At 72.4% G+C, this 56,850-nt stretch carries 49 protein-coding genes, 1 tRNA gene and 2 pseudogenes (2 of these 52 running past the window's edge); 21 read left to right on the top strand and 31 right to left on the bottom strand.

Annotated elements, in window-relative coordinates; all coding sequences use genetic code 11:
• Positions 1–408, top strand: the 3' portion of a protein-coding gene (locus IE244_RS33815) for an anthrone oxygenase family protein (protein WP_191877433.1). The gene continues 72 nt to the left of window position 1, outside the view; 408 of the gene's 480 nt are visible here — the last part of the coding sequence; its start codon lies beyond the left edge, outside the window; its stop codon occupies positions 406–408.
• A gap of 210 nt (positions 409–618) precedes the next feature.
• The gene (locus tag IE244_RS33810; RefSeq protein WP_191877391.1) at positions 619–2,106 is read left to right on the top strand and encodes a glutamate synthase subunit beta; all 1,488 of its coding nucleotides are present in this window, start codon (positions 619–621) and stop codon (positions 2,104–2,106) included.
• A gap of 39 nt (positions 2,107–2,145) precedes the next feature.
• Here IE244_RS33810 and IE244_RS33805 read toward each other — a convergent pair whose 3' ends face one another.
• On the bottom strand, positions 2,146–2,664 hold the full coding sequence (locus tag IE244_RS33805) for a carboxymuconolactone decarboxylase family protein (RefSeq protein WP_191877390.1): 519 nt from the start codon (positions 2,662–2,664) through the stop codon (positions 2,146–2,148).
• Positions 2,665–2,710: 46 nt separating this feature from the next.
• Between IE244_RS33805 and pdxR the strand changes: the two genes are divergently transcribed.
• Positions 2,711–4,132 carry a MocR-like pyridoxine biosynthesis transcription factor PdxR gene (pdxR, locus tag IE244_RS33800; RefSeq protein ID WP_191877389.1) on the top strand — a complete coding sequence of 474 codons (1,422 nt, stop codon included), beginning with the start codon at positions 2,711–2,713 and terminating at the stop codon, positions 4,130–4,132.
• A gap of 223 nt (positions 4,133–4,355) precedes the next feature.
• Here the strand turns inward: pdxR and IE244_RS43425 are convergent.
• The 3 genes and pseudogenes from IE244_RS43425 to IE244_RS33790 all read right to left on the bottom strand — a co-directional run.
• Positions 4,356–4,458: pseudogene (locus IE244_RS43425) on the bottom strand (SAM-dependent methyltransferase); the annotation flags it as partial.
• Positions 4,459–4,637: 179 nt separating this feature from the next.
• Positions 4,638–4,892 (bottom strand): DUF397 domain-containing protein, encoded by a 255-nt coding sequence (locus IE244_RS33795; protein ID WP_031166225.1) that lies wholly within the window; start codon positions 4,890–4,892, stop codon positions 4,638–4,640.
• Complete coding sequence (locus IE244_RS33790) at positions 4,893–5,753, bottom strand: Sco1979 family transcriptional regulator (protein WP_191877388.1); 861 nt, start codon at positions 5,751–5,753, stop codon at positions 4,893–4,895. It lies immediately after the preceding gene.
• A gap of 200 nt (positions 5,754–5,953) precedes the next feature.
• Here IE244_RS33790 and IE244_RS33785 point away from each other — a divergent pair.
• From IE244_RS33785 to IE244_RS33775, 3 genes and pseudogenes are all read left to right on the top strand, one after another.
• Positions 5,954–6,574 (top strand): annotated as a pseudogene (locus IE244_RS33785) (ATP-binding protein); the annotation flags it as partial.
• A gap of 347 nt (positions 6,575–6,921) precedes the next feature.
• Entirely contained in the window at positions 6,922–7,296 is a 375-nt protein-coding gene (locus tag IE244_RS33780) for a hypothetical protein (protein ID WP_191877432.1), read from the top strand.
• A 343-nt stretch (positions 7,297–7,639) separates the two neighbouring features.
• Positions 7,640–9,565 carry an ABC transporter ATP-binding protein gene (locus IE244_RS33775; RefSeq protein ID WP_191877431.1) on the top strand — a complete coding sequence of 642 codons (1,926 nt, stop codon included), beginning with the start codon at positions 7,640–7,642 and terminating at the stop codon, positions 9,563–9,565.
• Positions 9,566–9,571: 6 nt separating this feature from the next.
• Here the strand turns inward: IE244_RS33775 and IE244_RS33770 are convergent, their stop codons facing one another.
• The 7 genes from IE244_RS33770 to IE244_RS33740 form a co-directional block, all read right to left on the bottom strand.
• On the bottom strand, positions 9,572–9,748 hold the full coding sequence (locus tag IE244_RS33770; protein WP_167349458.1) for a DUF8839 family protein: 177 nt from the start codon (positions 9,746–9,748) through the stop codon (positions 9,572–9,574).
• A gap of 152 nt (positions 9,749–9,900) precedes the next feature.
• A complete protein-coding gene (locus IE244_RS33765; protein ID WP_191877387.1) occupies positions 9,901–10,545 on the bottom strand; it encodes a DUF899 domain-containing protein in 645 nt (214 codons plus the stop codon).
• Positions 10,546–10,645: 100 nt separating this feature from the next.
• A complete protein-coding gene (locus tag IE244_RS33760) occupies positions 10,646–11,812 on the bottom strand; it encodes a cytochrome P450 family protein (RefSeq protein WP_191877386.1) in 1,167 nt (388 codons plus the stop codon).
• Positions 11,813–11,832: 20 nt separating this feature from the next.
• On the bottom strand, positions 11,833–13,185 hold the full coding sequence (locus IE244_RS33755) for an amidohydrolase (RefSeq protein ID WP_191877385.1): 1,353 nt from the start codon (positions 13,183–13,185) through the stop codon (positions 11,833–11,835).
• A 168-nt stretch (positions 13,186–13,353) separates the two neighbouring features.
• A complete protein-coding gene (locus tag IE244_RS33750) occupies positions 13,354–14,340 on the bottom strand; it encodes an SMP-30/gluconolactonase/LRE family protein (protein ID WP_191877384.1) in 987 nt (328 codons plus the stop codon).
• 130 nt (positions 14,341–14,470) lie between these two features.
• The gene (locus IE244_RS33745; RefSeq protein ID WP_191877383.1) at positions 14,471–16,318 is read right to left on the bottom strand and encodes an FUSC family protein; all 1,848 of its coding nucleotides are present in this window, start codon (positions 16,316–16,318) and stop codon (positions 14,471–14,473) included.
• Positions 16,319–16,518: 200 nt separating this feature from the next.
• Positions 16,519–17,283 (bottom strand): nucleotidyltransferase domain-containing protein, encoded by a 765-nt coding sequence (locus IE244_RS33740; RefSeq protein WP_191877382.1) that lies wholly within the window; start codon positions 17,281–17,283, stop codon positions 16,519–16,521.
• Between the two features lie 190 nt (positions 17,284–17,473).
• On the opposite strand from IE244_RS33740, the gene IE244_RS33735 reads away from it, so the two are divergent.
• Both IE244_RS33735 and IE244_RS33730 read left to right on the top strand, forming a co-directional pair.
• On the top strand, positions 17,474–17,890 hold the full coding sequence (locus IE244_RS33735; RefSeq protein ID WP_191877381.1) for a RidA family protein: 417 nt from the start codon (positions 17,474–17,476) through the stop codon (positions 17,888–17,890).
• A complete protein-coding gene (locus IE244_RS33730; RefSeq protein WP_191877380.1) occupies positions 17,890–18,342 on the top strand; it encodes a GNAT family N-acetyltransferase in 453 nt (150 codons plus the stop codon). The genes IE244_RS33735 and IE244_RS33730 overlap by 1 nt, the downstream gene beginning before the upstream one ends.
• A gap of 212 nt (positions 18,343–18,554) precedes the next feature.
• Here IE244_RS33730 and IE244_RS33725 read toward each other — a convergent pair whose 3' ends face one another.
• Positions 18,555–19,250, bottom strand: coding sequence for a uracil-DNA glycosylase (locus tag IE244_RS33725; RefSeq protein WP_191877379.1), 696 nt, complete (start codon positions 19,248–19,250; stop codon positions 18,555–18,557).
• A 445-nt stretch (positions 19,251–19,695) separates the two neighbouring features.
• Positions 19,696–19,830: a hypothetical protein gene (locus IE244_RS43270; protein ID WP_373305805.1), complete on the bottom strand. Its 135-nt coding sequence runs from the start codon at positions 19,828–19,830 to the stop codon at positions 19,696–19,698.
• Here IE244_RS43270 and IE244_RS33720 point away from each other — a divergent pair.
• Positions 19,796–20,527, top strand: a complete 732-nt coding sequence (locus IE244_RS33720) for an RNA-binding S4 domain-containing protein (protein ID WP_373305804.1) — start codon at positions 19,796–19,798, stop codon at positions 20,525–20,527. The two genes, IE244_RS43270 and IE244_RS33720, sit on opposite strands and share 35 nt — an antisense overlap.
• Before the next feature lie 266 nt (positions 20,528–20,793).
• On the opposite strand, the gene IE244_RS33715 is transcribed toward IE244_RS33720, so the two are convergent.
• The 3 genes from IE244_RS33715 to IE244_RS33705 form a co-directional block, all read right to left on the bottom strand.
• Positions 20,794–21,243: a DoxX family protein gene (locus IE244_RS33715; protein WP_191877377.1), complete on the bottom strand. Its 450-nt coding sequence runs from the start codon at positions 21,241–21,243 to the stop codon at positions 20,794–20,796.
• 113 nt (positions 21,244–21,356) lie between these two features.
• Complete coding sequence (locus tag IE244_RS33710) at positions 21,357–22,052, bottom strand: class I SAM-dependent methyltransferase (RefSeq protein ID WP_229854537.1); 696 nt, start codon at positions 22,050–22,052, stop codon at positions 21,357–21,359.
• Positions 22,053–22,229: 177 nt separating this feature from the next.
• Positions 22,230–23,141 carry an acyltransferase domain-containing protein gene (locus IE244_RS33705; protein ID WP_191877375.1) on the bottom strand — a complete coding sequence of 304 codons (912 nt, stop codon included), beginning with the start codon at positions 23,139–23,141 and terminating at the stop codon, positions 22,230–22,232.
• Between the two features lie 105 nt (positions 23,142–23,246).
• Between IE244_RS33705 and IE244_RS33700 the strand changes: the two genes are divergently transcribed.
• On the top strand, positions 23,247–23,543 hold the full coding sequence (locus IE244_RS33700; protein WP_191877374.1) for a DUF6343 family protein: 297 nt from the start codon (positions 23,247–23,249) through the stop codon (positions 23,541–23,543).
• A 23-nt stretch (positions 23,544–23,566) separates the two neighbouring features.
• Here the strand turns inward: IE244_RS33700 and IE244_RS33695 are convergent, their stop codons facing one another.
• From IE244_RS33695 to rpsA, 4 genes are all read right to left on the bottom strand, one after another.
• Complete coding sequence (locus IE244_RS33695; RefSeq protein WP_191877373.1) at positions 23,567–23,947, bottom strand: tetratricopeptide repeat protein; 381 nt, start codon at positions 23,945–23,947, stop codon at positions 23,567–23,569.
• A gap of 50 nt (positions 23,948–23,997) precedes the next feature.
• Positions 23,998–24,621, bottom strand: coding sequence for a dephospho-CoA kinase (gene coaE / locus IE244_RS33690; RefSeq protein ID WP_191877372.1), 624 nt, complete (start codon positions 24,619–24,621; stop codon positions 23,998–24,000).
• A 153-nt stretch (positions 24,622–24,774) separates the two neighbouring features.
• The gene (locus IE244_RS33685) at positions 24,775–25,713 is read right to left on the bottom strand and encodes a PAC2 family protein (RefSeq protein ID WP_191877371.1); all 939 of its coding nucleotides are present in this window, start codon (positions 25,711–25,713) and stop codon (positions 24,775–24,777) included.
• A gap of 164 nt (positions 25,714–25,877) precedes the next feature.
• On the bottom strand, positions 25,878–27,371 hold the full coding sequence (gene rpsA, locus IE244_RS33680; RefSeq protein WP_067015219.1) for a 30S ribosomal protein S1: 1,494 nt from the start codon (positions 27,369–27,371) through the stop codon (positions 25,878–25,880).
• Between the two features lie 363 nt (positions 27,372–27,734).
• On the opposite strand from rpsA, the gene IE244_RS33675 reads away from it, so the two are divergent.
• Both IE244_RS33675 and IE244_RS33670 read left to right on the top strand, forming a co-directional pair.
• Positions 27,735–28,571: a class I SAM-dependent methyltransferase gene (locus IE244_RS33675; RefSeq protein ID WP_191877430.1), complete on the top strand. Its 837-nt coding sequence runs from the start codon at positions 27,735–27,737 to the stop codon at positions 28,569–28,571.
• Between the two features lie 68 nt (positions 28,572–28,639).
• Positions 28,640–31,327 (top strand): ATP-dependent RNA helicase, encoded by a 2,688-nt coding sequence (locus tag IE244_RS33670; RefSeq protein WP_191877370.1) that lies wholly within the window; start codon positions 28,640–28,642, stop codon positions 31,325–31,327.
• On the opposite strand, the gene pgfA is transcribed toward IE244_RS33670, so the two are convergent.
• The 3 genes from pgfA to IE244_RS33655 all read right to left on the bottom strand — a co-directional run bounded on the left by pgfA (position 31,317) and on the right by IE244_RS33655 (position 34,411).
• Positions 31,317–32,309, bottom strand: coding sequence for a cell envelope lipid trafficking protein PgfA (gene pgfA / locus IE244_RS33665; RefSeq protein WP_191877369.1), 993 nt, complete (start codon positions 32,307–32,309; stop codon positions 31,317–31,319). The genes IE244_RS33670 and pgfA overlap by 11 nt on opposite strands.
• A gap of 28 nt (positions 32,310–32,337) precedes the next feature.
• Positions 32,338–32,472 (bottom strand): SPW_0924 family protein, encoded by a 135-nt coding sequence (locus tag IE244_RS33660; RefSeq protein ID WP_191877368.1) that lies wholly within the window; start codon positions 32,470–32,472, stop codon positions 32,338–32,340.
• A 163-nt stretch (positions 32,473–32,635) separates the two neighbouring features.
• Positions 32,636–34,411 carry a lytic transglycosylase domain-containing protein gene (locus IE244_RS33655; RefSeq protein ID WP_191877367.1) on the bottom strand — a complete coding sequence of 592 codons (1,776 nt, stop codon included), beginning with the start codon at positions 34,409–34,411 and terminating at the stop codon, positions 32,636–32,638.
• Between the two features lie 314 nt (positions 34,412–34,725).
• Here IE244_RS33655 and IE244_RS33650 point away from each other — a divergent pair, with 314 nt between their 5' ends.
• Positions 34,726–35,586, top strand: a complete 861-nt coding sequence (locus IE244_RS33650) for a DUF4184 family protein (RefSeq protein ID WP_191877429.1) — start codon at positions 34,726–34,728, stop codon at positions 35,584–35,586.
• On the opposite strand, the gene IE244_RS33645 is transcribed toward IE244_RS33650, so the two are convergent.
• Entirely contained in the window at positions 35,504–35,914 is a 411-nt protein-coding gene (locus tag IE244_RS33645; RefSeq protein WP_191877366.1) for a hypothetical protein, read from the bottom strand. The two genes, IE244_RS33650 and IE244_RS33645, sit on opposite strands and share 83 nt — an antisense overlap.
• A 783-nt stretch (positions 35,915–36,697) precedes the next feature.
• Positions 36,698–39,424 carry a DNA polymerase I gene (gene polA, locus IE244_RS33640; RefSeq protein WP_191877365.1) on the bottom strand — a complete coding sequence of 909 codons (2,727 nt, stop codon included), beginning with the start codon at positions 39,422–39,424 and terminating at the stop codon, positions 36,698–36,700.
• A 187-nt stretch (positions 39,425–39,611) separates the two neighbouring features.
• On the opposite strand from polA, the gene IE244_RS33635 reads away from it, so the two are divergent.
• The 7 genes from IE244_RS33635 to IE244_RS33605 all read left to right on the top strand — a co-directional run bounded on the left by IE244_RS33635 (position 39,612) and on the right by IE244_RS33605 (position 48,902).
• Positions 39,612–41,936 carry an FdhF/YdeP family oxidoreductase gene (locus tag IE244_RS33635; RefSeq protein WP_191877364.1) on the top strand — a complete coding sequence of 775 codons (2,325 nt, stop codon included), beginning with the start codon at positions 39,612–39,614 and terminating at the stop codon, positions 41,934–41,936.
• Between the two features lie 48 nt (positions 41,937–41,984).
• Positions 41,985–42,476, top strand: coding sequence for a hotdog fold thioesterase (locus tag IE244_RS33630; RefSeq protein ID WP_191877363.1), 492 nt, complete (start codon positions 41,985–41,987; stop codon positions 42,474–42,476).
• A 658-nt stretch (positions 42,477–43,134) separates the two neighbouring features.
• Positions 43,135–44,343, top strand: a complete 1,209-nt coding sequence (locus IE244_RS33625; protein ID WP_191877428.1) for a branched-chain amino acid ABC transporter substrate-binding protein — start codon at positions 43,135–43,137, stop codon at positions 44,341–44,343.
• Positions 44,344–44,452: 109 nt separating this feature from the next.
• On the top strand, positions 44,453–45,391 hold the full coding sequence (locus IE244_RS33620) for a branched-chain amino acid ABC transporter permease (protein ID WP_191877362.1): 939 nt from the start codon (positions 44,453–44,455) through the stop codon (positions 45,389–45,391).
• A 5-nt stretch (positions 45,392–45,396) separates the two neighbouring features.
• Entirely contained in the window at positions 45,397–47,187 is a 1,791-nt protein-coding gene (locus IE244_RS33615; protein WP_191877361.1) for a branched-chain amino acid ABC transporter permease, read from the top strand.
• A 6-nt stretch (positions 47,188–47,193) separates the two neighbouring features.
• Positions 47,194–48,189 (top strand): ABC transporter ATP-binding protein, encoded by a 996-nt coding sequence (locus IE244_RS42890; RefSeq protein ID WP_191877360.1) that lies wholly within the window; start codon positions 47,194–47,196, stop codon positions 48,187–48,189.
• Positions 48,186–48,902 (top strand): ABC transporter ATP-binding protein, encoded by a 717-nt coding sequence (locus IE244_RS33605; RefSeq protein WP_191877359.1) that lies wholly within the window; start codon positions 48,186–48,188, stop codon positions 48,900–48,902. Before IE244_RS42890 ends, IE244_RS33605 begins: the two co-directional genes overlap by 4 nt.
• Before the next feature lie 41 nt (positions 48,903–48,943).
• Here the strand turns inward: IE244_RS33605 and IE244_RS33600 are convergent, their stop codons facing one another.
• Positions 48,944–49,600, bottom strand: a complete 657-nt coding sequence (locus tag IE244_RS33600; protein ID WP_191877358.1) for an ANTAR domain-containing response regulator — start codon at positions 49,598–49,600, stop codon at positions 48,944–48,946.
• 99 nt (positions 49,601–49,699) lie between these two features.
• On the opposite strand from IE244_RS33600, the gene IE244_RS33595 reads away from it, so the two are divergent.
• Positions 49,700–49,774, top strand: a tRNA-Leu gene (locus IE244_RS33595).
• Between the two features lie 76 nt (positions 49,775–49,850).
• On the opposite strand, the gene pyk is transcribed toward IE244_RS33595, so the two are convergent.
• From pyk to pepN, 5 genes are all read right to left on the bottom strand, one after another.
• Complete coding sequence (pyk, locus tag IE244_RS33590) at positions 49,851–51,287, bottom strand: pyruvate kinase (protein WP_191877357.1); 1,437 nt, start codon at positions 51,285–51,287, stop codon at positions 49,851–49,853.
• Between the two features lie 251 nt (positions 51,288–51,538).
• Positions 51,539–52,951: a lysine N(6)-hydroxylase/L-ornithine N(5)-oxygenase family protein gene (locus tag IE244_RS33585; protein WP_191877356.1), complete on the bottom strand. Its 1,413-nt coding sequence runs from the start codon at positions 52,949–52,951 to the stop codon at positions 51,539–51,541.
• Positions 52,948–54,324 carry a pyridoxal phosphate-dependent decarboxylase family protein gene (locus IE244_RS33580; protein ID WP_229854535.1) on the bottom strand — a complete coding sequence of 459 codons (1,377 nt, stop codon included), beginning with the start codon at positions 54,322–54,324 and terminating at the stop codon, positions 52,948–52,950. The genes IE244_RS33585 and IE244_RS33580 overlap by 4 nt, the downstream gene beginning before the upstream one ends.
• Before the next feature lie 154 nt (positions 54,325–54,478).
• A complete protein-coding gene (locus tag IE244_RS33575; protein ID WP_191877355.1) occupies positions 54,479–55,309 on the bottom strand; it encodes an NAD(P)H-binding protein in 831 nt (276 codons plus the stop codon).
• 111 nt (positions 55,310–55,420) lie between these two features.
• Positions 55,421–56,850: the 3' portion of an aminopeptidase N gene (gene pepN, locus IE244_RS33570; protein ID WP_191877354.1), read on the bottom strand. Its footprint extends 1,153 nt past the window's final position; only the last 1,430 of its 2,583 coding nucleotides appear in the window; its start codon lies beyond the right edge, outside the window; the stop codon is at positions 55,421–55,423.

Below are 56,850 nucleotides of genomic sequence, written 5' to 3'. Positions count from 1 at the left end.
TGCGCGTTCTCGACCTTCGTGATGCGGGGCCTCGCCGCGTTGCCGCCCGCGCAGGGCGTCGCGGCGATGAACGCGATCAACGGCGCGGCGGTACGGCCGGCCTTCATGACGGTGTTCACCGGCTCCGCGGTGCTCAGCGCGATGATCGCGGTGGTGACGTTCGTGGTGTGGCCGGACGACGGGGGGCTGGAACTGCTGCTGGGCAGCGCGCTGTACCTCATCGGCTCGTTCGGGCTGACGATCGTCGCGAACGTCCCGCGCAACGACAGGCTGGCCCGGCTCACCCCGGGCGCCCCGGAGGCCGCCGTGTACTGGCCGGCGTACGTACGCGAGTGGACGTTCTGGAACCACGTCCGGGCCGTCGCGTCCGCCGTGGCCGCCTTGGTCTACGTCCTGGCTCTCACGTGATCTCCGTACGGGCCCGTGGCCTGGCCCGCTCCGGGGCTCCCACCTCCTGATCCACGCTGTCCGCCGCTCTGCGGGGTGGTCGGTGCGGACGTATCGTGGCCGAAAGAGTGCCGAAGGAGTGGCGAAAGACTGCCGGAGGACGCCGTCGAACGGCGTACGGCCCGTCGTACACCGGTACCCGCGCGGTACCCGTACGCGAGGAAGACGACCATGGGCGATCCCAAGGGGTTCATGAGCACGCCGCGCCAGGAGTGGCCGCGGCGGCCCGTCGAGGAGCGGGCGCGGGACTGGGACGAGGTGTACGTGCCGGGAGCGCTGCTGCCCATCATCAGCAAGCAGGCCGACCGGTGCATGGACTGCGGGATCCCCTTCTGTCACGACGCCTGCCCGCTGGGCAATCTGATCCCGGAGTGGAACGACCTGGTCTCGCGGGAGGACTGGCGTGCGGCGAGCGAACGTCTGCACGCGACCAACAACTTCCCCGAGTTCACCGGCCGGTTGTGCCCCGCGCCCTGCGAGGCGGGATGTGTGCTGGCGATCAACCAGCCTGCCGTCACCATCAAGAACGTCGAGTGCGCGATCGCGGACCGGGCCTGGGCGGAGGGGTTCGTCCCGGCACGGCCTCCCGAGCGGCTGTCCGGGAAGACGGTCGCCGTCATCGGGTCCGGGCCCACCGGACTGGCCGCGGCACAGCAACTGACCCGGGCCGGGCACACGGTCGCCGTGTTCGAGAAGGACGACCGGATCGGCGGTCTGATGCGGTACGGCATCCCCGAGTTCAAGATGGAGAAGCGGCATCTGGAACGGCGTATCGAGCAGATGCGGGCCGAAGGGACCAAGTTCCGCACCTCGATGACCGTCGGGCGCGATGTCGGGGCGGCGGAACTGCGCGGCCGCTACGACGCCGTCGTCGTCGCCACCGGGGCTACCGCGTGGCGGGAACTTCCGGTGCCGGGCCGGGAGTTGAACGGGATACACCAGGCGATGCAGTACCTGCCGCTGGCGAACCGGGTGTGCGAGGGGGATCTGGAGGTCTCCCCGCTGTCCGCGGCCGGCAAGCATGTGGTGATCGTCGGTGGCGGGGACACCGGCGCGGACTGTCTGGGGACCGCGGTGCGCGAGGGGGCCGCGTCCGTGACCCAGCTGGACATCTACGCGCAGCCGGGCGGCGAGCGTGACGAGGACACCGAGCCGTGGCCGACGTATCCGAAGATCTACCGGCTGTCGGCGGCGCACGAGGAGGCGCGGGACCTGCGTACGGCACCGGCGGCGGACGCGGACGCGCGGCTGTTCGCGGCGTCCACGCTCCACTTCACCGGGGACGACAGCGGGCGGGTGCGGTCGCTGCACCTGGTGGAGGTGGACGAGATGCGGCGCCCGGTGCCGGGCACCGGGCGGGCGCTCCCCGCCGACCTCGTGCTGCTCGCCCTCGGGTTCTCCGGGCCGGACCAGGAGGACGGGCTGATCGGGCAGTTGGGACTGACGCTCGAAGCGCGTGGCACGATCGCGCGGGACGACGGTTTCGCGACCAACGTGCCCGGGGTGTTCGCCGCCGGGGACGCGGCGCGCGGGCAGTCGCTCATCGTCTGGGCGATCGCGGAGGGGCGGGCGGTGGCGGCGGCCGTCGACCGCTATCTGATGGGCGGTTCACGGTTGCCCGCGCCGGTCTCTCCGCGGGACCGGCCGATGAGGGTGTAGCCGGGCCGCGGTTTCCCCGCGGCCCTTTCACCGTCCTGGTCAGCCCTTCCTCTCGTCCGTGCCCGCCACCTTGCCCGTCGACAGGGCCACCCGGTTCCACGTGTTGATCGCGCAGATCAGCGCGATGACGTGGGCCAGCTCCTCCTGCTCGAAGCGGGCGGCCGCCTCGGCGTAGACGCTGTCGGGGACGCCCCCGTCGGCGACCAGGGTCAGCGCCTCCGTGAGCGCCAGGGCGGCCTGCTCCTTCGGGGTGAAGAAGTGCCGGGCCTCGCGCCAGACGGCGACCATGTGCAGCCGGTCCTCGCTCTCGCCGGCCTTGCGGGCGTCGCTGGTGTGCATGTGCAGGCAGTAGGCGCAGTGGTTGAGGTGCGAGGCACGGATCTGGATGAGTTCGACCAGCGCCGGGTCGAGGCCCGCGCGGGCGGCGGCGTCGAAGCCGATGAGGGTCCGGAAGACCTTCGGCGCGGACCGGGCGAAGTCCAGTCGGGTGCGGCCGGCCTCGGCCTCGGCGATCGCGGGTGTGAAGTCGGCTGCGGTGGCTGTCGTGTTCGTCGTCATGGCTTCAACCTACGGGCCTGAAAGACCGGCTGTAGGGTGCATTCCCATGACAGAATCGTGGGTCAATTCCGCGGAGCGGATCGGCGCCGACCTGCATCTGGAGCTGTCGGGTCCGGGCGGGCGCCGGGCGGCGCTGACCCGGGCGCTGCGGGAAGCGGTGCGCAGCGGTCGGCTGGCGCCGGGCACCCGGCTGCCGCCGTACCGGTCGCTCGCCGCCGATCTGGGCGTGGCCCGCAACACGGTGGCCGACGCCTACGCGGAGCTGGTCGCAGAGGGCTGGCTGACCGCCCGCCAGGGCTCGGGTACCCAGGTGGCCGACCGGGCGGAACCGCTGCCCCGCGCCGAGCGGACGCCCGTGAAGGCACCTCCCCGCGCGCATGGCCCCCGGCACGATCTGCGGCAGGGCACGCCGGACGCCTCGGCGTTCCCGCGAGCCGCCTGGTCGGCCTGCTACCGGCGGGCGCTGGGGGCGGCGCCGAACGAGGCGTTCGGGCCGGGGGACCCCGCCGGGCGCCGGGAGCTGAGGGAGGCGCTGACCGGCTACCTGGCACGCGCGCGGGGGGTGCGGACCGAGCCGGACCGGATCGTCGTCTGCTCGGGTTTCGCGCACGCGCTGCGGCTGCTGTTCGGCCAGGGCGCGGGCGGGGTGCTGCGCGGTCCGCTCGGCGTGGAGGCGTACGGGCTGGAGTTCCACCGGGGGCTGCTCGCCACGGCCGGGGTGCGGACGGTGCCGCTCCCGCTGGACGAGGACGGCGCACGCGTGGACCTGCTGGAGCGGGAGCGGGCCGTGCTGCTCACTCCGGCGCACCAGTTCCCGACCGGCGGCCCCCTGCACCCGGAGCGCCGGGCGGGGGTGATCGACTGGGCACGCGCGCGTGGGGCGGTCGTCCTGGAGGACGACTACGACGGCGAGTTCCGGTACGACCGCAGGCCCGTCGGCGCGCTCCAGGGGCTCGATCCGGAGCGGGTGATCCACCTCGGGTCGGTCAGCAAGAGCCTGTCGCCGGCCCTGCGGCTGGGCTGGATGGTCCTGCCGGAGCGGTACGTGGAGCCGGTGCTCGCGGCCAAGGGCGAGCGGGAGGCCTGGGCGAGCGTCCTGGACCAGCTGGCGCTGGCGGAGTTCATCGTCTCCGGGGCGTACGACCGTCATGTGCGGCGTATGCGGCAGTGCTACCGGCGCCGCCGTGACCGGCTCGTCGCCGCGCTCGCCGTGCACGCTCCGCAGGTCGCCGTGACGGGCATCGCGGCCGGGCTGCACGCGGTGCTGCGGCTGCCGCCGGGCACCGAGCGGTCCACGCTGAAGGCCGCCGCGTGGCAGGGCGTCGCCCTGGACGGACTCGCCGCCTTCCGGCACCCGGAGGCCGAGGCGACGGCGGGTGACGGGCTGGTGGTGGGGTACGCGGCCGCCGCCGAGCACGCCTACGGCGCGGCGTTGGAGGCGCTGTGCGGGGTGCTGCCTCCCGGGTGAGGAGTTGGTTCGGAGATCAGGGTCGGCGGCGGTGACGTAAACCTTCGCGGGCCGGAGGCCGACGCTCGGCCGGCTTCCGGCAGGACCGGCCGGCCGGAACGGATCCGGCCCACCGGGGGGTAGCGATGACTTGCGACGGAAGGATCCGCTGCCTGCGCACCCGAACCACGGCCACCGTACGCCCCGTGCGGGCGTCGGCGCAGCCGGATTTGCGGCGCCCGGCCTACCGCTTCCGCTCCACCGCCCCGTACCCGGGAATCACCCCGTCGTCCTGGCCCGGGACCGGTTCGCCCAGGCCCCGGACGCCACTTGTGCACGATCTCGACCAGGGCGACGAGGGACAGCGCGACCGGCCGGCCGAGGTCCTGGGGTCGGTCCCGACGGTGGTCGGGTCCTGCCCCGTCCTGCGGCACTCCATGGACGTCTGGCCGGGCGTGTGGTGCGGTGGGTGTTCAACTCGGCACCAGAGCAAGGAAGTTCATGAACAAGCATCACACGAGCTGGATCAGGACAGCAGGAAGTCGGCCGCCCCCGCCTTGGCGCCCTCGATGAACGCGGTCATCTCGTCCGCGGTGTAGATGAGCGCCGGGCCGTCCGGGTCGGTGGACTGGCGTACGGCGATCCGGCCGTCGGCCAGCTTCATCGCCTCCAGGCAGTTCCCGCCGTTGCCCCCGCTCCAGGGCTTGTGCCAGCCCTCGCTGCCCAGCTCCCGCGCGGGCATGCCGTTGTAGACGCGTCCGCGCGGCTCGATGCGATCCATTCACAGCTCCTTGCGGAGATCCTGGAGGATCTCCTTCGTGCGTTGTGCCGTGGCGGCCTGCGCCGCCATGCGGTCCATGACCTCCAGATGGGTCGCCACCTCGGCGCGCGCGTCCAGATAGACGGCGCCGGTCAGGTACTCGCTGTAGACCATGTCCGGCAACTCCGGCATGGCGAACCGGAACAGCACGAAGGGCCCGTACGTCCCCGGGTGGGGTCCGCTCACGAACGGGGCGACCTGGAGCGTCACATGGGGCAGCTTCGTGGCCTCGAGCAACTTGTCGATCTGCGCGCGCATCACCTCCGGACCGCCGGCCTGGCGGCGCAGGGCGGTCTCGTCCATCACCGCCCAGAAACGCGGGGCGTCGGTACGGGTGAGCAGTTGCTGGCGCCGCATGCGCAGGGCGACGTGCCGCTCGATGTCGTCCGGGCTCGTCTGGCCGATGGCCCCGGACCTGAGCACGGCGCGCGCGTAGTCCTCGGTCTGCAGCAGGCCGGGCACGAAGTGCGGTTCGTAGGAGCGGATGAGGCTCGCCGCGCCCTCCAGGCTGACGTACATCGAGAACCAGTCGGGCAGGATGTCGCGGAAGCGCTGCCACCAGCCGGGCCTGTTGGCCTCCTCGGCGACCTGGACGAAGAGTTCGGCCTCGTCGTCGCAGACGCCGTAGGCCTTGAGCAGGAGTTGCAGGTACGGGATCTTGAGGGCGACCTCGGCCATCTCCATACGGCGGACGGTGGCGGGCGCGACGCGCAGGACGCGGGCGGCGTCCTCGCGTTTCAGTCCGGCGCGTTCCCGCAGGTCCAGCAGGCGTCGGCCGAGGACCACCTGACCCACCGTCGGCGCGGACCGCGGTTCGCTCACGCCCCCACCTCCATCGAAAGCTCCACCGGCCGTTGCGCCGAAATGTTTCCCGACAGCCCTACGGCGCCATTCGAAGATGCATTCGAAGACCGGGTGGGTCTCCGATGCCCCCAATTGGCGCCGCGCGACGTGCTGTTGCGAGCAGTGTGCCACGGCCTCCGACCGAGTCACACAGCACTCTGCAATTTTCAGAGTGACACTTGCCAAGTGTTCACGGCGGGGAGATAGTGGCAAGCGTGATTCCGTCCGCGCCCTTAGGAACAGACGCCGCAGACCGTCCCGGTCTCGGTGCCGCCACGGCAGCCTCTCCCTGGGGCACGGCCGAGCGCCGGTTCCGCTTCGAGCTGGCCGCACACCCGGGTTCCGTCGCCCGGGCGAGGCGTCTGGCACATGCCCGGCTGACCCGCTGGTCGATGTGCGCGGACATCTGCGACAGCGCGGCTCTGGTCATATCCGAACTGGTCACGAACGCGATCATGCACACGGCGAGCAGTCGCGTCCTGTGCGAGCTGCATGAACACGCCGACACCGTACGCATAGCCGTACGCGACGAGGGCTGCGCCCCAGGCGAACCCCACCCGTCCCCACAGCGGCCCGACGAGGAGCACGGGAGGGGGTTGCTTCTCGTCGACGCGCTGTGCCGGGCCTGGGGCGCGCAGGAACACGGGCCCGGACTTCTGGTCTGGGCCGAACTGCCCCGCCGGGCCGACGCGGCCGACGGCGCCGCCGATCCGTGCAACGACCTGGGCTGGGGTGCCCGCCCCAAGCCGGGCCGCCCGGACGACTCCGGCGAGGACGACACCCCGGAGGGCCGGCGCCGCACCTGCGGGCACCCCCCGCACCGGGCGACGGGGCAACAGCACCACGGGATCCCGGAGCAGCAGCACCGCGACGCGCCTCCGGAGCAGCACCGTCACGGGATCCCGGACCCGCACCGTCACGCGACCCCGGAGCAGCACCACCACGCGGTCCCGGAGCCCCGCCGCCACCGGCCCCTGGACCGGCCCCCCCAGCAGCCCGCGCACCGGGCCCCCGAGCAGCACCGCACCGGGGAGCGCCCGTGACCGGCGGTCCCGAAGGCGGTCACCGGCATGCCGTCGGCCCGGCCCGGCACCGCGCCACCGCCCCCACGGGGCACACCAGCACCCCGGGCCTCGGTCTCGACACCCTGGTGCGGCTGCAGCGTCGGCGGTCCACGCCGGAGGCGCCGCATCGGCTGACGGTGCCGGAGGACATGACCGCACCGCTCGGCTGCGACGCCGTGGCCGTGCCCGACCGGCTCGGCCCGCTCGTCGTCCCCCGGCTGCCGCGGCTGGGCTGTGTGTACGCCGACGGCGCCCGCTGGTGGTGGATCGTGCCGTCGGACTCCGACTACGCCCTGCCCTGGCCGTCCCCGGCCCACTACGCACCCGGCGCCCTGGTCGCCGGCGCCGCCCGGCTCATCCACCGGCCGGAGGGCACGGTCCCGTACACCCCGCCGATCCCGCTGTACCTGGCCCTGTGCCGGGTGACGGGGACGGCCCCGGACTGGTCCCGGGCGTAGCCGCCGCGCCGGCTGCGGCCGTGCCGCCCACCGGGGTTCCGCTTCATGGGCGACCACGGGTTCGGAGGCAGCCGCGGATGCGGGGGCGACCGCGGGTTCATGGGCAGCCGCTGCCTGTCCGTCGCCGCTCGCGCCGCTCCTCGCGCCCCCTTGACCGGCCCTCGGCCGGCTGACCGCTCCCTCCAGTCTCCTCCGGAAGCCCCGCGCTCCCCCATCACTCCGCCCGCGCTCCACCGCACCACCCCCTCACGCCCCCAGGCGCCCTGCCCCCCGCCGGTCCGCCCGGGGATAGTGGCCGTTCGGTGACGCACCGGGGAGGTCGGTCGTGAGGAAGCGGCACGGGATGCCCGAGCCCGCGGTGTCGGAGTCGGAGCGGCTCCTGTTCGGGGGGCCGCTGCGCTACGACGTGGGCTGGAGCGAGCACGAGGACGTCATCCTGAAGCTCGGCTTCCGGACGATGCTGGGCCGGCTGCCCGGCATGCTGGCGTCCGGCCTGCGGCTGGCCCTGCAGGCCGACGCCCGGGCCGCCTGGATCGTCCTGGCCGCCGAGGCGGTCCGCGGTGGCACCCAGGCGGTGAGCCTGCTGGCCGTGAACAGCGCGCTCGGCAGGCTGCTGACCGGCCCGGGCATCGAGCAGCGACTGCGCTCGGCCGCCCCCGCCCTGATCGCCATGGCCGCCGTGTCCGTCGTGGCGGTATTGCTGCGCGCGGCCTCCACCTACGCCACCGGACGCCTGGAGCCCAAGGTGGAGCGGGTGGCGACCGAGCTGTACCTGGAGCGGGCGGCGAACGTGGAGCTCTCCGCGATCGAGGACCACGCCTTCCACAAACTGCTGGACACCGCCCAGTACGGCGCCGAGTCCGCGCGCCGCATGATCTCCTACGGCACCCGGGTGACGGGCGCGCTGATCTCGCTGATCGCGGCCGCGGGCGTGCTCGCGGTACTGCACCCGCTCCTGCTGCCGCTGCTGGTCACCATGACCCTGCCCAGCGCCTGGGGTGCGCTCACCAACGCGCGGCGCCGCTACGAGTCCTTCCACGTCTGGGTCCAGCACGCCCGCGCCAGCCGGCTGATCAGCCATCTGCTCACCGAGCCCGCCGCCGCCCCCGAGATCCGGGTGCACGGCGTGGGCCCGTTCCTGCTGCGCCATTTCCGGTCCATGTCGGAGACGGCGGAGGCGGAGCAGACCCGGCTGTCCCGGCTCGCCGCCCGTACCGGTCTGATCGCGGCGACCTGGACGGGCCTCGCCACGCTCGCCACCTACGCCACGCTGGGTGCGCTGCTGCTGGCCGGCGCCATGGCCCTGTCGGTGGCCGGTACGGCGCTGATCGCGATCCGTACGGGGGCGGCGAGCCTGGACACGCTGGTGCTGGAGATCAACCAGCTGCACGAGGAGGCCCTCTTCGTGGGGGATCTGCAACGGCTCTACGTGGAGGCGGCCGAGCGGGCCATCCCGGCGGGCGGTGAGGCCCTGCCGGAGGACCCGAAGGAGATCCGCTTCGAGAACGTCACCTTCCGCTATCCGGGCGACTCGGCCCGGCCCGCTCTGGACGACGTCACCCTGGCGCTGCCGCTCGGCCGGATCATCGCACTCGTCGGCGAGAACGGCTCGGGGAAGACGACCCTGGTCAAACTGCTCGCCGGGCTGTACACCCCGGACCGGGGCCGGATCCTGTGGGACGGCGTCGACACGGCGCGGGCCGACCGGCGGCTGCTCGCCGAGCGCATCGCGATGGTGGCGCAGGACTTCAAACGCTGGCCGTTCACCGCGCGGGTGAACGTGGCCGTCGGCCGCTCCTGCACGCCCATGACCGAGGAGGGCCTGGCCTCGGCGGTCGCCGAGGCGGGTGCCGAGGAGATGGTGGGGGATCTGCCGCGCGGTCTGGACACCCTGCTGGCCCGTGACTTCAGCGGCGGACACGAACTGTCCGGCGGTCAGTGGCAGCGGCTCGGCATCGCACGGGCGGCGTACCGGCGCGGGCGGGTCTTGATCGTGGACGAGCCGACGGCCGCGCTGGACGCGCGGGCCGAGCTGGAGGTGTTCGAGAAGATCCGGGCACTGGCGGGCAGCGGGCAGACGGTCGTGCTGATCACCCACCGGCTGGCCTCGGTCCGGCACGCCGACCTGGTGCATGTGCTGGAGCACGGGCGGCTGGTGGAGTCCGGGACCCCGGACGAGCTGCTGGCCAGGGGTGGCGTCTACGCCGAGCTGTACGCGCTGCAGGCGCAGCAGTTCACGACGCGGGTACCGGCACCGAAGCCGGCCTGAGCAGCCTCACTCCGTGTGGTCACCGCCCCGTACGATCACCAGGAACGCGTCCGTCGCGAGGTCCATGACGACTTCCGCCGGCAGGCCTTCCAGACGCCGCGCGTGCGCGAACTCCTCCGCGGGCCAGGATCCCCGCGGACCGCCGGCGGGAAAGCGTTCGAGCACGGTTCGCCCGTTCACCATCTCGCACCTCCAGTAGCGTCGTGCTTCTGGGAGTTAACGCCTTGGAGACCGCGATCGCCTCACTCAGTGACCGGACTGAGACATTCCCTACACCCGTCCTGCGCGGGCCGTGAGGATTCGTTCACTTTGTGACACGAACAGAACCGTCTGTGTCAGTAGTCGTACTCGTCGTGAAGGCGGAGCCGGTCGCTGCCGGCGGGATGGCGGCCGAGCGCGGTGAGGTCGAGCAGACCGGCGAGGGTGCCGAGTCCGTCCAGCCCGTCGTCGTACCCCGAGTACGTGTGGAACACCCGGTCGTGGTCGCGCAGGAAGCAGCTGACACCGGGGCGGTCGCGCAGGCCTTCGTCCGACGCCACGGTGGCCTCGAAGTCGAGGTTGAAGTCGCCGTGCGCCGAGGAGTACCAGGGCACCGCCCAGCCCATGCGCGCCTTGAACGGCAGGATCCGGGTGAACGGCGCCCTGGAGACGACCGCGAACGAGGTGTTCCGGGCGCGCAGGTGGGCGAGGTGGCCGAGCTGGTCCAGGAAGGCCGAGCAGCACGGGCAGCCGGTCTGGGACTCCGGCGCGAACATGAAGTGGTGGACGACGAGCTGCGCCCGGCCCTCGAAGAGGTCCAGGAGGGTCGCCTTGCCGTCGCCGCCCTCGAAGACGTACTCCGTGGCCACCTCGACCATGGGCAGCCGCCGCCGCTCCGCCCCGAGGACCTCCCGCGCCCGTCTGACCGCCTCCTCCTTGCGCAGCAACTCCTCGCGCGCCGTGCGCCACTGCTCGCGCGAGACGATCTCCGGAAGCGTCATGGGCCCTCCTGTCCGACGGTCGGTTCGGAGTGGTGACCGCCGCCGGGAGCGGAACTCATCGCCGCGCACGGAGATTTCCGCCGCGATTTTCCGCCGGGATCTAGTACGTCACGGGAAGGGCCCGAAGCCCCCGGGCGCGCATCGACCGCCGCCAGGTCACCTCCCCGTCCGCGAGGGCGAGTTCCGGGAGCCGCTCCAGCAGGGCCGCCAGGGCGATCTCCGTCTCCGCGCGGGCCAGCGGCGCGCCGAGGCAGTAGTGGATGCCGTGGCCGAGGGCGAGTTGCCCGGTGGCGTCGCGGGAGAGGTCGAGGCGGTCGGGGTCGGGGAAGCGGTCGGGGTCGCGGTCCGCGGCGGACAGGGACACCCAGACCGTCTCGCCCGCCGGGATGGTCACCCCGGCGATCGTCACGTCCTCGACCGGGAACCGGCGCATGGCGAGCAGCATGGGTCCCTCGTAGCGGGCGAACTCCTCGACGGCGGCGGGGAGCCGGGCCGGGTCCTCGCGCAGGGCGGCGAGCTGGTCCGGATGCCGCAGCAGGGCCAGCACGGCGTTGCCGATGAGCTGGACCGTGTTCTCGTACCCGGCGAAGAGGATGAGGAAGGCCAGGGACATCAGCTCGTCCTCGCCGAGCCGGTCGCCCTCGTCGCGTACGGCGATCAGGTCGGAGAGCAGGTCGTCGGCGGGCGCCCGGCGCTTGGCAGCGAGGAGCCGGGTGAGGAAGTCGAGCATGGCCGCCATCGCCTCCTTGGTGGCATGGGGCCGGGCCGGGTCGGGAGCCGTGAGGCTGTCGGTCCACTGCCGGAAGTCCAGCCGGTCCCCCTCCGGGATGCCGAGCAGGTCGCAGATGACGGTGATGGGCAGCGGGGCGGCGTAGGAGGCGACCAGGTCCGTGCTGCCGTGCGGGCCGAGCGCGTCGAGGAGCTGGTCGGCGGTGCGCCGGATCGGCTCGCGCAGTCGCTGGACGCGGCGCGGGGTGAAGGCGCGGCCGACCAGGCGCCGGATGCGGGTGTGGTCGGGCGGGTCCATGTTGAGGAGGTTGGCGTCGAGCGCGGGCGGCAGCGAGAGGCCCTTGTACGCGCCGGCGGTGCCGCGCCGCTTGTCCAGCGACAGCCGGGGGTCGGCCAGGGCGGCACGGACGTCCTCGTACCGGGTGACGAGCCAGGCGGCGGTGCCGTCCGGTCCGGTGATGCGGTGCACGGGCGCGGTGTCGCGCAGGTGGCGGTACACGTCGTAGGGCTGGTCGACAAGGCCGTCCGCGAGATCCATGACGGGCAGCCTACGCGGGATCAGGTGTCGTACTCCTGGATGCGCCGCCCGTGCCCCCGGTCGGTCAGCGCGGGCAGGCGGCGCGTCAACTCGCCGGTGACGGCGGGCAGATCGAGGGTGAGGAGTTCCCGGTCGCGCATCAGGACCCGGCCGTCGACGACGGTCGTACGGACGTCGGACGAGCGCGCGCTGTGCACGAGGGTCGCGGCGAGGTCGTGGACGGGCTGGGTGTGCGGACCGGTGAGGTCCACCAGGATGATGTCGGCGCGCCGCCCCGGCGCGAGGGTGCCCACGCTGTCGCCGAGGCCGACCGCGCGGGCGCTCTGCAGGGTGGCGTGGTGGAGGGCTTGACGGGACGTCAGCCAGCGCGGATCGCCTTCGGCCGACTTCTGGATCAGGGAGGTCAGAGCCATCGACTCCCAGACGTCGAGGGAGTTGTTGGAGGCGGCGCCGTCGGTGGCGAGGCCGACGGGGACGCCGACCGCGCGCAGGGCCCGCACCGGGGTCGTGGTCGGCCAGGCGAACTTGAGGTAACCGCGGGGCGCGGTCGCCACGGCCGTACGGCCGCCCGTGCGGGCCAGCAGGGGCAGGTCGCGCTCGGTGATCCCGGTGCCGTGCGCGATGAGCAGGTCGGTGTCGAGGAGTCCGGCGCGCTCCAGGGTCTCGATGGGGGTGCGTCCGTGCCGGGCGAGGCTGGTCTCGGTCTGCTCGCGGTTCTCGGCGGCGTGGATGTGTACGGGCAGGCCGTGTGCGCGGGCCAGGCCGGCGGTGGCGGCGAGGTCGGCGTCGGTGACCGTGTAGGGGGCGTGCGGGGCGAGGGCGGTGGTGATGCGGCCGCCGGCGCCGCCCCGGTGCCGCAGCGCGAACTCCAGTGATCTCTCCCGGCCCCGGGCGCCCTGCGAGGAGAAGTAGGCCTCCCCGAGGTGCGCCCGGATCCCGCACTCGGCCACGACGGCCGCCACCGCGTCCATGCTGAAGTAGTGGTCGGCGAAACAGGTCACGCCGCCGCGGATCATCTCGGCGCAGGCCAGGCGCGCCCCCAACGCCACGTCCCACTCGGTGAGGTTGGACTCGATCGGCCAGACGACGTCGTTGAACCACTCGTCGGTGGGCAGGTCCTCGGCGACGCCGCGCAGCGCGGCCATCGGCGCGTGGGTGTGACAGTTGACGAGGCCGGGCATGGCGACCTGTCCGCGGGCGTCGATGCGCTCCGCGGCGCCCGTCCGCCGCACGGCGGCCGCGGTCGTCACCGCGTCGATCACCCCGTCCCGTACGACGACCGCGGCGTCCTCCTCGAACCGGATCCGCTCCTCGTCGTCGTGCACCAGGAGGGTGCATCCGGTGATGAGGAGATCGGCGGGGGACTCGGTCATCACGCCACGGTACGACGCGGCCGTCACCTCGCGTGCGCCGAACCACGCATCCGCACACCGCTCCGGCACGGGACGGGTCTGCGAACACCCGGCCGCGCCACCACCGGCGGCAGCGGCAGCGGCGGGGCGGGGCGGGCCCGGGGGATCCGCCCGGGCCCGCCCGGCCTGTCAGAGCCCGGCTTCGCAGCTCAGGCGGGCCAGCAGCAGGTTCGGGTCCTGCCGGGTGAAGTACGCGGCGCTGTCGACGTAGACCGTCCCGTCGTGTACGGCCAGGGAGGTCGGGTTGGACAGCCCGTCGGCGTGCGTGAGGACGGCGTCGTGGGTGCCGTCGGGGTGCACCTCGGCGACCTCGTCGTCGCCGATCAGGGCGGCGAGGACGGTGTCGCCGCGCGGTGTGGCGAAGGTGAAGTCGTCGATGTGGTCCAGCCCGGTGGCGCGGGTCTCGACCGGTCCCGCGGAGCCGTTCGGCCGCACGGGAATGCGCAGCAGCGTCCCCCGGTCGCTGTTGGACACCCACACGGCGCCGCCGTGGATCTTGACGCCGTTGGCGCCGAACCCGGCGCCGGTCACGGGGACCGGGTCGAGGGCGGTGTCCTTGGCCCACACGGTCGGCGTGCCACCGGCCTGCGGAACCCGCCACACGGCACCCTGCACCGAGTCGGCGGCGTAGAGCAGCCCGTGGCGTTCGTCGAGGGCGAGGCCGTTGGGCAGCGCGGTCGCGGGCAGCTGGGCGATCTGCCGGGGCGCGCCGCCGTCGGGGTCGATGCGCCAGATGCCGGTCTTGCCGGTGCCGGTGGCGTAGTCGACGTAGAGCGTGCCGTCGTGGGCGCGGGCGATACCGAAGACGGTGGCGGCCTTCAGGTTGGGGGTGTTGGCGTCGGGCTCGTCGGGCAGGGTCGCGCGGATCGTCGTGTGTCCGTCCGGGGTGACGTGGGCGATCTGCCGGGCGGAGGCGAAGGTCAGGTCGGCCGAGCCGTCGGGTTCGACCGTGATGTTCTCCGGCGACTGCCCTGCCGCCAGGTCGAAGTGGGCGACGATGTGCGGCTGGGACACGGTCGGTTCGCCGGCGACCGCGGGCGACGCCGTGAGCACGACGACGGCGGCGACGGCCGTGGCGGCACCGGTCGCGAGTCTGAGACGGGTGAGTCGGGACATGGACTGGACCTCTCCTCGGGCGGGGAACATGGACCTTTCTCTGGGACGCAGGAACGCCTGTGGAGGTTGACTCGCCCTGAGGCAACAGTGATTGATGCTCCGTCAGACGGCGCGAGCGGCCCGGAAAGCCTCATCCGGCGAGGGGAAGTCCGGGAAGCCGCAGCGCCGTCCGCTCCCGGCCCTCCTCGAACTCGGCCAGCAGCTCCGCGAGTCGGTCCAGGTGCCGGGCCGCGAGACGGCCGGAGTCGTCGAGGTGGACGGCGCAGGCGGTGGTCGTGTCCACGAGCCGTTCCAGGGTGGCGACGATCTCGTCCGCGCCCTCCGCGTGCCGGGCCAGCGGGGGGAGTTCGGCGGCGGCGAGGACGACGGCCGCACGGGCCTCGGCGAGAGCGCGGTAGGCCTCGCGGCGCAGCGTCCAGCGGGTGGCGCGGTCCTGGGACCGGCTCACCACGTGGACGAGGTACGCCTGCGCCGCGTCCCCCGCGGCAGCCACCCGGGCCCGCACTCCCCCGCCCCGCTGCCCCGGCATCGGCAGGTGCCCGACGACGAGCACGATCACGCAGGCCAGCAGGGTCTCCCCGATCCGGCTGACGGAGGCCTGCGGCTCCCCACCGGCCATCAGGAGGCTGAGGACGAGGACGGTCACGACGGCTGTCTGGGCGGCGAAGTGCCGTGTGGCCACGGGGATCAGGGCCCCGCTGACGGCCACGAGCGCGATGAGCCCGTCGGGCCTCGGCAGCACGGCGGCGAACCCGGCGAACACGAGAGCGCCCAGCACGGTCCCCGCCGCCCGGCACAGCACCCGGGACACCAGCGGCCCGAGGTCGGGCTTGACGAGGAAGACGGCGGTGGCCGGCAGCCAGTACCAGTGCTGGTGGTGGCCGTACCAGCGGGTGTGGTGCAGCGCCTGCGCCACGGCGGCGCCGGCGCCGAAGCAGAGGGCGACCCTGAGGCCGTACTCGCGTCCGCCGGCACCGAGGGCGATGCGTACCAGGGTCCCGGCCGTACGCCTGCGGGTGTGCAGGTCGGTCGGCTTGCCGCGGTCGAAGGCCTCGGCGGCGCGCAGCAGGGCGTCGTCGAGGGCACGCAGGGCGGGCGCCGACCGGTGCGGGGCGGGCAGCGGGCCGGTGGCGGTGTTGTCGCGGACGGCGGCGGCGAGCCGCCGGGGCCCTGCGGCGGCCCGCGCCGAGACGGGCTCCCCGGCCCAGAACAGGGCGGTGGCGGCCTCGGCGAGGGGCAGCGCGGCCGCGTACCGTGCGTGCAGCCGGCGCTCGGCGGCGGAAGAGGCGTACCGGCGCAGCCGGGGCCCGGCGAGGGCGTCCTGGGCGTGGTCGAGGGCGGCGGTGAGCGCGGCCCGCCGGGCGGTGGCCTGCTCACCGCCCACGGCCTCGAGCAGGGCGGCGACGGCGTCGTACACCGCGGCGACCGCCGCCCGCTCCCCGTCGAAGCGGAAGTCCCCGGCGAGCGAACCGGGTGTGGGCAGGGCGAGCCGCAGTACGAGCAGCCAGCCGGCCCCGGCGAGAAAGGCGAGGGCCCGCTGCCAGCCGCTCTCGGCCGCCGGCATCCCGGCACCGAGGGCGGCGCCGACGAGCAGCTGCGTGCCCGCGGCGGAGGCTACGGGCCCGATCGCGCTGACACCGCCGGCGAGCAGCCCGAGCCCGGTGAGCGCCAGGGTCAGTGGTACGGCCGCCAGCCCCTGCCCGGCACACGTGCCCACGAGCAGGCCGAGCGCGCCGGCCAGCGCGGGCAGCCCGAGCCGCCTGACGGCGGCCCGGCGGCTGCCGGGCCGGTCGTTGAGGCCGGCGAGCATCGCACCGATGGCGGCGAGCACCCCGACGGGTGTCCGCCCGGCGAGCACACCGGCGAGCAGCAGCGGCCCGGCGGCGAGCACGCCCCGGATCACCGCGCTCCAGGGCACGGGACCGCGCTGGGTGCGCAGGGCGTGGGCGAGCCAGGGGGGTACGGCGGGCCGGGACACGGGGCTCCTTGTGCGTACGAGGGCAAGGGTGGGGGTGCCTTCGGACGACGGTGGCCGGGTGGGCGGTGCTTCCACGGTAGGGCGGGTTTCCCGGGGGACCGGGGCGATCACGTTTCAGGCAGGTGAAAGGTGCCCGGGAAGGCCGGTTTCTTTATGAACGCAATGCCCGGCGCCTTCACGAACGCGCCGCTTCGACGCTTCTACGCACGCGGTGCCCCGACGATCCGCTCGGCTTCGGTGACGGCACGCACCAGCGCGTCGGGTGCGCCGCGCAGCCCGCCCGCCACCGCGTCCATCCGGCGCAGCCCGGCCCGCTCCAGCAGCCGCTTCTCGTTCGTCACCCACTCTCCGCGGGCCGCGAGTACGCCATGGGCGGCCTGGGCGGCGGCCGTGGCGATGGCCCCGGCGGTCTCGGTGAGGCGGCCGTGGGCCGCATGGTGGGCCTTCGCGTACGCGAGGGTGGCGCCGGCGAGACCGTGCCAGCGCTCGGCGGCGCTGACGCGCAGCCTGGCCGGGTAGCCCGCGGGGCGGGGGATGGCGCCCCGGAGCACCTGGTTGACGGCCAGTTCGGCCACGACCAGATAGGTGGGAATGCCGGCGAGATGGAAGAGCAGCGGTTCCACCCGGAACCGTCCCTCCTCCGCCTCCGCCAGTTCGTGCTCCACCACGTCCAGATCCCGGTAGTGCACATCCACCCGGCGCCCGTCGACGGTCAGCCAGGCCCCGCCGTTGAAGACCCCGCCGCCCCAGCCGCCGACCTCGGACACCTCCCCCTCCCAGCCGACGGCCCGCAGGTCGTCCGGGTCGAAGGCGCCGCGGTAGTAGACCGCCAGGTCCCAGTCGCTGTCGGGGCGATGGGTGCCCTGGGCCCGGGAGCCGCCGAGAGCCACGGCCTCGACTGCGGGGAGGGCGGCGAGACGGTCGGCCGTGGCGGTGAGGAACTCCGTGTCGGGAAGGGTGGGCATGGTGGGCGGCCTCCACTGGGTGCGGGGGAAGGGAGCGTAGGGCGCGGCGGGGGTGCGCGGCGACCCGATAAGGCCGGGGTGCGCGGCGACCCGATAAGTGGGGGCGGCGGGCCGGAAATTCGAATGCGCGGAGCCGTACGTGCCACGGATGATCGACATTTGACCATTCCGACTGCCCCAGGGAGCCGCCATGATCCGCCGGGTCAACGCGCCCAGTCTTTTCCCGCCGCCCACCTATGCGCATGCCTCGGTGGTGGAGGCGGGCACCAGGCTCGCCTTCCTGGCGGGAGCCGTGCCGCTCGACGAGAAGGGGGAGATCGTCGGTCCGGACGACCCGGCACGGCAGGCCGAGCAGGTGATCGCCAATCTGCGCGAGCAGCTGGCGGCCGTCGGGAGCGATGTGACGCACGTGGTCGCGACGGACGTGTACGTGGTGAGCGGCGAGCCCTCGGTGCTGTCCGCCGTGTGGGAGGTCGTGGAGTCCTCGGGGCTGAGCACGGGTCCGCACTCGTCCACTCTGCTCGGTGTCGCCTGCCTCGGTTACCCCGGTCAGCTGGTGGAGATCACGGCCACGGCCGTGGTGCCGGATCGGGAAGGGGGCCGGTGATGGCGGAAGTGGTACTGCGCCGGGCCCTGGAGGCGGATGCCCGTGCCGCCGCCGATGTGTGGCTGCGGTCCTTCCGTGCCGCACTGCCCACCGTCGTACGGCCGCACTCCGACGACGGCGTGCGGGAGTTCTTCCGGCATGTCGTGGTGCCGTCGCAGGAGACCTGGGTGGCGGAGGCGGACGGTGAGGGGATCGTCGGACTGATGGTGCTGGACGGGGAGGCGCTGTCCCAGTTGTATCTGGACCCCGACTGGCGGGGGCGCGGCATCGGCGACCGGTTCGTCGCGCTGGCCAAGGAGCGCCGCCCTGGCGGGCTGACCCTGTGGACCTTCCAGGTCAACAAACCCGCCCACCGTTTCTACGAACGCCACGGTTTCACCGCCGTCGAGTTCACCGACGGCACCGGGAACGAGGAACGGGAACCGGACGTGCGGTACGTCTGGCAGCCGTGAGGCTGGGGCTGCGGCATGTCCGGCAGCCGTGAGGGGCCCCTTCCCGCGGCACGTCTGACGACCGTGCGGCCGGCCCCGCGGCACGGCCACCAGCTGTGAGGCCGGACCCTCGGTACGTGGCAGCCTCAGGGGGTTTGTCCGGCACCGATTCCGAGGACGGGGGCGGGTCGATCGCCACCGGCTCCCTAAGGGCCGGTTTCGGTGAGCGCCGACTACGGCAGACCGGCCGCGTCCGCCGCCGTGCGCAGCACCTCGCGCAGCATCCGCGGGGTGAGCCGGCCGGTGAAGGTGTTGCGCTGGCTGACGTGGAAGCAGCCGAAGAGCTCCAGGCCGTCCAGGGGGACCCGGATGCCGTGGGCGAAGGCCGGGCGGGGGCGGGGCACGGTCCAGCCCGCCTCGGTGAACGCGGGCAGTGCGGCCTGCCAGCCGAAGGCGCCGAGGACGACGGCGGCCTTCAGGGCGGGGCGCAGCAGCTTCAGCTCCTGGACCAGCCAGGGGCGGCAGGTGTCCCGCTCGCCGGGGGTCGGCTTGTTCGCGGGCGGTGCGCAGTGCACGGGCGCGGTGACGCGGACGCCATACAGTTCCAGCCCGTCGTCGGCGCTGACGGAGGTGGGCTGCGAGGCGAGTCCCACGTCGTACAGCGCCTGGTAGAGCACGTCTCCGGAGCGGTCCCCGGTGAACATCCGGCCGGTGCGGTTGCCGCCGTGCGCGGCGGGGGCCAGCCCGATGATCGCCAGCCGGGCGTCGGCCGGACCGAACCCGGGTACCGGCCGCCCCCAGTACGTCCAGTCGGCGAACGCGGCCCGTTTCGTCCGGGCCACCTCTTCCCGCCACTCGACCAGCCGCGGGCAGGCCCGGCAGTCCGCGACACGCCGGTCGAGCCGGGCGAGTGCGCTGCTGTCGTCCATACGGCCACCGTATGCCCGGGCCAGGCCGGACCGGCGAAACGCCTCTCCCCCCACTCTCCCTCTCTCCCTCACCACCGCGGCACCCCGCGCCGAGACCGCCCTCGCCGCGCGCGCCCCGGGTCGGCCATGCGCCCAGACAGCCAGACGGCCAGAAGGAGACGGCTCAGCGGCCGAGCGGCCGGCTCCCTCGGGGCGACGGTGCCGTGGGACCGGCACCGGGTCCGCTCCCTCGCCGGCCGGACCGGTCCGGGTCCCCTCGACCGGCGGCTTCCAGCTGCTCTCCGGCCACCCCGCGGCCCCGGAAAATCGCCCCCGGCTCATCCGGCCCGGGAGTTAGGGTCGGGGACATGGCTTCCGAGGATGCGGACGAGAACGTGAGCGGTGGGACCGGCGGGCCGGACGCGACCGGTTCTGCCCAGGACGCCCAGGACACCGGTGCCTCCGCTCACCAGCCTGTCGCTGCCGGCCAGCCCGTCGATCCGAAGATCGCCGCCGCGGTGGCCGCCGCCGAGGCCGCCGGTCCGGGCCGGGGCGAGACGGTACGGATCGACAGCTGGATCTGGGCCGTACGTCTGATCAAGACGCGTTCCCTGGGCGCCACCGCCTGCCGGGGCGGCCACGTCCATGTGAACGGTGAGCGGGTGAAGCCCGCCTACTCCGTGCGCGTCGGCGACGAGGTGCGCCTGCGGCACGAGGGCCGGGAACGGATCGTGATCGTCAAGCGCCTGATCCGCAAGCGGGTCGGCGCCCCCGTCGCCGCGCAGTGTTACATCGACAACTCCCCTCCGCCCCCTCCCCGAGAGGCCCTCGCCCCCGCCGGAATCCGCGACCGCGGCACCGGCCGCCCCACCAAGCGCGACCGCCGCGAGATGGAACGCCTCCGCAGCCTCGGGGGCCCGGGCATCCCGGGCGGCGGCTCCGTTGCCTTCCGCGGCCCCGCAGGCCCCAGCGGCTTCGCTGGGCTCGGCGGCCCCGGTGGATCCGGTGCGTTCGGAGGATCCGGTGGAGCAGGCGGGCGGACTGGATCCGGGACCGGCGGGCGGACTGGATCCGGAGCCGGCGGGCGGACTGGATCCGGAGCCGGCTGGCGGACTGGATCCGGAGCCGGCGGGCCCGGTGGATCCGGAGCCGGCGGGCCCGGTGGATCCGGAGCCGGCGGGCACGGTGGGTCCGGCAGGCGCGGTGGAACCGGCTCGAACGGGTCCGGCGGATCCGGTGGGTCCGGGGCCGGTGGAACCGGTGGGCGCGGGACCGCTGGGCGCCCCCGGGGACGGTGATCCGAGGGCGGCGGCCCTACCCACAGGCAAGCATCCGCCGAGTACAGCGGCCGGGCCCCCGCGCCCGGCCGTTGCGTCGGCCCGCCACGGTGGGGCCCGCCTCCTTCGGCCCCTGCGGCGGTTCAAGCCGACGGGCCAGGACCCTGCACTCGTCCACTCCACTCGTCCACTCCGCTCGTCCGCTCGTCCGCGCGTGCAGTCTTCGGCCCGGCCGGCCTGGCCGCCGAGGCACCGTGGTCTCCGCACGGTGCCAGGAACCACCGGCGTCACCCTCGCCGCACCAGCCGCAGCAGCTCCCCGTTGTGCTCGCGTCGCGCCCAGGCGATCAGGGCGAGCGGCACCATCAGGATCAGCGGGGTCGCCGCGTTCTGGCCGTCGAAGACCGTGAGCTGGACGATGAACGCGCCGACCATGAGCGCGCTGAGCGCGATCGCCGCCACGGACTGCAGGACGGGGATCAACAACGCTACGGCTCCGGCGAGTTCGAGCGCCCCGATGGTGTACATGGCCCCGCTGCCCCAGCCGATCCTGTCGAAGGACTCGACGGCCGAGGGATGCGCGATGAGCTTGGGAAGCGCGCTCGCGACGCCGTAGAACAGCGCGAGCAGCACCTGCACGGACCGCAGCGCGACCCGAGCCGCGCGCCTCCGGCCGCTGACGGAGTCGGCGGGGGTGACCGAAGTGGCGGGCGCGACGCGGGCGGTGGACTCGGACATGAGGGTCTCCTGGGGGAAGCGGTGCCGGTTGCTTTCACAGAGGCAGACCCCACCCGAACCGGAAACTCATCGCTCTCCGGCCGTCCGATGCGACCACGTTCCCGCTGCGCCCGCTACGCCTTCGGCACCGCTCGCACCCAGGTCCCGTCCGGGGTCAGATACGCGTCCACCTCCAGTCCCGCTTCCTCCAGTGCCGACTCGAACTGCTCCTTTGTCAGCGGTCGGGCCAGGAACGTCTGGGTCCAGATCGCGTCCGGGAAGACGTACTCCGCGCGGACCGAGTTCACCCCGTCTCCGGCCGGCTCCGCCGAGGCGATCCTCACGGTGAATCCGCTCGGGTCGACCCGCTCCCTCGGCACATTCGTGTGGTAGTCCTCGCCCTCCCGCTGAATGAGCACGCAGCCGCCCTCCGCCACATGGCCGACGCAGGTGCGCAGCATGCCCAGGCGCACGTCCTCGTCGCCGTTGTGCACGAGGAACGACGCGAGCATCACCACGTCGAACCTCTCCCCGCGCAGGTCCAGGGCCTCGATGGGGCTGCATATCGTGCGCGCCCCGCGGACCCGGCTCAGCATGTCGGCGGACTCGTCCACCGCCGTGACCGTGAAACCCCGCTCTATCAGGGGGTGGGTCATGCGGCCCACCCCGCTGCCCAGCTCCAGGATGTGCGCCCCGGCCGGTACCGCCGCGGCGATGATGTCCGGCTCGTCGCCCACCGGCAGCCGCTCGTACAGCTCCACCGCGCAGCCGTCCGGGGTGATCGCACCGGGTCCCGTGCCCTCGTATCCCTCACGCATCTCGACCGTCATGCCCGAACAACGGCCCGTCCCCGCACGCCCGTTCCCCTGCGCCGACGATTCACCCGTTCGAGTCATTCCGCGTCAGCCGGCGGAGAACGCCGGTCGGCGGAGAACACCAGCCGAGGGAGGACGTCGGCCGAGGCAGGACGTCGCCCGAGGGAGGACGTCGATCCGCGCAGGCCGTCGTCAGCCGGCCGGGAACGGGAACCACCCGTGGCCGACGTACCAGTGGCCGCCCGCCCGCAGGTGGTCTCCCACGGCCCGCTCCACGGAGGTGCGGCGCGGCAGTTCCGCGACCGGCAGGTCGGGGTCGCCGAAGACGAACAGGACCGGTTGGGTGTCGGACGGCTCGGTGTCCTCGCGGGCGGTGCGGAACCGGTCCTGGAAGCGGACGATGTGGGAGTCGGCGGGCAGGTACCGCTTCAACTGCGGGTCGAGGAGCCAGGAGTGGCACAGCGCGGCCACCGGCCGCTCCTCGGGGAAGTGCACGGCGAAGAACGCACGGGCCCGGGCGAGGGAGCGGTCGCAGGCGGACGGTGTCAGCGGGCCGTGGAAGTCGGGGATGTGCAGGTTCAGGCAGGGCGTACCGGGGGCCGCGTCCAGTCCGGCCGCCGCGATCACCGCTGCCGAGCGCCGACCGAGCCGTGCCCGTTCGAACTGGAGCCTGCCCAGCTGGTACAGCTCTCCCCGGAAGTGCCGGACGAGCCAGCTCTGCGCGTGCACGCCCGTCGTACCGTGCCGTCGCCGGTGCACCGCCATGTGACGGCCCAGGTCGGCCAGGGTGCGCCGGGATACCTCGGGTGGGATGCCGCGTTCCCGGTGCCGGGCGAGTGTGTGTGGGAGGGCGGCGATGAACACGTACGCGGCGAAGGTGCCGCTCAGCCCGGCCGGCGCCGCGGCGAGGAGGTCGGCGAGGTCGGGTGGGTGGCCGGTCGCCTCCGGGTGGCGGAACAGCTCCTCGACGCACTCCTCCAGGAATACCAGTGCGCCCGGGTCAGCGGTCACCCGGCTCCGACCGGCCACCAGCTCGTTGACGTCCTCGTGCGGCACGGCCAGGTCGAGGAGCAGTTCAGGCAGGTCATCGGCGTCCGGCAGCAATGCATCCCCCTTCGACGCGCGACACCCGCGCTGGGCGCCAGACGGACGCGCGCCGTTGATGAACGTCCTCACCGAAGAGTACGTTGCTGTAAGGAGTGGTGATCGATGCGTACCGGCAGTGAACCGGCGACCGCGCGCAGTGCTCTGCGGGCGCGGTTCTGGTTGTGCGTGTGGGGGCTGGTCTGGGCGGTGTTCGGCACGGCGGCGTTCGCGCTCGCCGGGCGTCCGGGGTGGGCGGCGGCCTGCGGGGTGCTGTGGCTGGTGGTCACCGTGGACATGACCATGATCCTCAGACACATCCGGCAGGGCCCGCACTACCAGCCGGGCCGTGACGTGCCGCCGTACCCGCCGCCGGACGGCGGGCCGCCGTACCCGGGGCCGCCGAGGCACCGGCATCCGTGATCGGCCTACGGGGCGCGGGCCGCTCACTCGTCGAAGCGCGCCGCCTTCAGGTACTGCGGGTTCGGGTCGAGCGCGGCCGCGAGGCGGAAGTGGCGTTTGGCCTGCTCGGGGCGTCCCTGGCGTTCATAGGTGCGGGCCAGCGCGAAGTGCGCGAACGCGTTGTCCGGCTCGCGCTCCAGCACGATGGTGAACTCCAGCTCGGCGGGCCTCAGTTGTGCCGCGGCGAAGAAGGCACGCGCGCGGAGCAGGCGGGCCGCGGTGTTCTCCGGGTACGCGGCGATGACCCTGTCGAGCAGCTTCACCGCACCTCGCGGATCCCGCGAGTTGAGCAGATGCTCGGCTGCACGGAAGTCGATGACATGCGTTTCCGGAGTACGTCCGGTGGAACCGCTGGTCTCGGGCACGGCAGAGTCCTTCCCTCACTGCGGCACTTCAACGCCCGCGGCGGGGCCCGCTATTCCGCGCCCTGCGCCGCTGAACCCTCGCGAGCCCGCCGTACGAGGTCACCCCACACCTCGGCGACACGCTGGTGCAGCGCGTCCAGGGGTACGTCGTTGTCGATCAGGATGTCCGCGATCTGCCGGCGCTGCTCGCGGGTCGCCTGCGCGGCCATACGCGCGCGTGCGTCGCCCTCGGTCATCCCGCGCAGCCGGACCAGCCGGTCGAGCTGGGTCGCGGGGCTCGCGTCGACGACGACCACGAGGTCGTAGAGCGGTGCCAGACCGTTCTCCGTGAGGAGGGGCACGTCGTGGATCACGACGGCGTCGTCGGCCGCGGCGTCCTCCAGCTCGCGGGAGCGGGCGCCCACCAGGGGGTGCACGATCGAGTTGAGGACGGCGAGCTTCTCGGGGTCGGCGAAGACGATCGAGCCGAGCCTGGGCCGGTCCAGGCCGCCGTCCGCGGTGAGGATCCCCTCGCCGAAGGCCTCGATCACGGCGGCGAGGCCGGGGGTGCCCGGCGCCACGACCTCCCGCGCGATGCGGTCCGCGTCGATCAGCACGGCCCCGTGCTCCACGAGCAGCCGTGACACCTCGCTCTTGCCGGCGCCGATCCCACCGGTCAGGCCCACTTTCAGCATGACGGGAAGCCTAGACGCTCCGCTTGGCGGCCGGAGCGACGGGTGCTGCCGCCACGAGGGGTGCAGGCCGGAACGCCACACCGGCGGGTGGGAACCGGGCGCCCCCGCGCGGCGAAGCCTCCCTGTGAGGCGCACGCCCCGAAGGACGTGCTCTCAGCTGTCGCCCTCCCGCTCCGCCAGGAACCGCTCGAACTCGCGCCCGATCTCGTCGGCCGACGGGATCTCCACGGGCTCGGCGAGCATGTTGCCCCGCGTCTCCGCACCCGCGGCGGCGTCGTACTGGTGCTCCAGGCCCTGGACGAGCGCGGTGAGTTCCTCGTCGCCCTCCTGGATCTGCCGGTCGATCTCCGTCTGGGTGCGGTGTGCGTCCGTGCGCAGCGCGTGCGCCACGCCCGGCAGGACGAGCCCGGTGGCAGCCGTGATGGCTTCCAGGACGGTGAGGGCCGCGTCCGGGTACGCGGAGCGGGCGATGTAGTGCGGGACGTGCGCGGCGACGCCCAGGACCTCGTGTCCGGCTTCCATCAGGCGGTACTCCACCAGCGCCTCGGCACTGCCGGGTACCTGGGCCTCGTCGAAGGGGCTGCGGTGGCCGGGGACGAGGTCCGTGCGGTTGCCGTGCGGGGTGAGGCCCACCGGGCGGGTGTGCGGGACACCCATGGGGATGCCGTGGAAGTTCACGGACAGGCGGACGCCGAGCCGCTCCACGATCTGCCGTACGGCCGCTGCGAACCGCTCCCACTCCACGTCCGGCTCGGGACCGGACAGCAGCAGGAAGGGGGCGCCGGTGGCGTCCTGGACGAGGCGGATCTCGATGGCCGGGACCTCGTAGTCGCTCCAGCGGTCCTGCTTGAAGGTCAGCAGGGGCCGACGGGCCCGGTAGTCCACGAGCCGGTCGTGGTCGAAGCGGGCGACGAGCTGGTGGGGCAGTGAGTCGAGCAGCCGGTCGACGATCTGGTCCCCGGTCTCGCCCGCGTCGATGTATCCGTCGAAGTGGTAGAGCATGACAAGGCCGGCCGACTCCTGGGCGAGCGCCATGTCGACGACGGCGAGGCCCTTCGGCTCCCATGCGTACAAACCCTGCGGATCAAGCACTGTGACCGCTCCTCCTCGTGTTCGTCGTCGTCAACACGCCCTGGAGAGCGGGCATTCCCGCGAGACGCCGCTGATCAGCATCGGCCCCGAAAAGCCTGAGGGGCCGCACCTCGAAAGGTGCGGCCCCTCAGAGCCGACTATCGGCTAAGCCTCAGCGGCAGCGATCAGCTCTGGCCGCCGGCCAGCTTCTCGCGCAGCGCGGCCAGCGCCTCGTCCGAGGCCAGCGCACCGGAGGTGTCCGCACCCTCGGAGGAGTACGAACCGCCACCCGAAGCGGCCGGAGCGGCGGCCTCGCCACCCTCGGCGGCAGCGGCAGCGTCGGCCTCGCGGGACTTGATGACCTGCTGCTGGTGCTGCTCGAAGCGGGTCTGCGCCTCGGCGTACTGGCGCTCCCACTCCTCGCGCTGCTTCTCGTAGCCCTCGAGCCAGTCGTTGGTCTCGGGGTCGAAGCCCTCGGGGTAGATGTAGTTGCCCTGGTCGTCGTAGGACGCGGCCATGCCGTACAGGGTCGGGTCGAACTCGACCGAGGCCGGGTCGGCACCGAAGGACTCGTTGGCCTGCTTCAGCGAGAGGCTGATGCGACGACGCTCGAGGTCGATGTCGATGACCTTGACGAAGATCTCGTCGTTGACCTGGACGACCTGCTCCGGGATCTCCACGTGGCGCTCGGCCAGCTCGGAGATGTGGACCAGACCCTCGATGCCCTCGTCCACGCGGACGAACGCACCGAACGGAACCAGCTTCGTGACCTTACCGGGCACGACCTGGCCGATCTGGTGGGTGCGGGCGAACTGCTGCCACGGGTCTTCCTGGGTCGCCTTCAGCGACAGGGAGACACGCTCGCGGTCCATGTCGACGTCGAGGACCTCGACGGTGACCTCCTGGCCGACCTCGACGACCTCGGAGGGGTGGTCGATGTGCTTCCAGGACAGCTCGGAGACGTGGACCAGACCGTCGACGCCACCCAGGTCCACGAAGGCACCGAAGTTGACGATCGAGGAGACCACACCGGAACGGACCTGACCCTTCTGGAGGGTCGTGAGGAACGTCTGGCGGACCTCGGACTGGGTCTGCTCCAGCCAGGCACGGCGGGACAGGACCACGTTGTTGCGGTTCTTGTCCAGCTCGATGATCTTCGCCTCGAGCTCCTTGCCCACGTAGGGCTGGAGGTCGCGGACACGGCGCATCTCGACCAGGGAGGCCGGGAGGAAGCCGCGGAGGCCGATGTCGAGGATGAGACCACCCTTGACGACCTCGATGACGGTACCGGTGACGATGCCGTCCTCTTCCTTGATCTTCTCGATGGTGCCCCAGGCACGCTCGTACTGGGCGCGCTTCTTCGAGAGGATCAGGCGGCCTTCCTTGTCCTCCTTCTGGAGGACCAGGGCCTCGATCTCGTCACCGACGGCGACGACCTCGTTCGGGTCGACGTCGTGCTTGATCGAGAGCTCGCGGCTCGGGATGACACCTTCGGTCTTGTAACCGATGTCGAGCAGGACCTCGTCCCGGTCGACCTTCACGATGACGCCGTCGACGATGTCGCCGTCGTTGAAGTACTTGATCGTCTCGTCGATCGCGGCGAGGAAGGCTTCCTCGTTACCGATGTCGTTGACCGCTACCTGCGGGGTGGTGGCGGTGGTCTCGGTGCTGCTCGTCATGTGGGAAAGGGCTCCGGTACGGACATTGAAGTCGTAGGTACTGCTACGCCGGGAGCCCGTATCGCTCTGAAGAAGCCGGACAGCCAAGGAAGCGCCCCACCAGAGACTGGTGATGGCGCCTCGACAACCGAGGGGACATACAACAGATGCGAGCGCAGCCTGCTACGTCTGAGGTGCGCAGGCTCGCAGCGCAACTTGTAGCATACGGGGGCAGCCGGAAAGGGTCAATGCGCGAAGGCGCACACCCGGGGCAGAACGCCGCATAACCGGCAGAAGAAACGTCCTTTGAGGCCACACGGCCCATGGACCCGCCTCCGTCGGGGCCCCGTTCGGGTTGGACGGAAGAGTACGACGAGGGAGCCGATCATCCAAGAGTCGGAAACGTACGAGACCCAGGAACCCGGGGCGGTCGAGCCGGAGGCCACGCGGCGTGACGCGGGCGGCGCGGAGAGCGCACGGGCCAACCGGGGCTGGTGGGACCGCAACGCGGACGAGTACCAGGTCGAGCACGGCACGTTCCTCGGCGACGACCGCTTCGTGTGGGGCCCTGAGGGTCTGGACGAGATCGAGGCCGAGCTGCTCGGCCCGCCCGAGGAGCTGAAGGGCAAGGAGGTCCTGGAGATCGGCGCGGGTGCGGCACAGTGCGCGCGCTGGCTGGCCGCCCAGGGGGCGCGCCCGGTGGCCCTGGACCTCTCGCACCGCCAGCTGCAGCACGCCCTGCGCATCGGCGGATCGTTTCCCCTGATCTGTGCCGACGCCGGCGCGCTGCCCTTCGCGGACGGCTCCTTCGACCTGGCCTGCTCGGCGTACGGGGCGCTGCCGTTCGTGGCCGACCCGCGGCTGGTGCTGCGCGAGGTGCGCCGGGTGCTGCGGCCGGGCGGCCGGTTCGTCTTCTCGGTGACGCATCCGATCCGCTGGGCGTTCCCCGACGAGCCGGGCGCCGAGGGCCTGTCCGTGGCCTCCTCGTACTTCGACCGCACGCCCTATGTGGAGCAGGACGAGGAGGGCCGCGCGGTCTATGTCGAGCACCACAGGACGCTGGGGGACCGCGTGCGGGACATCGCGGTGTCCGGCTTCCGGCTGGTGGACCTGGTGGAGCCGGAGTGGCCGGCCTGGAACACCTCGGAGTGGGGCGGCTGGTCGCCCCTGCGCGGCAACCTGATCCCGGGGACGGCGATCTTCGTGTGCGAGCGGGACTGAGCACCGGCCGGCCCCCCATGGGCACGCGCGCGTAGGGGGCGTTTTCGCCGTCGTACGACACTAGGGGCGTGATCCGTTACGACGCCCTGGACGCGCTGCCCGTGCGTTCCGCCCTGCCCGCCCTGGCCGAGGCCCTGGAAGGAGCCGGCACCGCCGTGCTCGTGGCGCCGCCCGGCACCGGCAAGACGACGCTGGTGCCGCTCGTCCTGGCGGGGCTGGTCGGCGGCGGTCCCGCGCGGCGGGTCGTGGTGGCGGAGCCGCGCCGGATCGCGGCCCGGGCGGCGGCCCGGCGGATGGCGTGGCTGCTGGGTGAGAGGCCCGGCGAGCGGGTGGGGTTCACCGTGCGCGGCGAACGGGCCGTGGGGCGGCACACGCGCGTGGAGGTCGTCACGACCGGTGTGCTGCTGCAGCGGCTGCAGCGGGACCAGGAGCTGCCGGGCGTCGACGTCGTCGTCCTCGACGAATGCCACGAGCGGCACCTGGACGCCGACACGGTGGCCGCTTTCCTGTGGGACGTGCGGCAGGCGCTGCGGCCGGAGCTGCGACTGGTGGCCGCGTCCGCGACGACGGACGCCGAGGGCTGGGCGCGGCTGCTGGGCGGGGCGCCCGTGGTCGAGGCGGCGGGCGTCGCGCATCCGGTGCGGGTGGTGTGGGCGCCTCCGGCGCGTCCGGTACGGCCGCCGCACGGGATGCGCGTCGATCCGGCGCTGCTGGCGCACGTGGCGGCGGTGGTGCGCCGGGCGCTGGCGGAGCGGGACGGGGACGTGCTGTGCTTCCTGCCCGGTGTGGGCGAGATCGCGCGTGTGGCGGGGCAGCTCGGGGATCTCGGGGCGGTGGACGTGCTCCAGGTGCACGGGCGGGCGCCGGCCGCCGTGCAGGACGCGGTGCTGGCGCCGGGGACGCGGCGCCGGGTGGTGCTGGCGACGTCGGTGGCGGAGTCGTCGCTGACGGTGCCCGGCGTGCGGGTGGTGGTGGACTCGGGGCTCGCGCGGGAGCCGCGGGTGGACCACGCGCGCGGGCTGAGCGGGCTGACGACGGTACGGGCCTCGCGGGCCGCCGGGCGGCAGCGGGCGGGGCGGGCCGGGCGCGAGGCGCCGGGGACGGTGTACCGGTGCTGGACGGAGGCCGAGGACGGGCGTCTGCCGGCGTTTCCGGCGCCGGAGATCAGGGTGGCCGACCTGACCGCGTTCGCCCTGCAGGCGGCCTGCTGGGGCGATCCGGACGCCTCCGGGCTGGCGCTGCTCGACCCTCCCCCCGGTGGGGCGATGGCGGCGGCGCGCTCCGCGCTGACGGCGGTGCGGGCGGTGGACTCCCTCGGCCGGGCCACGCCGGTCGGTGTGCGGTTGGCCCGGCTTGGAGTGCATCCCCGGCTGGGGCGGGCCTTGCTGGACACGGCCGGTGAGGGTGCGGAGGTCGTCGCCCTGCTCTCGGAGGAGGTGCCGCGGGACTACGGGGACGATCTCGCCGGTGCGTTGCGGCGTGCCCGGCGCGGGGGTGACGCCTATGCCGCGCGATGGGCTGCGGAGGTGCGGCGGCTGCGGGCCGTCGCGACGGAGTTCTCCCACCCGCCCGCTCCCGGCCGTCGGCCGGAGGGCACCGGGCAGGCCGGTGCGGGCATCCCGGCCGGGGCGCACGACCGTCGGGCACGGACGGGCGCCGAGGCGGGAGCAGATGCCCTGGCCGAAGGGGGTGACCGGCTGCGGGCGGGGGGCGCCGAGGGCCGGCCGGACGCTTCCGCGGCCGCCTCGGCCCCGGACGGGACGGCCGGGCGGGCCGGTGCCGGGGAGGACGGGCTCGCCGGTCTGGTCGCCGCCCTCGCCTTTCCCGAGCGGGTGGCCAGGCTGAACGGCGGGTCGTACCTCATGGCCTCCGGGACGCGCGCGGAGTTGATCGACGGGTCGGCGCTGCGGGGCGCCCCCTGGATCGTCGTAGCCGTGGCCGACCGGCCCGCCGGGAGGGGCCACGCGCGCGTGCTGCTCGGAGCTGCCCTCGAGGAGGGCGTGGCGCTCGCCGCCGCCGGGGCGCTGCTCGCCGAGCGGGACGAGGTGCACTGGGCCGACGGGGACGTCGTGGCCCGGCACGTCGAGCGGTTGGGGGCGATCGAGCTGGCCGCGCGCCCGCTGCGGGACGCCGACCCGGCGCTCGTACGCGAGGCCCTGCTCGACGGGCTCCGGCAGGAGGGACTCGGGCTGTTGCGGTGGACGGCGGAGGCAGAGACGCTGCGGCAGCGGCTCGCGTTCGTGCGGGCACACCTCGGAGAGCCGTGGCCGGACGTGTCGGACGACGCTCTGCACGCGCGCGTGGACGAGTGGCTGGAGCCGGAGCTGAGCAGGGCCGGGCGACGGGCCGATCTCGGCCGGGTCGACGCCGGGCAGGCGCTCGCGCGGCTGCTGCCCTGGGCCGGCGGGGAGGCCGCCCGGCTGGACGAGCTGGCGCCCGAGCGGATCACCGTGCCGAGTGGATCGAGGATCCGGATCGACTACGGGGATCCGGAGCGGCCGGTGCTCGCGGTGAAGCTCCAGGAGATGTTCGGGCTGCGGGAGACGCCGGCCGTGGCGGGGGTGCCGCTGCTCGTGCATCTGCTCTCCCCCGCAGGGCGGCCCGCCGCCGTCACCGCCGATCTGGCCTCCTTCTGGCAGGACGGCTACAAGGGTGTGCGGGCGGAGCTGCGCGGCCGGTATCCGAAGCATCCCTGGCCCGAGGACCCGGCGGCCGCCGAGCCCACCCGGTACACCAACGCGCGCCTCAGGCGCTGACCGGTTCGGGGTCCGTCGCCTTTGCGGGGGCCGGGCCCCGCGGGCGGCGGGCGCGGGCTTCCAGGCAGAGGGAGAGGGCGAGGAGCAGCAGGCCCGCCGTCAGGGAGCCCCAGGGGACGTACGAGGTGAGCATCAGGACCAGGGTGCGGTTGTGCTCGACCAGGGCGACGGTGTGCTCGATGTAGTCCTCGCGCATCTTCACGTCGCCGGCGAACGCCGTGACCCTGGCCCGGCCGCCCAGCAGGGTGCCGCCGCGCAGCTCCTCCTGGTGGAGTTCCTCGCCGTAGACGGGTGCGCCGGTGACCGGTTCGACCCAGAACCTGCGGACCGTGCTGTACCAGCGGGTGGTGCCCGTCCTGGCGACCGATTCCGGTGTGATGCCCTGCACCGGCATGCTCTTGGGCATCGGGACCTTGGTCCAGGGGATGGTCTGTTCGAAGAAGTAGACCTTCAGACCGCGGAAGGTCCGGGTGCCCTTGTAGTGGATGGGGCTGGTGGTGCGGGTCTGCGCGTCGAAGTACTCGTAGTCGCGTTTCTGGGTCAGGAAGGGCCACTTGAACTCGATGCCGTGGCGGGTGACCGGGTCGCCGTCGACCATCTCGCCGGTGGCGTGGACGGGGTCCTGGCTGTGGGCGTCGAAGATGTACCGCTCGGGGACCTTGGAGACCATCTTGCCGTCGGGACCCTGGACGTAGGAGAGGCCGTCCCAGACCACGACCGGCCGTCCCGCCGTCTTCCCGATCCTCTTCGCCGCGTCCACATCGCCCCTGAGGGTCTGCACGACGGTGACCTGGGAGACCTTCTTCGCGCGCATGGTGCCGTAGTCGAGGAGGGTGGCGCCCCTGGCCTCCAGGACCATGTCCTGGTACTGGTTCGCGGGGATCCTGGCCAGGCGCGGGAAGGCGTACCAGCGCATGAGCGGGGACAGCGCCGCGCAGAAGACGGCGCAGGCGAGCAGGACCAGGCTTGCCTTGCGGCGCATGGCCGGCCTCCCTCCCGGACGGGTGCGGCTACGGGTGCGAGGGCACCGTCGTCAGCAGCGGCTTGGGGGACGTACCGCCCGCCGGTGTGCCCGTCGCGGTGATCGTGAGGACGGCGGCGAGCGCGAGGACGAGACCGGTAGCGGCGGCGATCAGGGCGCGCATACGGGCCTCCCGGCGGACGGTCTGACTGCCGACGAGGTTCTGATGACCCGTCAGGTCTCGGCACCGTAGCAACGGGCGGGTGAGATGAGAACAGCGGTGCACGGACGAACGGGGGCGCCCTCCCCGCGGGTGCGGGGAGGGCGCCCTGCCGGTGCGCGTGGTGTCAGGAGGCGGACGGTGACGGCGACGGGCTCGCCGAGGTGTCGGCCGCGGCGACGTTCAGTTCGACGGTGAGGGTGCCGCCGCCGGGGGTGGTGATGCGGAGCAGGAAGGTGCCCGTGGTGTCGTCCGCGTACAGCTTCGGCAGGGTCAGCAGCCCCTTGGCGTCCGTCCGGAGGCCGGTGAGGGTGCGTACGGGCTTGCCGTCGGCGTCCTTGAAGTAGGGGCCCTTGTCGTTCTCGGTGGCGTCGGTGTCGGACGTGATCAGGGTGGCGGTGGCCGCGACCTTGTCCGCGACGGCGTCCTTGTACGTGGCCTTCACCTGGACCTGGTCGGCGAACTCTCCGCCCGGGGTGCAGGTCAGCGGGGTGTCGCTGGTGCGGGCCAGGGTGTCGGCGGCGCGCTCGGTGACGGTGGCCGTGTAGTCGGCGCCCTTGACCTTGCGGCCCACGACGGTGGCCGTGACCTTGAAGTCGCCGGTCTTCTCGCCCGCTTCGAGCGCCGGGGCGAGTGCGACGCCCTTGGCGTCGGTGGCGACCGTGGCCACGGTCTCGCCGCCGGTGAAGGTGGCGTCGGTGTCTCCGCTGATCGTGAACCTGATCCTGACCTTGGCGACGGACTTGTCGGCCCTGGTCTCGGCACGGGTGCCGATCCGCTCGGTGAAGGCGTGTCCGGCCATCGCGGTGAGCTTGGCGGTCCCCGCGTCCTCCAGGTGGTCCACCGTGTCGGTGGGCGTCGACGGGGTCGTCGGCGGGGGTGTCGGCGGGACGGGCGGCTTCGGCGGCTTGGGGCTGGGACTTTCGTTCCCGCCACCCGGCTTGTCCGGCTTTCCAGGTTTTCCGGGCGTTCCGGGCGTTCCAGGCCTGTGCGGCTTGTGGTGCTTCGGGGTGGACTCGGGCTTCGACGGGCCGGGGTGCTTCGGCGACGTGGCGCGCGGGGTGTCGTCGCTGCGGTGGGTGGGCACCCGGCCGGTGCCGTCGGGCACGGAGTGGGTGCCCTTGCGGTAGTACTCCAGCCAGTTCAGGACCAGGTTCAGATAGTCCTGCGAGTTGTTGTAGCTGAGGATCGCGCTGTGCAGGTCGGCCTCGCGCGACAGGTCCCAGCCGTTGCGGCACAGGTAGTGGCCGGCGGCGAGGGCGGCGTCGTAGACGTTGTTGGGGTCCTTCTGGCCGTCGCCGTTGCCGTCGCGGCCGGCCCAGGCCCAGGTCGACGGGATGAACTGCATGGGGCCGACGGCCTGGTCGTACGCCGTGTTGCCGTCGTAGGCGCCGTGGTCGGTGTCCTTGATGAGCGCGAAGCCGTTGCCGTCGAGGGCCGGGCCCAGGATCCGCCCCAGCGTGGTGCCGTCCGCGTCCACCCGGCCGCCGCGGGCCTGGCCCGACTCCACCTTGCCGATGGCGGCGAGCAGTTGCCAGGGCAGATTGCAGCCGGCCTTGGAGGAACGCAGTTCGGCCTCGGCCCTCTTGTAGGCGTCGAGGACCGTCGCCGGGATGCCCGCCTCGGCGTCGCCCTGGGCGACGGGGGTGCCGGCGCTCGGCGAGGGGCTGGGGCGGGGGCTGTTGAGCGGTGGCAGGTCCGTGTAGTACGGGGAGTCGCCGGTGGCGTTGCCGTCGGAAGGCGGGTCGGGCACGGGGGCGGAGGCGCCGGCCGCGGCCTGTCTGCCGTGGTCCTCGCCGGTCACTCCCGGAGCCTGGGACGCGGACAGTGCCGCGACCGCTGCCGCGGCCACGGCGGTGGTCGCCGCCCCCTTGCGCAGCCGCCTTCCGAAATGCGCCGCCATCGAGTGAACCCCTCCCGTGGACGCCCCGCGTCCGTCTCCGTCGGTCTGTCCTGCTCTGTTGTGACGGTTGACCCGGCGATCCGGTTGCCCCTGTGTCGCCCTTCCGTCCGAGTGACGTGTGTTCGACCCGTGCGCCCGGCGGGCGACGCAGGCGACCCTACGGCAACTTTCTTGGCGTCGGGACCCGTTCACGCCCGTTTTCACCGGTTGGCCAACTCTCGTTACCGCCTACGGCTCCGGAGGGGGGTCCCGCATACTGAACGGACTTGATCACCGGCTCGGCACCAGGGCCGACGACCGCTCCGGGGGCCTCGTTGCCGTTCACGCTCAGCCATGCGGCCGCTGTCCTGCCCGCGGTCCACCGGGACGGCACCGGCCGCGGTCCGCTGGTGCCGGCGGTGCTCGTCGCGGGGTCGTTCGCGCCCGACATGACCTTCTATGCGGCGAGTGTCCTTCCGGGCGGCATGGAATTCGGCGCGGTCACCCACTCGTTCACCGGCGTGGGCACGGCCGACGTGCTCATCTCCTGGGCGCTGGTGGGGCTGTGGCTGCTCGTCCGCGAACCGTTGCTCGCGCTGCTGCCCCGAGCCCGGCAGGGGCGGCCGGCCCTGCTGCTGGGCTGCGCCGTGCCACGCAAACGGGTACGGGTCGCGTCGGTGGGGTGGTGGTACGTCTCCGCCGTGCTGGGTGCGCTGACCCATGTGGTGTGGGACGCGTTCACGCATCACGGGCGGTGGGGGGCGCGGCTGGTGCCGGCCATCGGCCGGGATCACCCGGCGGGCGTGCCGCTGTTCACGTGGCTGCAGTACGGCTCCTCCGCCGTGGCCGCGGCCGTGATCGTGGTGTTCTCCGTGCGTGCGCTGCGGCGGGCGCCGGCCTGGCAGCCGGTGGGGGTACCCGTGCTGTCCGGGCGGGACCGGTGCTGGGCCGCCGCGGTGGTCGGCGGCTGCGCGGTGGCCGGGGCGGTGCAGCGAGCGGCGCGCTGGCGGGGCGCCGGGAGCGCGCCCCAGCGGCTCTGGGAGCTGGTGCCCACCCTGTGCTTCGGGGTGGGCTCCGGGCTGGTCCTGGGGCTGGTGCTGTACGCCGTCGGGGTCAGGGTGTGGCGTCCGGGCCCGGTTCCGGGCGGCCCCGGTGGGGTGGTCGGTGCGGGCCGGGAGAGGCCGGTCGCTCGGTGAGGGACGCGACGAAAACCGTGAGCGTGGGCCGGGGGCGTGAGCGCGGGATCGCGGTGAGCGCGAGGGCCAGGTAGCCGCGGGCCAGGTCGGCCCACTGGCGCCAGTCCGGGGCGTGGTCCGCGCGGGCGGTCAGGCCGGCGAGTCTGCGCCGGAGGCGCGTGGCGGCTCTGCGGACCGCCGCGGCCAGATCGGCGGGGATGCGGGCGGTGCTTGCGTCGGCCGCGAGGGCCGGGACCGGCGAGGCGGGCATGGCCTGCGCCGAGGCGGTTTCCGCCCAGGCCCGGGTGGCTGCCTCGGGCGTCCGGCGGTGAAGCATGCGTATACCCATGCCCGCAGTTTTGCGGCTGTGGGGGGTGGGGGGCGTTTTGGCGGGGGCCACGTGAGTGACGGTCCCTCCGGGGGCCCGGCGGACGGTTCTGTGTGGCGCCGGTCACTGTGCTGGTGGGGTGGGGTGCCGCGAGGCGGAAGGCGCCTGGGAAGCGGGAGGAGCCGGAGGAGCGGGGCCGTGCCCGGTTCGGCACCGCCGGTGTGCCCCGTGGAGGCTGAGCACCACCGCGGCGAAGACGTCGACGCAGATCCTGCGAAGGGCGCGCCGCAGATACTCCGGCGGCCCGCCACAGGTGCCGCGGCAGGCCGCCACAGGTACCGCGAAGGGCGCGCCCCAGAACTACAGCCGGGTGCCGCGAAGGGGGCGCCCAGCCGGAGGAGCGGGGCCGTGCCCGGTTCGGCACCGCCGGTGTGCCCCGTGGAGGCTGAGCACCACCGCGGCGGAGACGTCGACGCAGATCCTGCGAAGGGCGCGCCGCAGATACTACGGCGGGCCGCCACAGGTACCGCGAAGGGCGCGCCGCAGAACCACGGCCGGAAGCCGCAAGTGCCGCGCAAGCCCCCGCGGTTGCCGCGACCGGGGCACCACAGATTGCCCGGGAGGGCACGCCGCGGACGGGACCCCGCAGGAGCCGCGAAGGGCCCCGCGGAAGCCCCGGTCGGGACCACCCCGCAGAGCCGCGAAGAACGCGTCACAGACGCCCGCGGACGGGGCACCGCAGGGCCGCGAGGGGGCGCCGCAGGGTAGGTGGCTGTGGCGACCCCTCCGCCGGGGTACTGCGAGCTAGTGGGCTGCCGACTCCCAGTCCGGGCCCACGCCCACCGAGACGTCCAGCGGGGCGTGCAGCTGGACGGCGCTCGCCATTTCGCGGCGGACGATCTCCTCCACGGCCGCCCGCTCGCCCGGGGCGATCTCCAGGACGATTTCGTCGTGGACCTGCAGGAGCATGCGGGACCTCAGGTCCGCCGCCCGCAGTGCGCTGTCCACCTTGAGCATGGCGATCTTGACGATGTCCGCCGCGGTGCCCTGAATGGGCGCGTTGAGGGCCATGCGCTCTGCCGCCTCGCGCCGCTGGCGGTTGTCGCTGTTGAGGTCCGGCAGATACCGGCGGCGGCCGAACAGCGTCGCCGTGTAGCCCGTCGCCCGTGCCTCGTCGACGGCCCGGCGCAGATAGTCCCGGACGCCGCCGAAGCGCTCGAAGTACGCGTCCATGAGGGCGCGCGCCTCCGCCGCCTCGATGTTCAGCTGCTGGGAGAGGCCGAAGGCGGACAGGCCGTAGGCCAGGCCGTACGACATCGCCTTGATCTTGCGGCGCATCTCCGCGTCCACCGCGGCGGGCTCGACGGCGAACACCTGGGAGGCGGCGGTGGTGTGCAGGTCCTCGCCGGAGGTGAACGCCTGGATCAGGCCCTCGTCCTCGGAGAGGTGGGCCATCACCCGCAGCTCGATCTGGCTGTAGTCGGCGGTCATCAGGGACTCGAAGCCCTCGCCGACGACGAAGCCGCGGCGGATGGCCCGGCCCTCGTCCGTGCGGACCGGGATGTTCTGCAGGTTCGGGTCCGTGGAGGACAGCCGGCCGGTCGCGGCCACCGTCTGGTTGAACGTGGTGTGGATGCGGCCGTCGCCCGCGATGGTCTTGATCAGACCCTCGACCGTGACCCGCAGCTTCGCCTGCTCGCGGTGGCGGAGCATGATCACCGGCAGTTCGTTGTCGGTCTGGGTGGCGAGCCAGGCCAGCGCGTCGGCGTCGGTGGTGTAGCCGGTCTTGGTCTTCTTGGTCTTCGGCAGGGCCAGCTCCTCGAAGAGGACCTGCTGGAGCTGCTTGGGCGAGCCCAGGTTGAACTCGTGGCCGGCGGCGGCGTGCGCCTCCTTCACGGCCTGCTGCACCGCGCCCGCGAACATCTGCTCCATCGCTTCGAGGTGCGCGCGGTCGGCGGCGATGCCATGGCGCTCCATGCGGGCGAGCAGGGCGGACGTCGGCAGCTCCATGTCGCCCAGGAGTTCCGCAGCGCCGACCTCTTCGAGGCGGGTCCGGAAGGCGGTGCCGAGGTCGAGGACCGCGCGGGCCTGGGTCATCAGGGCGTCGGCCTCGGCGCCCTCGTCGGTGCCGAAGGCCAGCTGGCCGTCGGCCGCGGCGGCGGGCGCCAGCTCGCGGTGCAGGTACTCCAGGGACAGCGCGTCCAGGTCGAAGGAGCGGCGGCCGGGCTTGACCAGGTAGGCGGCGAGCGCGGTGTCCATGGTCACCCCCTCGACGGACCAGCCGTGCTCGGCGAAGACGCGCATGGCGCCCTTGGCGTCGTGGAACACCTTGGGGCGGGCGGCGTCGGCCAGCCAGGCCGCGAACGCCTTCTCGTCGGCCTCGTCCAGCTCGGCCGGGTCGCACCAGGCGGCCGCTCCCCCGGCCGCGGCCAGGGCGACCTCGGTCACCGAGCCCGTGCCCAGCGCCCAGGTGTCCACGGTGGCGACACCCAGGGTCTCGGCGCCGTTGTCGGCGAGCCAGGGGGCCAGCTCGCCGGTGCGCAGGATCGTGCCGTCGATCTCCACGCCCTCCGCCGTGAGCGGGGTGGCCGCGGCCTCCTCGGAGCCGGGGTCGACGGCGAAGAGACGCTCGCGCAGGGACGGGTTACGGATCTCCAATGTGTCCAGGACCATCGTGACGGTCTTGCGGTCGTACGCGGCCCGCTCCAGGTCGAGGACGGACCGGGGCAGCTCGACCTGGCGCTCCAGTTCGGTCAGGACGCGGTTGAGCTTGACCGACTCCAGGTGGTCGCGGAGGTTCTGCCCGGCCTTGCCCTTGACCTCCTCGGCGCGCTCCACCAGCTCCGCGAACGAGCCGAACTGGTTGATCCATTTCGCGGCGGTCTTCTCGCCGACGCCGGGGATGCCGGGGAGGTTGTCGGAGGGGTCGCCGCGCAGGGCCGCGAAGTCCGGGTACTGGGCGGGCGTGAGGCCGTACTTCTCGAACACCTTCTCCGGGGTGAACCGGGTCAGCTCCGAGACCCCCTTGGTCGGGTAGAGCACCGTGATGTTCTCGGTGACCAGCTGGAAGGAGTCGCGGTCGCCGGTGACGATCAGCACCTCGAAGCCCTCGGCCTCGGCCTGGGTGGCGAGGGTGGCGATGATGTCGTCCGCCTCGAACCCCTCGACGGCGAAGCGCGGGGCGTGCATCGCGTCGAGCAGCTCGCCGATGAGCTCGACCTGGCCCTTGAACTCGTCCGGGGTCTTGGACCGGTTCGCCTTGTACTCGGTGAAACGCTCGGAGCGCCAGGTCTTGCGCGAGACGTCGAAGGCCACGGCGAAGTGCGTGGGCTCCTCGTCACGCAGGGTGTTGGCCAGCATCGACGCGAAGCCGTAGATCGCGTTCGTCGGCTGGCCGGTCGCGGTCGTGAAGTTCTCCGCCGGCAGCGCGAAGAACGCGCGGTAGGCGAGCGAGTGCCCGTCCATGAGCATCAGCCGGGGACGGGTGCCGCCTGGGGTCTTGTCGGTCTTCTTCGATGCTGTCTCTGCCACGCCCCCGATCCTGCCACGCCGCACTGACAGTCCGGGTCGCGTCCCGCTGGTGGGTGTGACCGCCGGCACAGCGATCGAAGATCGACGAGGGGAGGTCAGGCCCGGGGGACGGGGGCGGCACCGTTGTCGGTCCCGCGTGGGAGGATCGTCGGCGTACTCGGACCGTGCAGTCGAAGAGGAGCGTGCGATGGCGACGAAGCCACCGAAGGGGGATCCGGTTCAGGACGCGCCGCAGGTCGCGGAGCCGAAGCACGCGGCCGCGGGGCTGCCCGCCATCGGCCACACCCTGCGCATCGCCCAGCAGCAGATGGGTGTGCGGCGCACGGCGCTGACCCTGCTGCGGGTGAACCAGAAGGACGGATTCGACTGCCCGGGCTGCGCCTGGCCGGAGCCGGACCACCGCCACAAGGCGGAGTTCTGTGAGAACGGCGCGAAGGCGGTGGCCGAGGAGGCCACCCTGCGCCGTGTCACCCCGGAGTTCTTCGCCGCGCACCCCGTGACCGACCTGGCCGGCCGCAGCGGCTACTGGCTGGGCCAGCAGGGCCGGCTCACCCACCCCATGTACCTCCCCGAGGGCGGCACGCACTACGAGCCGGTCAGCTGGGAGCGCGCCTTCGGCATCGTCGCCGAGGAGATCGCCGCCCTGTCCTCCCCCGACGAGGCCGTCTTCTACACCTCGGGCCGTACCAGCAACGAGGCCGCGTTCCTGTACCAGCTCTTCGCGCGCGAGCTGGGCACGAACAACCTCCCGGACTGCTCCAACATGTGTCACGAGTCGTCCGGGTCGGCGCTGGTCGAGACCATCGGCATCGGCAAGGGCAGCGTCCGCCTGGAGGACCTCTACAAGGCCGACCTGATCGTCGTCGCGGGGCAGAACCCGGGGACGAACCACCCGCGCATGCTCTCCGCGCTGGAGAAGGCCAAGGCGAACGGCGCGAAGATCATCAGCGTCAACCCGCTGCCCGAGGCCGGCCTGGAGCGGTTCAAGAACCCGCAGACCCCGAAGGGCATGCTCAAGGGCGCCGCGCTCACGGACCTGTTCCTGCAGATCCGCATCGGCGGCGACCAGGCCCTGTTCCGGCTCCTCAACAAGCTGATCCTGGCCGCGCACGACAGCGCCCCCGGCGCGGTCGACGAGGAGTTCATCCGCGAACACACCCACGGTTTCGAGGAGTTCGCGAAGGCCGCCCGCGCGGCCGACTGGGACGAGACGCTGAAGGCGACGGGTCTCACCAGGGAGGAGATCGAGCAGGCCCTCGGCATGGTGCTCGCCTCGCAGCGGACGATCGTCTGCTGGGCCATGGGTCTCACCCAGCACAAGCACGCGGTCCCGACCATCCGTGAGGTGGTCAACTTCCTGCTGCTGCGCGGCAACATCGGCCGGCCGGGCGCGGGCGTGTGCCCGGTGCGCGGCCACTCGAACGTGCAGGGCGACCGCACGATGGGCATCTTCGAGCGCCCCGCGCCGGCCTTCCTGGACGCGCTGGAGAAGGAGTTCGGGTTCGCGCCGCCGCGCGAGCACGGCTTCGACGTCGTACGGGCCATCCGCGCGCTGCGTGACGGCGAGGCGAAGGTGTTCTTCGCCATGGGCGGCAACTTCGTCTCCGCCTCCCCCGACACCGAGGTGACCGAGGCGGCGATGCGGCGCGCGCGGCTGACGGTGCATGTGTCGACCAAGCTGAACCGTTCGCACGTCGTCACGGGCGCGCGGGCACTGATCCTGCCCACGCTGGGCCGCACGGAGCGGGATCTGCAGGACAGCGGCGAGCAGTTCGTGACCGTCGAGGACTCGATGGGCATGGTGCACGCCTCGCGCGGGCGGCTGGCGCCGGCGGGTGCGCAGCTGAAGTCGGAGCCGGCGATCATCTGCGGCCTCGCGCGTCGTGTGCTCGGCGCGGACAGCGTCGTGCCGTGGGAGGAGTTCGAGAAGGACTACGCGACGATCCGTGACCGCATCGCGCGCGTGGTCCCCGGTTTCGAGGACTTCAACGCGCGCGTGGCCGCCCCGGGCGGCTTCGCGCTGCCGCACGCCCCGCGCGACGAGCGCCGCTTCCCGACCGCCACGGGCAAGGCGAACTTCACGGCGGCGCCGGTGGAGTATCCGGAACTGCCCGAGGGCCGGCTGCTGTTGCAGACCCTGCGCTCGCACGACCAGTACAACACCACGATCTACGGCCTGGACGACCGGTACCGGGGCATCACGGGCGGCCGCCGCGTGGTGCTGGTGCACCCCGAGGACGCGCGGGCGCTCGGCTTCGCCGAGGGGTCGTACGTCGACCTGGTGAGCGAGTGGAAGGACGGCGTGGAGCGGCGGGCGCCCGGTTTCCGGGTCGTGCACTATCCGACGACGCGGGGCTGCGCGGCGGCCTACTACCCCGAGACGAACGTCCTGGTCCCGCTCGACGCCACCGCCGACACCAGCAACACCCCGGCCAGCAAGTCCGTGGTGGTCCGGCTCGAAGACCACACGGAGGGCACGGCGGACCGTCTGGAACAATCAGCGACCGACTGAGCGTTTGCTCAGCCAGCAGACAGGTGGACCAAGAACGGAGCCGGGCCCATGGGCGAGCAGCAGCGAGTGAAGTTCCCGCAGGAGATCATCGACGAGTACGCGGCGCTCGGTGTCGACCTGCCCGCCCTGTTCTCGGCCGGACACCTCGGCACCCGCATGGGGGTCGAGATCCTGGAGGCCTCGCCGGAGAAGGTCGTCGGCACCATGCCGGTGGAGGGCAACACCCAGCCCTACGGCCTGCTGCACGGTGGTGCCTCCGCGGTGCTGGCGGAGACCCTGGGCTCGGTCGGCTCCATGCTGCACGGCGGCAGCTCGAAGATCGCGGTGGGGGTGGACCTCAACTGCACGCACCACCGCGGGGTGCGCTCGGGCCTGGTGACGGGTGTGGCCACGCCGGTGCACCGGGGCCGTTCGACGGCGACGTACGAGATCGTGATCAGTGACAGTGAGGGCCGCCGGGTGTGCAGCGCCCGGCTGACCTGCCTGCTGCGGGACGTGAACAAGGACGACGCGGCGCACGCCCGGGGCGCGGGCGCCTGACGACAGGTCGGCGGGGCCGCACGGCCCCGCCGAACCGCCGCGCCCGGTCCCCCGGGCCGCCCGGGCGAGACGGCCCTCGCACCGATGAGTTGACGGACCGACAGATCCCCGCCAGGCCCGCCCCGTTCCGCCGGGGCCCTTGCCGGCCGGCCCGGCACGCCCTGGGCGTGCCCCCCCCGCGTGAACCCGCCCCGGCGCGCAGACGCGAGGAATTTCCGAAGCCTGGACTTCCCTCCCTCGCGTAACTCTACGTAATACGCGTGCAATATACATTTGTTCTTTCACTCCTGACTCCCGTCGCGGACAACGCCTCTCACGGCCCTGGAAGTAGCCCCCGGCAACAGTGATGTGTCATTACCAAATCGCCTGAGACACCTGAACGGATCACGATGAGTCCTGCGGGTTCTCAGAATGTGGACGGGGTGAATCGGCCTGAATTCCTGCTTTCCCCCCACGCTGTACCGCTCTCCATTACCTCGTGTCATAACAAGAGCGTCACAGCCTTGGTCAAGCCCTCCTCCACGTTCCCTACACACGCTTAGAGTCACGGCCAGTCACCGCTCCATCGGGAGTTCGGTACCGGCGCGGCACCCGCCGTTCCCCTTGAGACGGGGGCGGATTGTGCCTGCGGAAAGGATCGATTGTGCGACAGCGTTCTCTGGTGATTCTTACCTCCGTGCTGACCACCGGAGCTCTGACCCTCACCGCGTGTGGCTCCCGCGACAAGGACAACAAGGGCGGCGACAGCGGCAACGTGACGGTCACGATCGGCGTCGACGCCCCGCTGACCGGCCAGAACTCCGCGACAGGCCTGGGCATCCAGTACGGCGCCCAGATCGCCGTCGACGACGCCAACAAGAACAAGGCCGTCCCGGGCGTCACCTTCAAGATCAAGGCGCTGGACGACAAGGCGATCCCCGCCACCGGCCAGCAGAACGCCACCCAGCTCGTCTCCGACAAGGACGTCCTCGGCGTGGTCGGCCCCCTCAACTCCGGTGTGGCCACGCAGATGCAGCAGGTCTTCGCGACCGCCAACCTGGTGGAGATCTCCCCGTCCAACACCGGTGTCGAGCTGACCCAGGGCAAGAACTGGCAGACCACCAAGTCCCGCCCGTTCAAGACCTACTTCCGCACCGCCACCACCGACGCGCTGCAGGGCGCCTACGCGGCGGACTACGCCTACAACGGCATTCACAAGAAGAAGGCGTTCGTCGTCGACGACAAGCAGACCTACGGCGCGGGCCTTTCCAAGATCTTCAAGGAGCAGTTCGTCAAGCAGGGCGGCAAGGTCATCGGCACCGACCACGTCAACACCGGTGACCGTGACTTCTCCACGCTGGTCACCAAGATCAAGAATTCCGGTGCCGACGTGCTCTACTACGGCGGCCAGTACGACGAGTCCGAGGTGCTGACCAAGCAGCTCAAGGACGCCGGTGCCAAGATCCCGCTGTTCGGCGGCGACGGCATGTTCACCCCGACCTACATCAAAACCGCCGGGAAGGCCTCCGAGGGCGACCTGGTCACCTCGATCGGCGTCCCCGTCGACACCCTGCCCGCCGCCAAGGACTTCGTCGCGACCTACAAGGCCAAGAAGTACCCCGGTGACTACGGCACCTACGGCTCCTACGCCTACGACGCCACCACCGCCATCATCAAGGCCGTCGGCCAGGTCGTGAAGGACGGCAAGGTTCCCTCCGACGCCCGCAGCCAGGTCGTCGACGCCGTCCAGAAGACCTCCTTCGACGGCATCTCCGGCAAGATCTCGTTCGACGAGTACGGCGACACCACGAACAAGCAGCTGACCGTCTACCAGGTCACCAACGGTGTCTGGAAGTCCGTCAAGAGCGGTACGGCGAACCCGAAGTAAGCCACCGCAGCACATCGCACCCCCAGGGCCGCGCGGCGCAGACCACCGTCACCGCGCGGCCCGCCTTCTACCGCCCCCTTGACTCTCCCCACCACATGGAGGCCATGCGGTGAACACCCTGCCGCAGCAGCTGGCCAACGGGCTGTTCCTCGGCTCGATGTACGGGCTGATCGCCATCGGCTACACGATGGTGTACGGCATCGTCCAGCTCATCAACTTCGCCCACGGCGAGATCTTCATGACCGGAGGTTTCGGCGCCCTCACGGTCTACCTCGCCCTGCCGGACGGCATATCCATGTGGATAGCCCTGCCGGCGATGCTGATCGGCGGTGCACTGGTCGCCGTACTCATCGCCGTCGGCGCCGAACGTTTCGCCTACCGTCCGCTGCGCGGGGCGCCACGCCTCGCCCCGCTGATCACCGCGATCGGTCTGTCGCTCGCGCTGCAGCAGGCGGTCTTCAACTGGTACCACGTCGACGGCGACGCCAAGTCCGCCCGGGTCTTCCCGCAGTTGCCGTTCGGGCCGCTGCACCTCGGCTCCGTGACCGTGCAGAGCGGTGACGTCTTCCTGATCATCGCCGCCCCGCTGTGCATGGCGGCCCTCGCCTTCTTCGTCCGGCTCTCCCGCACCGGCCGCGCCATGCAGGCCACCGCCCAGGACCCGGACACCGCCCAGCTGATGGGCATCGACACCAACCGCATCATCGTCATCGCCTTCGCCATCGGCGGCTTCTTCGCCGCGGTCGCCGGTGTCTCCTACGGCCTCAAGTACGGCTCCGTCTCCTACGACATGGGCTTCCTCGCCGGTCTGAAGGCGTTCACCGCGGCCGTCCTCGGCGGCATCGGCAACATCTACGGCGCCATGCTCGGCGGTCTCGTGCTCGGCGTGGCCGAAGCCATGGCCACCGCCTACATCGCCGACGTCCCCGGCATGCACCAGCTCGGTGGCGGCAGCTGGGCTCCGGTGTGGGCCTTCGTCCTCCTCATCCTCGTACTCCTCTTCAGGCCACAGGGCCTGCTCGGCGAACGCGTCGCGGACAGGGCGTGAGCAGCATGACCGACACCACCACCGAGCCCACCGCCAAGGCCCCGGAAGCGGCCGGACGCGGGCCCGTCCCGCTCCCCCGGGCCGCCGCCCGCCTGCTCATCGTGATCGGCGCGATCGGCACCATCGCCAGCACCTTCCTCAGCTGGACCTGGACCTCCGACTTCCCCGGCGACCTGACGATCTACGGCTACCCGGCGGGCCTGCAGGTCATCGCTCTCGTGGCCGGCGCCCTCACCCTGCTCTACGGGCTCGCCCTGTGGAACGTACGAGGGCTGAACTGGCTGAACCCGGGCAAGGCCACCACACCCGTCTTCCTGATCGCCCTCTCGGCGTTCGCCGTCTGCTGGTTCACGGGCATCGCCATCGCCGTGGACCTCGGCGGCCTGGTGAACCTGGACCCCGGCGCCTTCGTGGCGATGGCGGCCTCCGCCCTGCCCGTCGTCGGTGCCCTCGCGCTGCCCCACCCGGCCCCCGGCACGGGCCTGCGCGGCTACTTCGCCAAGCCCGACCAGCCTCGCCACGGGACGCTCTCGCCGCTCGCCGAGCGTGCCGTCATCACCGTGGGCACCGCCCTCGGCCTCGTGGTGTTCACCTATGGCATCGGCATCAACGACGACGACAGCGAGACCTTCATCGGCTTCCTGCTCGTCCTGGCCTTCGGTGCCTGGGGGCTGGTCCACGCCGGACTGCTCGACCGGTACGCGACGATGTCCGCCCGCCACAAGGGCTTCGCCACCACCCTGGCCTTCGTCGCGGCCGTGATCTTCCCCTTCACCCAGAGCGACGACCACAACGCCAACATCGGCGTCAACATCCTCATCTTCGCCACCGTCGCCCTGGGCCTGAACATCGTCGTCGGCCTCACGGGTCTGCTCGACCTCGGTTACGTCGCCTTCCTGGGCGTCGGCGCCTACGCCGCCGCGCTGGTCTCCGGCTCGGAGTACTCCCCCTACTCCGTCCACTTCCCCTTCTGGGCGGCGGCCGTCACCGGTATGGGCGCCTCGCTGGTCTTCGGCGTCCTGATCGGCGGGCCCACGCTGCGACTGCGCGGCGACTACCTGGCCATCGTCACCCTCGGCTTCGGAGAGATCTTCCGCATCACCGTCAACAGCCTGGACGGCGACTCCGGTCCGAACGTCACCCGGGGCCCCAACGGCATCACCCAGATCCCCGACATCAACATCTTCGGGTTCAACCTGGGTGACGCGCACGACGTCGCCGGATTCACCCTCGGCCGCTTCGCCAACTACCTCTTCCTGATGCTCGTCATCACGGCGATCGTCGTCCTCGTCTTCACGCGCGCCGCCGACTCCCGCATCGGCCGCTCCTGGATCGCCATCCGCGAGGACGAGACCGCCGCCACCGCCATGGGCATCAACGGCTTCCGCGTCAAGCTGATCGCCTTCGCCCTCGGCGCGTCCCTCGCGGGCCTCGCCGGCACCGTGATGGCGCACGTCAACTACAGCGTGAACCCGCAGCCGTACCAGTTCGCCGGCGCCGCCCCGCCCAACTCGGCCTTCCTCCTGGCCGCCGTCGTCCTCGGCGGCATGGGCACCGTCAGCGGCCCGCTGCTCGGCGCGAGCGTGCTCTACCTGGTCCCGGAGAAGCTCCAGTTCCTGCAGAACTACGAGCTGTTCGCCTTCGGTATCGCGCTGATCCTGCTGATGCGGTTCCGGCCGGAGGGCATCATCGCCAACCGCCGCCGCCAGCTGGAGTTCCACGAGACCGGCCAGCTCGACGTACCGGCGCAGACGACGCTCACGGACGATCCGGCCGTCACCAAGGCAGGGGCGTAAGGAACCATGACGACACCTGTACTCGAAGCCCGTGACGTCACCATGCGTTTCGGCGGTCTGACCGCCGTCCGGTCCGTCGACTTCACGGTCAACAGCGGCGAGATCGTCGGTCTCATCGGCCCCAACGGCGCCGGCAAGACGACCTTCTTCAACTGCCTCACCGGTCTGTACGTCCCGACCGAGGGCACGGTCGCCTACCAGGGCCGGGTCCTGCCGCCCAAGCCGCACCTGGTGACGCAGGCGGGCATCGCCCGTACGTTCCAGAACATCCGGCTCTTCGCCAACATGACCGTTCTGGAGAACGTCCTCGTGGGCCGCCACACGCGGACCAAGGAGGGCCTGTGGTCCGCGCTGCTGCGCGGCCCCGGGTTCCGCAAGGCCGAGAAGGAGTCCGAGGCGAAGGCCATGGAGCTCCTGGAGTTCGTCGGCCTCGCCGCCAAACGCGACCACCTCGCGCGCAACCTGCCCTACGGCGAGCAGCGCAAGCTGGAGATCGCGCGGGCACTGGCGAGCGAGCCGGGGCTGCTGCTGCTCGACGAGCCGACGGCCGGCATGAACCCGCAGGAGACCCGGGCGACGGAGGAACTGGTCTTCGCCATCCGGGACAAGGGCGTCGCCGTCCTCGTCATCGAGCACGACATGCGCTTCATCTTCAACCTGTGCGACCGGGTCGCCGTGCTCGTCCAGGGCGAGAAGCTCGTCGAGGGCACCTCCGAGGTCGTACAGGCCGACGAACGCGTCGTCGCCGCCTATCTGGGCGAGCCCTTCGAGGGCGACCCGGGAGAGGCGGAGGCCGCGGAGGTCGAGGCCGCGGAAGCGGCCGCCGCGTCGGAGTCCGACACCGCTGCGCCGTCCGAGACCGGGACCGCTGCCGCGTCGGAGTCCGACACCGCCACCCCGTCCGAGACCGAATCCGAGACCGCCGTCGCGGAGAGCACCGGTGACCCGGAGGACACCACCGACGCGGAGAGCACCGGCACCACCGAGGGAGAGGCCCAGTGACCGCACTGCTGGAGGTCGAGGACCTCAGGGTCGCCTACGGCAAGATCGAGGCCGTCAAGGGCATCTCGTTCAGCGTCGAGGCCGGCCAGGTCGTCACCCTCATCGGCACCAACGGCGCCGGCAAGACGACGACCCTGCGCACCCTGTCGGGTCTGCTCAAGCCCACCTCGGGAAGGATCGTCTTCGACGGCAAGCCGCTCAGCGGGGTCCCGGCGCACAAGATCGTCGCGCTCGGGCTCGCCCACTCCCCCGAGGGCCGGCACATCTTCCCGCGCCTGAGCATCACCGAGAACCTGCAGCTCGGCGCCTTCCTCCGCAAGGACAAGGAGGGCATCGAGAAGGACATCCAGCGTGCCTACGACCTCTTCCCGATCCTCGGGGAGCGGCGCAAGCAGGCCGCCGGCACCCTCTCCGGCGGTGAGCAGCAGATGCTCGCGATGGGCAGGGCGCTGATGTCCCGGCCCAAGCTGCTGATGCTGGACGAGCCGTCCATGGGTCTGTCGCCGATCATGATGCAGAAGATCATGGCGACGATCGCCGAGCTGAAGTCCCAGGGCACGACGATCCTGCTGGTCGAGCAGAACGCCCAGGCGGCGCTCTCGCTCGCCGACCAGGGCCATGTCATGGAGGTCGGCACCGTCGTCCTGTCCGGCACAGGGCAGGATCTGCTGCACGACGAGTCGGTGCGGAAGGCCTACCTGGGCGAGGACTGAGCCGGGCCACGCCGAGCCCCGCGCCCCTCGGGACGCGGGGTTCAGCTCTTCTTGGCCGCCTTCTTCTCCTCGTTGTCCGCGATGACCGCCTCGGCGACCTGCTGCATCGACAGGCGGCGGTCCATCGAGGTCTTCTGGATCCAGCGGAACGCGGCCGGCTCGGTCAGCCCGTACTCCGTCTGCAGAACGGACTTGGCGCGGTCGACCAGCTTGCGGGTCTCCAGGCGCTGGGTGAGGTCGGCGACCTCCTTCTCCAGCTGCTTCAGCTCGGTGAAACGGGAGACGGCCATCTCGATGGCGGGGACCACGTCGCTCTTGCTGAACGGCTTGACCAGGTACGCCATGGCGCCGGCGTCCCGGGCGCGCTCGACGAGGTCGCGCTGCGAGAAGGCGGTGAGCATCAGGACCGGAGCGATGGACTCCTCGGCGATCTTCTCGGCCGCGGAGATGCCGTCCAGCTTGGGCATCTTCACATCGAGGATGACCAGGTCCGGCTTGTGCTCGCGGGCCAGCTCGACGGCCTGCTCGCCGTCACCGGCCTCGCCGACGACGGTGTACCCCTCCTCCTCCAGCATCTCCTTCAGGTCGAGCCGGATCAGCGCCTCGTCCTCGGCGATGACGACACGGGTCGTCAGCGGAGGCACGTGCGACTTGTCGTCGTCGGGCGCGTCTACGGGCTGGGGCGACTCGGCGGTCACGGGGGCTCCTCGTTCCAGGCAGGGTACTGCTGACAAGAGCCTACCTAGCTACGGTATGGTGGACGCGCGGAGGGTCGGGGGAAACCTTTGATTCTGCGAGCCCCGGTAGCCCAATTGGCAGCAGGCAACGGATTCAAAACCCGTACAGTGTCGGTTCGAGTCCGACCCGGGGCACTTTTCCTTGGATTCCAAGGTCAGCGCTTCCGGCGGGCCCCTCTCGGTGAGGGGCCCTTCGCCGTTACCGGGGCCGTCACCTGGGCCTGTCGTCCTCGCCGATGTGGTGCACCCGGACCATGTTCGTCGAGCCGGAGACCCCGGGCGGGGAGCCCGCCGTGATCACCACGACGTCACCCTTCTCGCAGCGTCCGTACTTCAGCAGCAGCTCGTCCACCTGGTCGACCATGGCGTCGGTGGAGTCGACGTGCGGGCCGAGGAACGTCTCGGCGCCCCAGGTGAGGCTGAGCTGGGAGCGGGTGGCCGGCTCCGGGGTGAAGGCGAGCAGCGGGATCGGCGAGCGGTAGCGGGACAGCCGGCGGGCGGTGTCTCCCGACTGCGTGAACGCCACCAGGAACTTCGCGCCGAGGAAGTCACCCATCTCGGCGGCGGCCCGGGCCACCGCACCGCCCTGGGTTCGTGGCTTGTTCCGCTCGGTCAGCGGGGGCAGGCCCCCCGCCAGCATGTCCTCCTCCGCCGCCGCGACGATCTTCGCCATGGTGCGCACGGTCTCGACCGGGTACGTGCCGACGCTGGTCTCGCCGGACAGCATCACCGCGTCCGTGCCGTCGAGGACCGCGTTGGCCACGTCGGAGGCCTCGGCGCGGGTCGGCCGGGAGTTGTCGATCATCGAGTCGAGCATCTGGGTGGCGACGATGACCGGCTTGGCGTTGCGCCTGGCGAGCTTGATCGCGCGCTTCTGCACGATCGGCACCTGCTCCAGCGGCATCTCCACGCCCAGGTCGCCGCGCGCGACCATGAGCCCGTCGAAGGCGGCCACGATGCCGTCGAGGTTCGCCACGGCCTGCGGCTTCTCGACCTTGGCGATCACCGGGAGGCGCCGGCCCTCCTCGGCCATGATGCGGTGCACGTCCCTGGCGTCGTCGCCGCTGCGGACGAAGGAGAGGGCGATGACGTCGAAGCCGGCGCGCAGCGCCCAGCGCAGGTCGTCCTCGTCCTTCCCGGAGAGGGCGGGGACGGAGACGGCGACGCCGGGGAGGTTCAGGCCCTTGTGGTCGGAGATCACCCCGCCCTCGACCACGCGGGTGCGCACGCGAGGACCGTCGACGTCGGTGACCTCCAGGCAGACCTTGCCGTCGTCCACGAGGACGCGCTCGCCGGGGCTGACGTCGGCGGCGAGACCGGCGTAGGTGGTGCCGCACTGGTGGCGGTCGCCCTCGACGCCCTCCTCCACGGTGATGGTGAAGGTGTCGCCGCGTTCAAGGAGTACGGGGCCTTCCGCGAAACGGCCGAGCCGGATCTTCGGACCTTGAAGGTCGGCGAGCAGCCCGACACTGCGCCCCGTCTCGTCGGCCGCCTTGCGCACGCGCCGGTAGCGCTCCTCGTGTTCGGCGTGCGTGCCGTGGCTGAGATTGAAGCGGGCGACGTCCATTCCCGCGTCGACCAGTGCCTTGATCTGGTCGTACGAGTCGGTGGCGGGCCCCAGAGTACAGACGATCTTTGCTCGGCGCATATGTCGAGCCTAGGCCTTACCCGTGGGTAGAGAATCTGGCTCACATGACCACTCAACAACCTTTGAGTGAAGCCTCATTGACAAGTGTTGAATTGTGCGGCCACTCGCTCCAATGAGCGAATTCCCCTGTCGCGAAGAAGCCCGGCACCCTGGGCCATGTTCAGGTCAGCATCGAACCGGCCTTTGACCGGTCCGGCCTCATGCCCCCCCACCGCGGACGTGAGGCCGGCGCCGCTGCCGTCCTGCGCCCGCTACCACCTCTCGACGAGCGGAGTGAGCAGCTCCGCCCGCCGGGCCCGCAGCACCCGGCTTCCGGCGGTTTCGAGCCCGAAGGTGGTGAAGGCCGTTCGGGCGGGCAGCCGGTAGGACTCCTCGCTGGTGAGGGAGTTGAGGATGGTGGCGCTGCGCCAGGCGGCCAGGCCGAGGTCGGGGGCGCCGACGCCGTGGGTGTGCAGTTCGGCGTTCTGGACGTAGACCGAGCCGGTGACCAGGGGGTCCAGGACGAGACGGTACTCCTCGTCGATGCGCGGGCGTTCGCTGCTGTCGCGGCGCATATAGGGGTCGAGTCCGGCGAGCAGGCGGCCGAGGGGGCGTTCGCGGTAGCCGGTGGCGAGGACGACGGCGTCGGTGGTCAGCCGGGAGCGGCTGTCCTGCTGGAGGTGCTCCAGGTGCAGCTCGATCTTGGTGGTGGCGATCCGGCCGGCCGTGCGGACGCTGACGCCCGGGGTGAGGACGGCGTCGGGCCAGCCGCCGTGCAGGGTGCGCCGGTACAGCTCGTCGTGGATGGCGGCGAGGGTGCCGGCGTCGATGCCCTTGTGCAGCTGTCCCTGGGCGGCGACCAGCCGGTCGCGGACGGGCTCGGCGAGGGCGTGGAAGTAGCGGGTGTAGTCCGGGGTGAAATGCTCCAGGCCGAGCTTGGAGTACTCCATCGGCGCGAACGCCTCGCTGCGGCCGATCCAGTGCAGCTTCTCGCGGCCCGCCGGGCGGTGGCGCAGCAGGTCCAGGAAGACCTCGGCGCCGGACTGTCCGGAGCCGACGACGGTGACGTGTTCGGCGGCCAGGACGGCGGACCGGTGGTCCAGGTAGTCGGCGGCGTGGATGACGGGCACGCCCGGGGCGTCCACCAGCGGCTGGAGCGCGTCGGGCACATAGGGGGCGGTGCCGACACCGAGGACGATGTTCCGGGTGTAGGTGCGGCCCAGCGCCTCGACCTCGCCCTGGGCGTCCAGCTGGGTGAAGTCGACCTCGAACACGTCCCGTTCGGGGTTCCAGCGGACCGAGTCGACCTGGTGGTGGAAGCACAGTCCGGGCAGGCTCTGCGCGACCCAGCGGCAGTAGGCGTCGAACTCGGCGCGCTGGATGTGGAAGCGCTCGCCGAAGTAGAAGGGGAAGAGCCGCTCGCTCGTCCTGAGGTAGTTCAGGAAACTCCAGGGGCTGGTCGGGTCGGCGAGGGTCACCAGGTCGGCCAGGAAGGGCACTTGGACGGTGGCGCCCTCGATGAGCAGGCCGGGGTGCCAGTCGAAGCCGGGGCGCTGTTCGTAGAAGACGGCGTCGAGTTCGGCGAGCGGGTGGGCGAGGGCGGCCAGGGAGAGGTTGCACGGTCCGATGCCGATGCCGACCAGATCGCGGGGGGCGGCCGGATCGTGGCCTGGGGAGTTGGTCATGCGCGGGTGCCTTCTTCTGCGAGTTTCAGGAGCTGGGCCAGGTCGTCCGGCCGGGTGTGGGGGTTGAGGAGGGTGACCTTGAGCCAGAGGCGGCCGTCGAGCCGGGCGCGCCCGAGGACGGCCCGGCCCTCGTACAGCAGCCCGCGGCGTACGGCGGCCACGGTGTCGTCGTCGGCGCCGGCGGGCCGGAACAGGACCGTGCTGATCACGGGCCGGTCGTACAGCTCGAAGCCGGGGTGTTCCCGGACCAGCGCCGCGAACTCGGCGGCCCGGGAGCAGACCTGGTCGACCAGGGCGCCGAGTCCGGTGCGGCCGAGGGTCTTCAGGGTGACGGCGATCTTGAGGATGTCGGGGCGCCGGGTGGTGCGCAGCGAGCGGTCGAGCAGGTCGGGAAATCCGGCCTCGGTGTCGTCGGCGGCGTTCAGGTAGTCGGCGCGGTGGTGGAGTACGGCGAGTTCGGCGGGGCGGGCTACGGCGAGGAGGCCGGCGGCGACCGGCTGCCAGCCGAGCTTGTGCAGATCGAGGCCGACGGTGTGGGCGGCCTCCAGGCCGGCGAGCTTCTCGCGGTGCCGGTCGCTGAAGAGGAGGCCACCGCCGTAGGCGGCGTCGATGTGCAGCCGGGCGCCGTGGGCGGTGCACAGACCGGCGATCTCCGGCAGCGGGTCGATGAGGCCGGCGTCCGTGGTGCCGGCGGTGGCGGCGACCAGCAGGGGGCCGGAGAGCGCGGTGAGGGCCGCGTCCAGGGCGGCGAGGTCGAGGGTGCCGCCCGCCGCCGGGACGACGACCGGGTCGGGCAGACCGAGCAGCCAGGCGGCGCGCGGCAGCGAGTGGTGGGCGTTGGCCCCGCACACCAGCCGCACGCTGCCGCCGTGGGCCTCGCGGGCGAGCAGCAGCGCGAGCTGGTTGGACTCGGTGCCGCCGGAGGTGACGAGGGCGTCGGCGAGACCCGCGGCGTGGGCGAGCGCGCGGGTGACGGCGGCCTCCAGGGCGGAGGCGGCCGGGGCCTGGTCCCAGGAGTCCAGGGACGGGTTGAGGGCGCTCGCGGCGAGGTCGGCGGCGGTGGCCACGGCGAGCGGCGGGCAGTGCAGATGGGCCGCGCACAGCGGGTCGGCGGGGTCGGCGGCGCCCTCCGCGAGGGTGTGCACCAGGGCGCGCAGGGCTTCGGGGTCTCCGTGGTCCGGCAGGACGTCCCCGAGGACGTCGGCGACGCGCGCCGCGACGGCCTCGGGCCCCCCGGCGGGCAGCGGTCCGCCGCGCGCCCGGCCGCCGGCCGCGAGGGCCTCCAGGACGGTACCGAGGAGGGAGCGCAGGGTGCCGGGGCCGTGGGGGCCCGAGGCGAGGGGCGGCGTGCGCAGAGGTTCTGCACCGCTCATCGGCTGTCCTCCCGCTGCTGGGCCGGCCTTCGGTATCCAGCTTGTACGGGAAGAGGACCGGTTGTCCCGAAAGACCGACGATAGGAACCCGAAAGTGGGTACTGCCGTGTAGAGAAGGCCCGTTGGGGAAGCGCCGCGGATCGGTGCGAGCCGGTCAGTCCCGTCCGTCGAAGTCCTGCGCGTGGTCCCGGGCCCACCGGGCGAAGGTGCGGGCCGGGGCGCCGGTGAGTTTCTCCACGGTGTTGGTGATCTCCGGGGGTACGCCGATGGTGTCCTCGAAGGACCGCAGCAGCCGTTCGAGCATGTGCGGCGGGATGTGCGGGAACAGCTCAGGGCCCGCCTCACGGGGGTCCGTCTCCACGAACGTCAGCTCCCTGCCGACGGCCGCACCGATCGCCGCGACCTGCTCGGCGTTGGTGGTGGCCGCGGGCCCGGTCAGCCGGTGTACGGCGTCCTCGTGTCCGCCGTCGAGCAGGACCCGCTCGGCGACGGCCGCGATGTCGTCCTCGTGGATGGGTGCGCTGAGCGCGTCCGCGAAGACCCCGTGGACGGTGTTCCCGGCGCGGACCTGCGGTGCCCACTGCAGGGCGTTGGTGGCGAAGGCGTTGGGCCGCAGGAAGGTCCAGTCGAGCCCGCTGTCGCGGATCTGCCGTTCGACCGTGGCGTGCATGACGTGGATGGGATGGGTCTCGTCGGCGCCCTCCTGGATGATGCCGCTGGAGAGCAGCACGACGTGCCGCACGCCGTGGGCGCGGGCCGCCGCCAGCAGGTCGGCCGCGCCGGCCTGCGCGTAGAGGAAGAGGGCCGTGGCCCCGCCGAACAGGGCGGCCGGGTCGTCCGGCCGGAACCGCACGACCTCGGCGCCGTCGGGCAGTGCGGCCCGCTGCGGGTCGCGGGTGAGCGCGCGCACGGGGCGGCCCGCGGCGAGCAGACGGTCGACGAGGGCACGGCCGACGTTGCCGGTTGCGCCGGTCACTACGATCACGGAAGTCGCCTCCGAAGGCTCGGTTGATCGTTCCTGACGGCTCGACCCTAGGATCCGCGTCCGGACCGCCGCATCGTCGCCAGGGACCAGCCACGCCCTAGGTCGCCGGACCTACTCCGCCATCGCGCGGTGTGCCTCCCGGTCCTCCTGTCCCCCGTTCCCCTCCTGCGCCCCCTGGGCCTGCGGGCCGCGCACGCGCAGGGCGCGGGCCAGGTCGTCGAGGCGGTCCGCGAGGGTGCGGCGCAGGGCCGGGGTGGGGTCGGCGTCGCGCAGACACGCCTCGCCCAGCCGCAGGTTCTCGGTGTCGACGGCGTACGCCGGGAAGGCCCAGCGGCCGGCCGCGACCGCGAGGGCGGGACCGCGCCGGGCGCTGAGGGCGACGGCGTCCGGGTAGAAGCGCGGCACGTACTCCCGTACCAGATCGGCCTGTTCGGGCTGCCAGAAGCCCTGTGCGGTGGCCGTGAAGAGGTAGTTGGACAGGTCGTCCCCGGCGAACATCGCCTCCCAGGCCGCCCGCTTGACCTGCGGGTCGGGCAGGGCGGCACGGCAGCGGGCGGCGCCCTCCTGGCCGGTGGCGCTCGGGTCGCGGTCGAGCTCGGCGGCGATGGCGGCCTCGTCGGTGTCGCCGAGCGCGGCGAGCCGGCCGAGGATGCGCCAGCGCAGCTCGGGGTCGAGTTCCGGACCGCCGGGCACCGTGCCGTCGGCGAGCCAGGCGGCGATGGTGTGGGGGTGGGCGGCCACGGAGATCAGGTACCGCACGGCGATCAGGCGCAGGCCCGGGTGGTCGCCGTCCTCGGTGCGCCGCAGCAGGTCGCGGCAGAGGGCGGTGAGGGTGGACAGGGCGGCCGGGCGGTCCTCGGGCCCGAGGTACTGGTCGGCGATCGGTCCGGAGGCGAAGGCGAGGACGCCCTGGGCGATGGCCAGGTCGGTCTCGTGAGGGAGGTGGGTGCGGGCCGTCTCCAGGTAGGCGGCGGGCGGGAGTTCGCCGTCGCGCACGGCGTCCCGCAGGGCGTTCCAGACGACCGCGCGGGTGAGCGGGTCGGGCAGTCCGGACAGGCCGGTGCGGAGCGTGCCGAAGGACTCGGCGTCGAAGCGGACCTTGGCGTAGGTGAGGTCGCCGTCGTTGAGCAGGAGCAGCGCCGGACGCTTGCCGATGGGCTGCGGGGCGGCCTGCGGGACGTCGAGGTCGAGGCGTTCGCGCAGCACCAGCCGGCCCTCGTCGGCGATGTCGTGGTCGTACAGGCCCACGGCGAGGCGGTGCGGGCGGCTGCCCGCGTGGTCGACGGTCAGGGTGCAGGTGCCGTCGGCGGCGGCGACGACCGGCGTCAGCTTGTCCACGCCCGTGGTGCGCAGCCAGCTGTCGGCCCAGGCGGGCACGTCCCGGTCGGTGGCGGAGGCGAGGGAGTCGATGAAGTCGGCCAGGGTGGCGTTGCCGAACTTGTGCCGGGCGAAGTGGGTGTTGATGCCGGCGAGGAACTCCTTCTCGCCGAGCCAGGCGGCCAGCTGGCGCAGCGCGGAGGCGCCCTTGGCGTAGGAGATCC

This window comes from Streptomyces filipinensis, from assembly GCF_014649495.1.
Taxonomy (GTDB): domain Bacteria; phylum Actinomycetota; class Actinomycetes; order Streptomycetales; family Streptomycetaceae; genus Streptomyces; species Streptomyces filipinensis.
Note: the sequence above shows the minus strand (reverse complement) of the source record. Positions and strands in the feature narration are given on the sequence as shown.

Excerpts from the sequence above, each read along its gene's own strand:
- IE244_RS33810 (WP_191877391.1), top strand. The coding sequence starts at position 619 with ATGGGCGATCCCAAGGGGTTCATGAGCACGCCGCGCCAGGAGTGGCCG.
- IE244_RS33805 (WP_191877390.1), bottom strand. The coding sequence starts at position 2,664 with ATGACGACGAACACGACAGCCACCGCAGCCGACTTCACACCCGCGATC.
- pdxR (WP_191877389.1), top strand. The coding sequence starts at position 2,711 with ATGACAGAATCGTGGGTCAATTCCGCGGAGCGGATCGGCGCCGACCTG.
- IE244_RS33795 (WP_031166225.1), bottom strand. The coding sequence starts at position 4,892 with ATGGATCGCATCGAGCCGCGCGGACGCGTCTACAACGGCATGCCCGCG.
- IE244_RS33775 (WP_191877431.1), top strand. The coding sequence starts at position 7,640 with ATGCCCGAGCCCGCGGTGTCGGAGTCGGAGCGGCTCCTGTTCGGGGGG.
- IE244_RS33770 (WP_167349458.1), bottom strand. The coding sequence starts at position 9,748 with ATGGTGAACGGGCGAACCGTGCTCGAACGCTTTCCCGCCGGCGGTCCG.
- IE244_RS33765 (WP_191877387.1), bottom strand. The coding sequence starts at position 10,545 with ATGACGCTTCCGGAGATCGTCTCGCGCGAGCAGTGGCGCACGGCGCGC.
- IE244_RS33760 (WP_191877386.1), bottom strand. The coding sequence starts at position 11,812 with ATGGATCTCGCGGACGGCCTTGTCGACCAGCCCTACGACGTGTACCGC.
- IE244_RS33755 (WP_191877385.1), bottom strand. The coding sequence starts at position 13,185 with ATGACCGAGTCCCCCGCCGATCTCCTCATCACCGGATGCACCCTCCTG.
- IE244_RS33750 (WP_191877384.1), bottom strand. The coding sequence starts at position 14,340 with ATGTCCCGACTCACCCGTCTCAGACTCGCGACCGGTGCCGCCACGGCC.
- IE244_RS33740 (WP_191877382.1), bottom strand. The coding sequence starts at position 17,283 with ATGCCCACCCTTCCCGACACGGAGTTCCTCACCGCCACGGCCGACCGT.
- IE244_RS33735 (WP_191877381.1), top strand. The coding sequence starts at position 17,474 with ATGATCCGCCGGGTCAACGCGCCCAGTCTTTTCCCGCCGCCCACCTAT.
- IE244_RS33730 (WP_191877380.1), top strand. The coding sequence starts at position 17,890 with ATGGCGGAAGTGGTACTGCGCCGGGCCCTGGAGGCGGATGCCCGTGCC.
- IE244_RS33725 (WP_191877379.1), bottom strand. The coding sequence starts at position 19,250 with ATGGACGACAGCAGCGCACTCGCCCGGCTCGACCGGCGTGTCGCGGAC.
- IE244_RS33715 (WP_191877377.1), bottom strand. The coding sequence starts at position 21,243 with ATGTCCGAGTCCACCGCCCGCGTCGCGCCCGCCACTTCGGTCACCCCC.
- IE244_RS33710 (WP_229854537.1), bottom strand. The coding sequence starts at position 22,052 with ATGACGGTCGAGATGCGTGAGGGATACGAGGGCACGGGACCCGGTGCG.
- IE244_RS33700 (WP_191877374.1), top strand. The coding sequence starts at position 23,247 with ATGCGTACCGGCAGTGAACCGGCGACCGCGCGCAGTGCTCTGCGGGCG.
- coaE (WP_191877372.1), bottom strand. The coding sequence starts at position 24,621 with ATGCTGAAAGTGGGCCTGACCGGTGGGATCGGCGCCGGCAAGAGCGAG.
- rpsA (WP_067015219.1), bottom strand. The coding sequence starts at position 27,371 with ATGACGAGCAGCACCGAGACCACCGCCACCACCCCGCAGGTAGCGGTC.
- pgfA (WP_191877369.1), bottom strand. The coding sequence starts at position 32,309 with ATGCGCCGCAAGGCAAGCCTGGTCCTGCTCGCCTGCGCCGTCTTCTGC.
- IE244_RS33660 (WP_191877368.1), bottom strand. The coding sequence starts at position 32,472 with ATGCGCGCCCTGATCGCCGCCGCTACCGGTCTCGTCCTCGCGCTCGCC.
- IE244_RS33655 (WP_191877367.1), bottom strand. The coding sequence starts at position 34,411 with ATGGCGGCGCATTTCGGAAGGCGGCTGCGCAAGGGGGCGGCGACCACC.
- IE244_RS33645 (WP_191877366.1), bottom strand. The coding sequence starts at position 35,914 with ATGGGTATACGCATGCTTCACCGCCGGACGCCCGAGGCAGCCACCCGG.
- IE244_RS33635 (WP_191877364.1), top strand. The coding sequence starts at position 39,612 with ATGGCGACGAAGCCACCGAAGGGGGATCCGGTTCAGGACGCGCCGCAG.
- IE244_RS33630 (WP_191877363.1), top strand. The coding sequence starts at position 41,985 with ATGGGCGAGCAGCAGCGAGTGAAGTTCCCGCAGGAGATCATCGACGAG.
- IE244_RS33615 (WP_191877361.1), top strand. The coding sequence starts at position 45,397 with ATGACCGACACCACCACCGAGCCCACCGCCAAGGCCCCGGAAGCGGCC.
- IE244_RS42890 (WP_191877360.1), top strand. The coding sequence starts at position 47,194 with ATGACGACACCTGTACTCGAAGCCCGTGACGTCACCATGCGTTTCGGC.
- pyk (WP_191877357.1), bottom strand. The coding sequence starts at position 51,287 with ATGCGCCGAGCAAAGATCGTCTGTACTCTGGGGCCCGCCACCGACTCG.
- IE244_RS33585 (WP_191877356.1), bottom strand. The coding sequence starts at position 52,951 with ATGACCAACTCCCCAGGCCACGATCCGGCCGCCCCCCGCGATCTGGTC.
- IE244_RS33580 (WP_229854535.1), bottom strand. The coding sequence starts at position 54,324 with ATGAGCGGTGCAGAACCTCTGCGCACGCCGCCCCTCGCCTCGGGCCCC.